Source organism: Streptosporangium sp. NPDC020145, from assembly GCF_040631275.1.
Lineage (GTDB): Bacteria > Actinomycetota > Actinomycetes > Streptosporangiales > Streptosporangiaceae > Streptosporangium.
This window is the reverse complement of sequence record NZ_JBEXZT010000018.1, coordinates 40302-97201: the sequence shown is the minus strand read 5'-3', so window position 1 is coordinate 97201 and position 56900 is coordinate 40302. Positions and strand designations below refer to the sequence as shown.

52 protein-coding genes and 1 pseudogene (1 of these 53 only partly in view) are annotated in these 56900 nt (G+C 70.0%); 30 read left to right on the top strand and 23 right to left on the bottom strand.

Annotated elements, in window-relative coordinates:
• Positions 1-816, top strand: the 3' end of a protein-coding gene (gene sppA / locus ABZ463_RS27845; protein ID WP_362780501.1) for a signal peptide peptidase SppA. It extends 885 nt beyond the left edge of the window; the window shows 816 of its 1701 coding nt (coding positions 886-1701); its start codon lies off the left edge, out of view; its stop codon occupies positions 814-816.
• On the opposite strand, the gene ABZ463_RS27840 is transcribed toward sppA, so the two are convergent.
• Complete coding sequence (locus ABZ463_RS27840) at positions 785-2044, bottom strand: multidrug effflux MFS transporter (protein WP_352015163.1); 1260 nt, start codon at positions 2042-2044, stop codon at positions 785-787. The genes sppA and ABZ463_RS27840 overlap by 32 nt on opposite strands.
• Before the next feature lie 191 nt (positions 2045-2235).
• On the opposite strand from ABZ463_RS27840, the gene ABZ463_RS27835 reads away from it, so the two are divergent.
• Complete coding sequence (locus tag ABZ463_RS27835) at positions 2236-2742, top strand: MarR family transcriptional regulator (RefSeq protein WP_352015162.1); 507 nt, start codon at positions 2236-2238, stop codon at positions 2740-2742.
• Positions 2743-2764: 22 nt separating this feature from the next.
• Here ABZ463_RS27835 and ABZ463_RS27830 read toward each other — a convergent pair whose 3' ends face one another.
• The 5 genes from ABZ463_RS27830 to ABZ463_RS27810 all read right to left on the bottom strand — a co-directional run bounded on the left by ABZ463_RS27830 (position 2765) and on the right by ABZ463_RS27810 (position 6713).
• Positions 2765-3247: a flavin reductase family protein gene (locus ABZ463_RS27830; protein WP_352015161.1), complete on the bottom strand. Its 483-nt coding sequence runs from the start codon at positions 3245-3247 to the stop codon at positions 2765-2767.
• A 74-nt stretch (positions 3248-3321) separates the two neighbouring features.
• A complete protein-coding gene (locus tag ABZ463_RS27825) occupies positions 3322-4248 on the bottom strand; it encodes an ABC transporter substrate-binding protein (RefSeq protein WP_362780498.1) in 927 nt (308 codons plus the stop codon).
• A gap of 38 nt (positions 4249-4286) precedes the next feature.
• A complete protein-coding gene (locus tag ABZ463_RS27820) occupies positions 4287-4958 on the bottom strand; it encodes an ABC transporter permease subunit (RefSeq protein WP_362780496.1) in 672 nt (223 codons plus the stop codon).
• On the bottom strand, positions 4955-5617 hold the full coding sequence (locus ABZ463_RS27815; protein ID WP_352015158.1) for an ABC transporter permease: 663 nt from the start codon (positions 5615-5617) through the stop codon (positions 4955-4957). The genes ABZ463_RS27820 and ABZ463_RS27815 overlap by 4 nt, the downstream gene beginning before the upstream one ends.
• Positions 5610-6713 carry an ABC transporter ATP-binding protein gene (locus tag ABZ463_RS27810; protein ID WP_362780494.1) on the bottom strand — a complete coding sequence of 368 codons (1104 nt, stop codon included), beginning with the start codon at positions 6711-6713 and terminating at the stop codon, positions 5610-5612. The genes ABZ463_RS27815 and ABZ463_RS27810 overlap by 8 nt, the downstream gene beginning before the upstream one ends.
• Positions 6714-6993: 280 nt before the next feature.
• Here ABZ463_RS27810 and ABZ463_RS27805 point away from each other — a divergent pair, with 280 nt between their 5' ends.
• Positions 6994-8730, top strand: a complete 1737-nt coding sequence (locus ABZ463_RS27805; RefSeq protein ID WP_362780491.1) for a hypothetical protein — start codon at positions 6994-6996, stop codon at positions 8728-8730.
• Between the two features lie 17 nt (positions 8731-8747).
• Here ABZ463_RS27805 and ABZ463_RS27800 read toward each other — a convergent pair whose 3' ends face one another.
• Positions 8748-9155, bottom strand: a complete 408-nt coding sequence (locus ABZ463_RS27800) for an acyl dehydratase (RefSeq protein WP_352015155.1) — start codon at positions 9153-9155, stop codon at positions 8748-8750.
• A 645-nt stretch (positions 9156-9800) separates the two neighbouring features.
• Here ABZ463_RS27800 and ABZ463_RS27795 point away from each other — a divergent pair.
• From ABZ463_RS27795 to ABZ463_RS27775, 5 genes are all read left to right on the top strand, one after another.
• A complete protein-coding gene (locus ABZ463_RS27795) occupies positions 9801-10409 on the top strand; it encodes a TetR family transcriptional regulator (protein WP_352015209.1) in 609 nt (202 codons plus the stop codon).
• A gap of 118 nt (positions 10410-10527) precedes the next feature.
• Positions 10528-11562: an MBL fold metallo-hydrolase gene (locus ABZ463_RS27790; RefSeq protein WP_352015154.1), complete on the top strand. Its 1035-nt coding sequence runs from the start codon at positions 10528-10530 to the stop codon at positions 11560-11562.
• A gap of 37 nt (positions 11563-11599) precedes the next feature.
• Positions 11600-12274 carry a FadR/GntR family transcriptional regulator gene (locus tag ABZ463_RS27785; protein WP_352015153.1) on the top strand — a complete coding sequence of 225 codons (675 nt, stop codon included), beginning with the start codon at positions 11600-11602 and terminating at the stop codon, positions 12272-12274.
• Positions 12275-12351: 77 nt separating this feature from the next.
• Entirely contained in the window at positions 12352-13344 is a 993-nt protein-coding gene (locus tag ABZ463_RS27780) for an Lrp/AsnC family transcriptional regulator (protein ID WP_352015152.1), read from the top strand.
• A gap of 103 nt (positions 13345-13447) precedes the next feature.
• The gene (locus ABZ463_RS27775) at positions 13448-14653 is read left to right on the top strand and encodes a cytochrome P450 (RefSeq protein WP_352015151.1); all 1206 of its coding nucleotides are present in this window, start codon (positions 13448-13450) and stop codon (positions 14651-14653) included.
• A 47-nt stretch (positions 14654-14700) separates the two neighbouring features.
• Here ABZ463_RS27775 and ABZ463_RS27770 read toward each other — a convergent pair whose 3' ends face one another.
• Both ABZ463_RS27770 and ABZ463_RS27765 read right to left on the bottom strand, forming a co-directional pair.
• Positions 14701-16875 carry an ATP-dependent RecD-like DNA helicase gene (locus tag ABZ463_RS27770; protein WP_362780487.1) on the bottom strand — a complete coding sequence of 725 codons (2175 nt, stop codon included), beginning with the start codon at positions 16873-16875 and terminating at the stop codon, positions 14701-14703.
• Positions 16876-16942: 67 nt separating this feature from the next.
• Positions 16943-17509 (bottom strand): TetR/AcrR family transcriptional regulator, encoded by a 567-nt coding sequence (locus ABZ463_RS27765; protein WP_362780485.1) that lies wholly within the window; start codon positions 17507-17509, stop codon positions 16943-16945.
• A 75-nt stretch (positions 17510-17584) separates the two neighbouring features.
• On the opposite strand from ABZ463_RS27765, the gene ABZ463_RS27760 reads away from it, so the two are divergent.
• The 3 genes from ABZ463_RS27760 to ABZ463_RS27750 all read left to right on the top strand — a co-directional run bounded on the left by ABZ463_RS27760 (position 17585) and on the right by ABZ463_RS27750 (position 22202).
• Positions 17585-20710: a cytochrome P450 gene (locus ABZ463_RS27760; RefSeq protein WP_362780483.1), complete on the top strand. Its 3126-nt coding sequence runs from the start codon at positions 17585-17587 to the stop codon at positions 20708-20710.
• Positions 20711-20784: 74 nt separating this feature from the next.
• Positions 20785-21150, top strand: a complete 366-nt coding sequence (locus ABZ463_RS27755) for a hypothetical protein (RefSeq protein ID WP_352015147.1) — start codon at positions 20785-20787, stop codon at positions 21148-21150.
• Between the two features lie 299 nt (positions 21151-21449).
• Positions 21450-22202 carry a TraR/DksA C4-type zinc finger protein gene (locus ABZ463_RS27750; RefSeq protein ID WP_352015146.1) on the top strand — a complete coding sequence of 251 codons (753 nt, stop codon included), beginning with the start codon at positions 21450-21452 and terminating at the stop codon, positions 22200-22202.
• Positions 22203-22241: 39 nt separating this feature from the next.
• Here ABZ463_RS27750 and ABZ463_RS27745 read toward each other — a convergent pair whose 3' ends face one another.
• Entirely contained in the window at positions 22242-22799 is a 558-nt protein-coding gene (locus ABZ463_RS27745) for an AAA family ATPase (RefSeq protein ID WP_362780480.1), read from the bottom strand.
• A complete protein-coding gene (locus ABZ463_RS27740; protein ID WP_352015144.1) occupies positions 22790-23818 on the bottom strand; it encodes a GDP-mannose 4,6-dehydratase in 1029 nt (342 codons plus the stop codon). Before ABZ463_RS27740 ends, ABZ463_RS27745 begins: the two co-directional genes overlap by 10 nt.
• 298 nt (positions 23819-24116) lie before the next feature.
• On the opposite strand from ABZ463_RS27740, the gene ABZ463_RS27735 reads away from it, so the two are divergent.
• The 6 genes from ABZ463_RS27735 (at position 24117) to ABZ463_RS27710 (ending at position 30998) form a co-directional block, all read left to right on the top strand.
• On the top strand, positions 24117-25361 hold the full coding sequence (locus ABZ463_RS27735) for a glycosyltransferase family 4 protein (RefSeq protein WP_352015143.1): 1245 nt from the start codon (positions 24117-24119) through the stop codon (positions 25359-25361).
• Positions 25362-25386: 25 nt separating this feature from the next.
• Complete coding sequence (locus tag ABZ463_RS27730) at positions 25387-26100, top strand: methyltransferase domain-containing protein (protein WP_352015142.1); 714 nt, start codon at positions 25387-25389, stop codon at positions 26098-26100.
• A 40-nt stretch (positions 26101-26140) separates the two neighbouring features.
• Positions 26141-27205: a prenyltransferase gene (locus tag ABZ463_RS27725; RefSeq protein ID WP_352015141.1), complete on the top strand. Its 1065-nt coding sequence runs from the start codon at positions 26141-26143 to the stop codon at positions 27203-27205.
• 93 nt (positions 27206-27298) lie between these two features.
• The gene (locus tag ABZ463_RS27720) at positions 27299-28429 is read left to right on the top strand and encodes a DUF1702 family protein (protein ID WP_362780477.1); all 1131 of its coding nucleotides are present in this window, start codon (positions 27299-27301) and stop codon (positions 28427-28429) included.
• A complete protein-coding gene (locus ABZ463_RS27715) occupies positions 28426-30093 on the top strand; it encodes a VCBS repeat-containing protein (protein ID WP_362780475.1) in 1668 nt (555 codons plus the stop codon). Before ABZ463_RS27720 ends, ABZ463_RS27715 begins: the two co-directional genes overlap by 4 nt.
• Positions 30090-30998, top strand: a complete 909-nt coding sequence (locus ABZ463_RS27710; protein WP_362780472.1) for a hypothetical protein — start codon at positions 30090-30092, stop codon at positions 30996-30998. Before ABZ463_RS27715 ends, ABZ463_RS27710 begins: the two co-directional genes overlap by 4 nt.
• Here the strand turns inward: ABZ463_RS27710 and ABZ463_RS27705 are convergent.
• Positions 30905-31537 carry a class I SAM-dependent methyltransferase gene (locus tag ABZ463_RS27705; RefSeq protein ID WP_362780587.1) on the bottom strand — a complete coding sequence of 211 codons (633 nt, stop codon included), beginning with the start codon at positions 31535-31537 and terminating at the stop codon, positions 30905-30907. The genes ABZ463_RS27710 and ABZ463_RS27705 overlap by 94 nt on opposite strands.
• A gap of 235 nt (positions 31538-31772) precedes the next feature.
• Between ABZ463_RS27705 and ABZ463_RS27700 the strand changes: the two genes are divergently transcribed.
• Together ABZ463_RS27700 and ABZ463_RS27695 are read left to right on the top strand one after the other, a co-directional pair.
• A complete protein-coding gene (locus tag ABZ463_RS27700) occupies positions 31773-31967 on the top strand; it encodes a ferredoxin (protein ID WP_362780470.1) in 195 nt (64 codons plus the stop codon).
• A gap of 12 nt (positions 31968-31979) precedes the next feature.
• Entirely contained in the window at positions 31980-33065 is a 1086-nt protein-coding gene (locus tag ABZ463_RS27695; RefSeq protein ID WP_362780466.1) for an alcohol dehydrogenase catalytic domain-containing protein, read from the top strand.
• A 424-nt stretch (positions 33066-33489) separates the two neighbouring features.
• On the opposite strand, the gene ABZ463_RS27690 is transcribed toward ABZ463_RS27695, so the two are convergent.
• Positions 33490-34479 carry a helix-turn-helix domain-containing protein gene (locus tag ABZ463_RS27690; RefSeq protein WP_352015135.1) on the bottom strand — a complete coding sequence of 330 codons (990 nt, stop codon included), beginning with the start codon at positions 34477-34479 and terminating at the stop codon, positions 33490-33492.
• 218 nt (positions 34480-34697) lie between these two features.
• Between ABZ463_RS27690 and ABZ463_RS27685 the strand changes: the two genes are divergently transcribed.
• On the top strand, positions 34698-35339 hold the full coding sequence (locus ABZ463_RS27685; RefSeq protein WP_362780464.1) for a dioxygenase: 642 nt from the start codon (positions 34698-34700) through the stop codon (positions 35337-35339).
• Between the two features lie 470 nt (positions 35340-35809).
• Positions 35810-36868, top strand: coding sequence for a dihydrodipicolinate reductase (locus ABZ463_RS27680; RefSeq protein WP_352015133.1), 1059 nt, complete (start codon positions 35810-35812; stop codon positions 36866-36868).
• Positions 36869-36905: 37 nt separating this feature from the next.
• Here the strand turns inward: ABZ463_RS27680 and ABZ463_RS27675 are convergent, their stop codons facing one another.
• From ABZ463_RS27675 to ABZ463_RS27650, 6 genes are all read right to left on the bottom strand, one after another.
• A complete protein-coding gene (locus ABZ463_RS27675) occupies positions 36906-37412 on the bottom strand; it encodes a flavin reductase family protein (protein ID WP_352015132.1) in 507 nt (168 codons plus the stop codon).
• Between the two features lie 177 nt (positions 37413-37589).
• A complete protein-coding gene (locus ABZ463_RS27670) occupies positions 37590-38144 on the bottom strand; it encodes an NAD(P)H-dependent oxidoreductase (protein ID WP_362780462.1) in 555 nt (184 codons plus the stop codon).
• A complete protein-coding gene (locus tag ABZ463_RS27665; protein ID WP_352015130.1) occupies positions 38141-39478 on the bottom strand; it encodes an LLM class flavin-dependent oxidoreductase in 1338 nt (445 codons plus the stop codon). The genes ABZ463_RS27670 and ABZ463_RS27665 overlap by 4 nt, the downstream gene beginning before the upstream one ends.
• The gene (locus ABZ463_RS27660; RefSeq protein WP_362780459.1) at positions 39478-40365 is read right to left on the bottom strand and encodes an ABC transporter permease; all 888 of its coding nucleotides are present in this window, start codon (positions 40363-40365) and stop codon (positions 39478-39480) included. The genes ABZ463_RS27665 and ABZ463_RS27660 overlap by 1 nt, the downstream gene beginning before the upstream one ends.
• Entirely contained in the window at positions 40358-41167 is an 810-nt protein-coding gene (locus ABZ463_RS27655; RefSeq protein ID WP_362780458.1) for an ABC transporter ATP-binding protein, read from the bottom strand. The genes ABZ463_RS27660 and ABZ463_RS27655 overlap by 8 nt, the downstream gene beginning before the upstream one ends.
• Positions 41164-42174, bottom strand: coding sequence for an ABC transporter substrate-binding protein (locus ABZ463_RS27650; protein WP_352015127.1), 1011 nt, complete (start codon positions 42172-42174; stop codon positions 41164-41166). Before ABZ463_RS27650 ends, ABZ463_RS27655 begins: the two co-directional genes overlap by 4 nt.
• 224 nt (positions 42175-42398) lie before the next feature.
• Here ABZ463_RS27650 and ABZ463_RS27645 point away from each other — a divergent pair, with 224 nt between their 5' ends.
• The 5 genes from ABZ463_RS27645 to ABZ463_RS27625 all read left to right on the top strand — a co-directional run bounded on the left by ABZ463_RS27645 (position 42399) and on the right by ABZ463_RS27625 (position 48750).
• Positions 42399-43064, top strand: a complete 666-nt coding sequence (locus ABZ463_RS27645; protein WP_352015126.1) for a phenylalanine--tRNA ligase beta subunit-related protein — start codon at positions 42399-42401, stop codon at positions 43062-43064.
• Positions 43065-43234: 170 nt separating this feature from the next.
• Positions 43235-46903, top strand: coding sequence for a multifunctional oxoglutarate decarboxylase/oxoglutarate dehydrogenase thiamine pyrophosphate-binding subunit/dihydrolipoyllysine-residue succinyltransferase subunit (locus ABZ463_RS27640; protein ID WP_362780455.1), 3669 nt, complete (start codon positions 43235-43237; stop codon positions 46901-46903).
• 99 nt (positions 46904-47002) lie between these two features.
• Complete coding sequence (locus tag ABZ463_RS27635; RefSeq protein ID WP_362780452.1) at positions 47003-47179, top strand: DUF6104 family protein; 177 nt, start codon at positions 47003-47005, stop codon at positions 47177-47179.
• Positions 47180-47245: 66 nt separating this feature from the next.
• Positions 47246-48043 (top strand): DUF4097 family beta strand repeat-containing protein, encoded by a 798-nt coding sequence (locus ABZ463_RS27630; protein ID WP_352015123.1) that lies wholly within the window; start codon positions 47246-47248, stop codon positions 48041-48043.
• The gene (locus tag ABZ463_RS27625; RefSeq protein WP_352015122.1) at positions 48040-48750 is read left to right on the top strand and encodes a helix-turn-helix transcriptional regulator; all 711 of its coding nucleotides are present in this window, start codon (positions 48040-48042) and stop codon (positions 48748-48750) included. The genes ABZ463_RS27630 and ABZ463_RS27625 overlap by 4 nt, the downstream gene beginning before the upstream one ends.
• Before the next feature lie 86 nt (positions 48751-48836).
• Here the strand turns inward: ABZ463_RS27625 and ABZ463_RS27620 are convergent, their stop codons facing one another.
• The 4 genes from ABZ463_RS27620 to ABZ463_RS27605 all read right to left on the bottom strand — a co-directional run bounded on the left by ABZ463_RS27620 (position 48837) and on the right by ABZ463_RS27605 (position 51863).
• Positions 48837-49799 (bottom strand): zinc-binding dehydrogenase, encoded by a 963-nt coding sequence (locus ABZ463_RS27620; RefSeq protein WP_352015121.1) that lies wholly within the window; start codon positions 49797-49799, stop codon positions 48837-48839.
• 9 nt (positions 49800-49808) lie between these two features.
• On the bottom strand, positions 49809-50702 hold the full coding sequence (locus ABZ463_RS27615; RefSeq protein WP_362780449.1) for a hypothetical protein: 894 nt from the start codon (positions 50700-50702) through the stop codon (positions 49809-49811).
• Positions 50703-51072: 370 nt separating this feature from the next.
• Positions 51073-51606: an SSI family serine proteinase inhibitor gene (locus tag ABZ463_RS27610; RefSeq protein ID WP_362780446.1), complete on the bottom strand. Its 534-nt coding sequence runs from the start codon at positions 51604-51606 to the stop codon at positions 51073-51075.
• Positions 51607-51698: 92 nt separating this feature from the next.
• A complete protein-coding gene (locus tag ABZ463_RS27605; protein WP_362780444.1) occupies positions 51699-51863 on the bottom strand; it encodes a hypothetical protein in 165 nt (54 codons plus the stop codon).
• A gap of 61 nt (positions 51864-51924) precedes the next feature.
• On the opposite strand from ABZ463_RS27605, the gene ABZ463_RS27600 reads away from it, so the two are divergent.
• From ABZ463_RS27600 to ABZ463_RS27585, 4 genes and pseudogenes are all read left to right on the top strand, one after another.
• Positions 51925-53505 carry a hypothetical protein gene (locus ABZ463_RS27600; RefSeq protein WP_362780442.1) on the top strand — a complete coding sequence of 527 codons (1581 nt, stop codon included), beginning with the start codon at positions 51925-51927 and terminating at the stop codon, positions 53503-53505.
• Between the two features lie 224 nt (positions 53506-53729).
• Positions 53730-54887, top strand: a complete 1158-nt coding sequence (locus ABZ463_RS27595) for a serine protease (RefSeq protein WP_362780439.1) — start codon at positions 53730-53732, stop codon at positions 54885-54887.
• Between the two features lie 135 nt (positions 54888-55022).
• Positions 55023-56192 carry a hypothetical protein gene (locus ABZ463_RS27590; protein ID WP_362780437.1) on the top strand — a complete coding sequence of 390 codons (1170 nt, stop codon included), beginning with the start codon at positions 55023-55025 and terminating at the stop codon, positions 56190-56192.
• 449 nt (positions 56193-56641) lie between these two features.
• Positions 56642-56900, top strand: a pseudogene (locus ABZ463_RS27585) (hypothetical protein); the annotation flags it as partial.

Here is a 56900-nt window from a genome sequence, read left to right as displayed (position 1 = left end):
AGCCCCCTGGGCGGCGGCGAGGCGATGGGGTCCGACACCGTCTGCGCCGCGTTGCGCGCCGCCCGGCGCGACGAGCACGTCAAGGCCGTCGTCTTCCGGGTGGACAGCCCCGGCGGGTCCTACGTGGCCTCCGACGCCATCTGGCGTGAGGTCGTGCTCACCCGCAGGGCGGGCAAGCCCGTGGTCGTCTCGATGGGCGACGTCGCGGCCTCCGGCGGCTACATGGTCTCGATGTCCGCCGACGCGATCGTGGCCCAGCCGGGCACGCTCACCGGCTCCATCGGCGTGTTCGGCGGCAAGGCCGTCATCGGCGGTCTGCTGGACAAGATCGGTGTCTCCACCGAGTCGGTCGGGGAGGGCGCCAACGCCGGGATGTTCTCCTCGACGCACGCCTTCTCCGAGGCCCAGTGGGAGCGGATCAACGTCTGGCTCGACCGGGTCTACGACGACTTCGTCAACAAGGTGGCCGAGGGGCGCGGCCTGTCACGGGAGCGCGTCCACGAGCTGGCCAGGGGCCGGGTCTGGACGGGCGCCGACGCCCACGAGGGCGGGCTCGTCGACGTGCTCGGCGGCCTTGAGGACGCCCTCGCCCTGGCCCGGCGCAAGGGCGGTCTGGCCGAGGACGCCCCGGTGCGCGCCTACCCCCGGCTCAACCCGATCGAGCGCCTGCGCCCGGCGGACTCCAGCGAGGACAAGGCCGCCGCCATGACGCGGCTGCGCCTTGAGTCGTGGGGGCCGCTGGCCCACCTGGCCGCCGAGCTCGGCCTGCCGTCCTACGGGCCGCTCATGCTTCCCGGGTCGTGGACGATCCGCTGAGCCGTACCGGCTCTCCGTGGCCCTGCCACGGACGGGCGAACGCCAGGGCCAGGGCGGCCAGTGCGAGAGCGACCAGCATGACCGCGGCCGTCGGCGTCGGGCTGTCCGTCCCGAACAGGCCCGCCAGCGGGGAGGCGGCGGCGCCCAGCACGAACTGGGTGCCGCCGAGGAGGCCGGAGGTGGCTCCCGGGGCGTCGTGGCCGAGGGCCTGGACGATGGTCGTGCTCGCGGGCAGGACGAGGCCGAAGCCGACGATGACCAGGAAGAAGCAGACCCAGGTGACGACGAGCCCGCCGCCCGTGGTGAGGAGCACCACGAGCAGTACGGCCGTCGCCGCCAGGGCGGTGCCCAGGCCCACGGTCAGCAGGGCGTTGATCCTGACCCGGGAGGCGACCCGCCCGAAGACGATCCCGCCGACCAGCATGCCGAGGGCGTTGACGGCGAAGATGAGGCTGTACTGGGTGGGTGAGACGCCGTAGACGTCCTGGAACACGAACGCCGAGCCCGCGATGTAGGTGAACAGGGCCGCGCCGCAGAAGGAGGAGGTGAGGACGTACCCCATGAGGGCGCGCCTGCCGAACAGCCCGGCGATGGCCCTGAAGGTGGTGCCGACCCCGCCCGAGTGCCTGCGGGAGGCGGGCAGGCTCTCCGGCGCCCAGGCCAGGACGCCCAGCACCAGCAGGACGCCGAAGCCCGCGAGCGCCGCGAAGACGACCCGCCAGGAGGCGACGCCGAGGATGGCTCCGCCGAGCACCGGGGCGGCGATCGGGGCGAAGGACACGATCACCGACAGGGTCGCGAAGTGACGCGGGGCCTCGGGAGTACCGTGGAAGCGGTCGGTGAGGACGGCGCGGCCGACGACCATGCCCGCCGCCCCCGCGACGCCTTCGAGCAGGCGGGCGACGTTGAGCACGTCGACGTTCGGGGCCAGCGCGCAGACCAGCGAGAACACCGTGAACAGTGTCGCGCCGCCGAGCAGGACCTTACGGCGGCCGACGGCGTCGCTGACCGGGCCGAGCAGGATCTGCCCGACGGCCAGGCCGATGAGGAAGGCCGTCATGGACAGCTGGACCGACGACTCGGTCGTGCCGAGAGACCGGACCAGCCCGGGGAAGCCGGGGACGTACATGTCCGTGGCCAGCGGGGCGACGGCGCCGAGGGCGGCGAGCACGACAAGCAGCCGTCCGACGTGTTCCGGCGGCCGTTCACCGGTCGCTGCGTCTGTCACTGCGTCTGTCACTGCGTCTGTCACTGTGTCTGTCGCTGTGGGGGCGGCGAGAGGGGGGTCCTTGGGCATGGCACGAACTGCTTTCTCGCCACCGGGCGAACGTGACGCCGCTACGATGGGCGACATCGGCAACAGGTAGTTAACTAGTTAACGGATATAAGTAGTTTATAGGTTAACGAATTGGAGGGCTCATGCAAGCCCCCGCCCAGCAGGTGTACGAGCGGTTGCGGCAGATGTATCCAGGCCTCGACACCTCCTCGATGGAGGTCGTCGGCCCGCTGAAACGGGTTCAGGCGCTGCTCGACCTGGCCATCGAGCCACTCTTCGCCGGTGCCTCGGTGACCTCCCCCGAGCTGGACGTGCTGCTCCGGCTGAGGTACGCCGAACAGCCGACGATCGCCAGGCAGCTCGCCAGGCAGATGAGCCGCTCCCCCGCCGCGCTGAGCAAGACCCTGGCCAAGCTGGAACGGCGTGGCTACATCAGCCGCACCGCCAACCCCGCCGACCGCAGGGCCGCCCTGGTCCACCTCACCGACGAGGGCAGCGAGGTCGTGAACACGCTGTTCCCGCAGCAGCTCGCCGTCGAGGTGCGCCTCCTCAGCGGCATGACCGCCCAGCAGCGAGCCCAGATCATCGAGGGGCTCACCCAGCTGGTCAAGGTCATGGAGGCGGGCCTGCGCGACATGACGGCCCCCTGAACGCGCCCCCGGTACGGCGGGCTCAGCCGCCGGCCGGGCGGTAGCGGGCGCGTAGCCGTACGAGAGGGGTCAGGCCGGGGGTGACGTAGTCGACGGCCAGCACCCTGGCGACGAAGAGCGTGTGGTCCCCGGCGGGGACGACCTTGATCGTCTCGGCCTCCAGGGCGGTCACGCCGCCGTCCACGACGAGTGCCTCGCTCAGCTCGCCCCGGTGGTGCGGCGTTCCGGCCAGCAGGAGCCGGGCGCCGGGACGGCCCGCGGTGGCGAACCGGCTGGCGATCGCCTTCTGCCCGCCGGACAGCACACTGGCGGCCCAGCGGTCGCGGCGCAGCAGCAGCTCGTTGAGGTAGCCGCCGCTGTCCATGCTCACCATGACCAGCTGCGGATCGAGTGAGACCGAGGTGAAGGTGCCGACGGTCGCCCCCACGTCGTCGCGCTCGTCCTTCACCGTGACGACCGTCACGGCGGTCGGCACCTGTCCCATGGCCTCGACGAACTCGTTCATTGGTCAATCATGGCGAAAACGGCGCACGGCCCGCGCCGCGGGGCGGCACGGGCCGTGCTGGAGGACCGGCGGGGTCAGGCGAGACCGTTCTGGGTCAGCCAGTCCTTGGCCACCGTGGCGGCGTCGGCCTTGTCGATCGAGACGCGCTTCATCAGCGTGAGCAGCCCGGCGGTGTCGAGCTTGGCGGAGACCGCGTTCAGCGTGCCGGTGACGGTCTCGTTCACCCCGGCCTTGTTGACCAGGGGCGCGACGTTGCCCGCGCCGAAGACGTGCTTGGTGTCCTGCAGCGAGATCAGGCCGTTGATGATCACCTTGGGGTCGGTGGTGAAGACGTTGCCGACCTCGATGGTGCCGTCCTTGATGGCGTCGGCGGTCGCGTCACCGGTCTTCTTCCACTCCTTGAACTCCAGGCCGTAGGCCTCCTTGAGGGCCTTCTCCTGGCGGGTCTGGAACTCCGGCGGGCCGCCGACGGTGTAGTTCTTGGCGACCTTGGCCAGGTCCTCGATCGTGACCAGGCCGACCTTCTGGGAGAGCTCCCTGGTCACGGTCAGCGAGTCGCTGTCCTCGGCCGCGGCGGGTTCGAGGACCTCAAGCTCGGCGGGGAGCTTCTCCTTGAGCGCGGCGACGACGTCTTCCTTGCTCTTGGCGGTCGCCGACTTGTCGATGAAGGCGAGCAGCGAGCCGACGTACTCCGGCAGGATGGTCAGGCCACCGCTCTTGACCTGCCCGTAGAGGACCTCACGGCTGCCGATGTTGAGCTTCTTCTCGACCTGGACGCCCTTGGCCTCAAGGGCCTGGGAGTAGATCTCGGCGAGCAGGACGTTCTCCGGGAAGTTCGCCGAGCCGACGACGACCTTGCCCCCGCCACCCCCGGTCGCCGGCGCGGCCCCGGAGTCTGCCGGGGTCGGGGAGGTGTTGGTGAGCGGATCACCGCCACCGCACGCGCTGAGTGTGAGCGCCGCGGCGAGGGTGACCACCACGGTGCTGAAAAGGCGCTTCATCGTGCTTTTCCCTTCTAAGGCGGGAGGTAAAGGTGACATTACCGTACGGCGTTACGCCGCCTCACCCCCGGTGAGACCACCAGTCTCTGGATCAGGACGAAGACGAGTTGGACGAGCAGGGCGAGCAGCGCGACGAGCACCGCCCCGGCGAGGGTGCGGGGGTAGTCGTTGGTGGCGAACCCGTCGACGACGTAGCGCCCCAGGCCTCCCAGTCCGACGAAGGCGGCCACGGTCGCGGTCGCCACCACCTGGATCGCCGCGAGCCGCAGGCCCAGCAGGATCAGCGGCAGCGCGACCGGCACCAGCACCCGCCCCAGGACCTGGCCGCCGCGCAGGCCCATGCCGTACGCGGCGTCCCTCAGGTCGGGGTCGACACCCCTGACGCCCTCGTAGGTGTTGACGAGGATGGGCGGCACGGCCAGCGCGACCAGCGGGATCAGCACCGGCAGGTCGGTGCCCAGGCCTGCCAGCAACACGACCAGCACCAGCAGGCCGAGCGTGGGCAGGGCGCGGGCGGCGTTGGCGCTCAGCACGACCAGCAGCGCCCCCCTGCCGGTGTGCCCGATCCACAGCCCGAGTGGCAGCGCCACCAGCATGGCCAGCAGCAACGCGACCGCGGAGAACTGCAGGTGCTCGGCCAGCCGTACCGGGATGCCGTCGGAGCCCGACCAGTTGGCCGGGTCGCCGAAGAAGTCGACCAGCCAGTTCATGTCGTCCCCCTCGCCCGTGACCACGGGGTGAGCAGCCGCTGGGCCAGCACGAGCAGCGCGTCGGCGATCGCGGCCAGCAGCACGACCAGCACCACGCCCACGATGATCGGGGTGTAGAACTGCCGCTGCCAGCCGTCGATGAACAGGTAGCCGAGACCGCCCCTGCCCACCAGCGCCCCCACGCTGACCAGGCTGATGCTGGAGACCGCGGCCACGCGCAGCCCGGCCAGCACCACCGGGACCGCGATCGGCAGCTCGACCAGCAACAGCCTGCGCAGCGGGGTGAAGCCCATGGCGACCGCGGACTGGCGCACGTGGTCGGGAACCGAGCCGAGCCCGTCGACCACCGCCGGGATGAGCACCGCCAGCGAGTAGAAGGCGAGCGGAACGATGACCGTCGCCCTGGTGGCCAGGCCCGTGACCGGGATGAGCATGACGAAGACGGCCAGTGAGGGAAGCGAGTAGGTCACGTTCATGACGCTCATGGTCGGCTGGTAGATCCCGCGCCAGCGGACGCAGGCCAGCCCGAGCGGGAGCGCGACGAGCAGCCCGACGACGATCGGCACCAGCGACATGACGACGTGATCTTCGAGGAGGGACTGGATGGAGGGCCAGTTACGCCCGATCCAGTCCCAGCGGACCAGCGGCTCCTCACGCATGGGCGCCCCCGGCGACCCGGTCGAGCGCCTCGTTCAGCGCCTCGCGGGTGACCACGCCCTCGGCCCGCCCGGCGTCGTCGACCGCGATCGCGCACCCCGACGGGGACAGCAGTGTCGCGTCGAGCGCCGCGCGCAGCGAGTCGCGCCCCCTGACGAACGTCCCGTACGGCGCGGGCCGCACGTCGGCGAGCGTGCCCGAGGCGGGCAGGTCGGCGACCTTGACCCAGCCGAGCGGCCTGCCGTCCTCGTCGAGCACCGCCAGCCAGGGATCGGCCGCGGCGCGCAGGCCGGCGACCTCGGCGGAGACGGGCGCGGTGAGGTCGGTGCGCAGCCGTACCTCCTGGCCGGGGACGAACGACAGGCGCCTGATGCCCCGGTCGCGGCCGAGGAACTCGCGGACGAAGTCGTCGGCGGGCCTGGACAGGAGGGTCGCGGGGTCGTCGAGCTGGGCGAGGTGGCCGCCGACGCGCAGCACGGCCACCCGGTCGCCGAGTTTGACGGCCTCGTCGATGTCGTGGGTGACGAAGACGATGGTCTTGTTCAGCTCGGCCTGCAGCCGCAGCAGCTCCTCCTGCAGGCTGGTGCGCACGACGGGATCGACCGCGCTGAACGGCTCGTCCATCAGCAGCACCGGCGGGTCGGCCGCCAGCGCGCGGGCGACGCCGACACGCTGCTGCTGCCCGCCGGAGAGCTGGAAGGGGTAGCGCTCGGCGAGCCCGAGGTCGAGCCCGACCCGTTCGAGCAGCTCCATCGCGCGGTCGCGGGCCTTCTTCCTGTTCCAGCCGAGCAGGTGGGGCACCGTCGCGACGTTGTCGACGATCTTGCGGTGCGGGAAGAGGCCCGCCTGCTGGATGACGTAACCGATGCCCCGGCGCAGGGCCGGTGGGTCGATGGTCGTGACGTCGACGCCGTCGAGGAGGACACGGCCCTCCGACGGGTCGATCATCCTGTTGATCATGCGGAGTGAGGTGGTCTTGCCGCATCCTGAGGGGCCCACGAAGACCGTGATCTCGCCCGTCGGCGCCTCAAGGCTGAGACGGTCGACGGCCACGGTCCCGTCGGCGTAGCGTTTGGTGACCCCGTCAAATGTGATCATGCGCAACCCCATGCTTCTCGGCAGGGCCGCGGCCCCCCTGCCACAACCGCCCCATGATCTGTCCGACCGACAGCCTACGGTGGCCCTCCGACATTCGACCCCGTCCCCCCGGCCAAGTCATCCGGGATCGTGAGATATCGAGCAAAAGAGCACTCAATAGTGCCCAGAATCTCGGCGTCTCACCACGATTACCCATATCGTGGACATCGACCCCTCCAGTCACACGTACCACGGGCTTTTCGCCCTCGCTTCTCACCACGACCCCAGAGGAACCGGTCTCGTGAACCAACCGATCCTCGGTCAGCGCTCGCGCGGCGAACTGATTACCGAGCTCTATGACACACACGCCGCCGGGCTGTTCGCCTACTGCCACGACCAGCTGGGCGATCCGGGGGCCGCGGGCACGGCGCTGGCGGCCGTCTTCGCCACCCTCACCTCCTCTGGCGCCTCCACTCATGCTTCCTCGGGCGCCGTCTCCGACGCACGGCCGCCGCGCGCCGCGCTGTACGCGCTCGCCCGCCGCGAGATCCACCAGCGGGACGTCGTCCACGCCGCCCCGCTGCCCGGCGCCGACCCGGTCTCCCTCTTCGTCGACCGGGTGCTGCACGACCTGCGCCCGCACCAGCGCGAGGTGCTGTACCTGTCCGGCGTGTGCGAGATGGACACCGCCGAGCTGTCCTGGGTGCTCGACGTGGCCGCCGACACGGCCGACGAGCTGACCGTGAGCGCCTGCCGCCGCTTCGCCCAGTCCCTCCAGCTCGCCCTGGTCTCTGCCAGGGTCCCGGCCCACCTGGCCGACGCCTTCGGCGCGCTCGGTGTGGCCCCGATCAGGGACGTGCTCGTCCGCGCCCCGTGGGCCGTCCCCCCCGCCGGACTGCGCGCGGCCGTTCTGGGGCTCCCCGGCGCGCCGGCGCTCCCCCCGGCCTCCCCCACGCGGACCCCGGCGCTGCCGGTCTCGCTCAGGCCCCTGTGGCCGACGCCGCCCGCCTGGCCGCTGCCGCTGGCCGACACCGACGCCCTGACCAGCACCAGCGTCTTCGCCACGCCGGAGCTGCCGCCGCCCTTCTCCCCCGCGGACTTCTTCCCCGCCGCGCCCGCGCGGGACAACTTCCCCGACCCCTTCTCCCCGCCGGACCCCGACGTCGTCTCCGCGCACGAGGCGACGACCGAGCCGATGCCCAAGCTCAAGGACTCGGTGCTGAGCGCGCTCGACGAGATCGTCCCGCGCACTCCCCGGCGCAGGCTCCAGCGGCCCAAGCCGCGCGGGGCGAAGCCGCTGCCCGCCCCGATCCCGGGGGACGTGCTCGACGACGCGCCCGCCACCCGCCATGAGGGCGCCGCCGAGGACCTGTTCCAGCCGTTCACCCCCGAGCCGAGGCCCAGGCAGCACTCCGACAAACTGGTCGCCGCCGCTCCCAGGGAGACGGCCCCCGAGGACTTCGCCGCCTTCGAGGCCTCCGGGGTCGTGACGCCGCTGCCCGGCTGGCCGCTGCGGGCCGAGGAACTGGACGCCGCCGCCCCGGTCCTCCCCGAACCGGAGGCCGTACGGCCCGCCCCGGCCGGCTGGCCGCTGCGGACCGACGAGCTGGGCACCGTGGAGGCCTCTGTGGACTCCTCGGACTTCACGGACTCCGGGGACCGTGCCAGGCACGCGAGGAGGCCGGGCCGGAGCGCCAGGAGAACGGGCGCGCACCGCGGCGCGCACGCGGAGCAGCCCGGCGACGACGCCCCGGCCCGCGCGCCCCTCCCCGAGGGCCTTCCCGAAGACCTTTCCGGCGTACCGGACTCCCCTCGGGAGATCCCCGCAGAACCCGAGACCGCCGGCGTCTCGGAGAAGGCCCCCGCCACACGCCTGTCGCGGCTGGGCGGGAGGGCACGCCGCAGGCGCGGGCAGGCCAGGCGGGGCGGGCAGCGCCACGACTGGGCGTGGGAGCTGTTCGGCTTCGTCATCTGCGTGGTCTGCGTGGCGATCGCGATGCTCGTCTTCTTCGCGATGCCCACCCCGCTGACGCCCTGACGCCCGGCCCGGCGCCCTCAGTGGTCGGGGAAGGCGAGACGGACGGTGCCCGAGACGTGTGTTCCGAGGCCGATCTGTCCCAGGACCCGCACCGTGAGCCTCTCGCCCTCACGGGACATGACGGTCCCGGTGAGGGCCAGCGTCTCCCCGGCGTGGGCGGGAAGGCCGAGCTTGACGTTGATCCCGCGGACCAGCGCCTCCGGTCCCGCCCAGTCGGTGACGTACCGCTCGACGAGGCCCATCGTGGTCAGGATGTCGAGGAGGCCGCCCTCAGGGCGGTCACGGTGCGGCGGGGCGAGGCCCGCGGTCGAGGTCAGCGTGATCGTGGCGGTGGGCAGAAGGGTTCCGACCTCGACGAACGCCGCCTCCTTCCCGGGAGGCCCGCACCTGCGAGCCGACTCGTCATCCTGCTGGCGGTACGTCACACACGACGGCATACCGATACCCACTTCTCCAGGTGGGCGGCCCACGACGCCGCCACCGCCCACACACCTTCCGGCAGTTACCACCACCGTCCTCCCGGCGCCGGGGGTCACGGCGCACGGCGAGGCCGCGGGTCCTCGCCGTGACAACCGCGCTCCCGCGACGTGCCACGCCGTACGGCCCGGCGGCCCGGTCGGTGGGGGAAGGACCGCACCCGACGCGTCCCGCCCCCGGCACACCCTTCCAGAAGGCGTCCCGCCCCCGGCACACCCTTCCAGAAGAAGGCGGTCCCGCCTTTCCCCCTGCCTTCCGGAGGGTACGGCTCGCATGTGTCGGGCTGGTTTTTCCCTCCCCAGGGCGAAAATCCAGTACCCGAGGACTTCCGCGCAGTGGGGTAGAACCAATTACATTTTTCACCCCGCCCCATACCTGCCCCATGATGACGACAGGGCTCCATAACACGCGTGACATGTGGAGACAGAGATCCCCTGTAACTGACAGATAACCCACCGGAGCGGGCTAAGGTCAGATAACGTGTTCTCATGCGTACCCCGCGTGCGGCCGTGGGTCTCCCGGTCGCCCCGCGCCCCGGCGGAGCCCCGGCCACCGGCGGCGCCGGACCGGCCACGATCGAGGGGGCATCCGGCATGCAGAGCGAACCGCACCCGAGCGGTGTCCGCGCGAGAAGCCAGCACCAGCGCCGAAGGCGCATCGTCCAGGCCGCCGCGGCCCTGGCCTCCCTCGGCGGCGTCGAGGCCATGCAGATGCGCACCGTCGCCGAGCGCGCGGGGGTCGCCCTCGGCACGCTCTACCGCTACTTCCCCTCGAAGATGGACCTGGTCGTCGCGGTCGTCAGTGACGAGATCGACCTGATCGAGGGCAGCGTCGAGCGCAGGCCCCCGGCCACGACCACCCCCTCGGGCCGTGCCGTGGACGTGCTGATGCGCGCGACCCGGGGTCTGATGCGCGAGCCCGAGCTGGCCGACGCCCTCGTCCGTTCGCTGATCATGGCGGAGATCGACACCCCGTTCGCCGAGCGGGTGACCGGCCTGCTGCTGCGCGTCTCCGGGCACGAGCCCGACGCGCGGACGGTGACCGAGGAGCAGCGCGTCCTCGCGGGTTCGCTGACGAGTGTCTGGGTGCACGAACTGCTGGCGATGCTCAGGGGGCAGCGGACCTACGACCAGGTCCAGCGTCATCTGGAGATCACCGCCACCCGGCTGCTCGCCGATTTCCCCGCCCCGCCTTCACCCTGAAGGCCGGCACGCGTTACTGTCGGCGAGGCGAACAGACTAACGTTCTAGAGCGACGCGCCGGGAACCCCCTGGACCGTGGAGCCGCCGGGACGACGCCGACAGACAGGGAGCGCCGCCGTTGAAATCCCTCCGCAGGCCCTACAGCGAACAGCGTCCGACCGACATCGGTGGCGGGGTGTGGAGCGTGCCCGTGCCGATCCCCGGCAACCCCCTCGGATACACGTTGATCTACGCGATCGAGTCCCCCGCCGGGCCGGTGCTGGTCGACGCGGGCTGGAACCACCCCGACGCCTGGCTGGCCCTGCGGGACGGGCTGGCCGCCACGGGCATGGACATCCGCGAGGTCAGGGGGGTCGTCGTCACCCACTTCCACGCCGACCACGCCGGACTCGCCGGTCAGGTGCGGCAGGAGTCCGGGGCCTGGATCGCCATGCACGAGGCCGACGCCGAGCTGGTCGGGACCATGCGCGAGGCCGAGGAGGACGCCCAGCGCACCGAGCGGGCCGGGATGCTGCGCCGGGCGGGAGCCGGCGCGGCCGAGATCGAGGCGGTGACCACCGCCTACCGTCCCGAGCCCCCCGCCGCACCGGACAGGACGCTGCGCGACGGCGACATGATCGACATTCCCGGGCGCAGGCTCCGCACCGTCTGGACCCCCGGTCACACCCCGGGTCACGTCTGCCTGCACCTGGAGGACGCCGACCGGCTCTTCACCGGGGACCACGTGCTGCCGGGCATCACCCCGCACATCGGCGTCTACCCCTACGACCGGACCGACATGGACCCGCTCGGGGACTTCCTGGCCTCGCTGGAGAAGGTGGCGGAGCTGGGACCGCTCGAAGCCCTGCCCGCCCATGAGTGGATATTTCAGGACACGGCGGAGCGGGCGCGGGCGATCGGCGCGCACCACGAGGAGAAACTCACCTCCCTGGTGGCCCTGCTGGCCGAGGCGGGCGAGCCGCTCACCATCTGGGAGATCGCCTCACGGATGACCTGGAAGCGCTCCTGGGACGACCTGCCCTCCATGCTGCGCGGCATGGCCGCCGCCGAGGCCGCCGCCCACCTGCGTGCCCTTGAGGTGCGGGGCCGGGTCCGCCGTACCGCCGAGGGGGACCCCAAGGAAGATATGGTGCGCTTCGCCGTACACTCATAGACATCCGATGTCTGAGCGTGACCAGGGAGGACGAAGCGTGGCGGTCACCGACACCGCTATCGACAGGATCAAGCAGATGATCCTGGAGGGCGAGATCCCCCCTGGCGGCAGGCTTCCGAAGGAGGCCGACCTGGCCGAACGGCTCGGCCTGTCGCGCAACTCCCTGCGCGAGGCCGTCCGCGCCCTGGCGCTGATCAACGTGCTGGACGTACGGCAGGGCGACGGCACCTACGTGACCAGCCTGGAGCCTCGCCTGCTGCTGGACGCGATGGCGTTCGTGGTCGACTTCCACCAGGACGACACGGCGCTTGAGTTCTTCCAGGTCCGCCGGATCCTGGAGCCCGAGGCGACCGCGATGGCCGCCACCCGGATGACCGAGGCCGAGATAGCCGAGCTGCACGAGATCCTCACCCGGCTGCCCGAGAACCCGAGCGTCGAGCAGCTGACCGCCAACGACCTGGAGTTCCACCGGCGCATCGCGGCGGGTTCGGGGAACTCGGTGCTGTGCTCCCTCATCGAGAGCCTGTCGGGGCCGACCACACGGGCCAGGCTCTGGCGGGCCCTGACCAGGGAGAACGCCCTGACCAGGACGCGTGAGCAGCACACCGCGATCTACGAGGCCATCGCCGCCCGGCAGCCCGAGGTCGCGCGCGCCTGGGCCACGGTCCATGTCGCCGGAGTCGAGGAGTGGCTTCGTAGCGTGCTCGCCTGAGCGGATATCGCATCATAAAAGATCACAAAGCCGTACTCTTGGGGCGGAACGATTCCCCGACGACGAGGATGCCCCCCATGCAGCCACTCGATGGAGCCGACTTACGGGTGGTGGCCGCCCTTCAGGTGAACGGACGCGCCACCTGGGACCGCATCGGAAGAGTGCTGGACGAGTCGACCCGCAACGTGGCCAGACGGGCCACCCGGCTGACGGAGGCGGGCGTCCTGTCCGTCGTCGGAGTGGTCGACGACCGCCGGATCGGCTCGGCGATCCTGCGGCTGCGCTGCCGGCCCGGTTCGGTGATCGACGTCGGCGCCGCGCTGGCCGAGCTGCCCCAGACCCGGTTCGTCTCGCTGGTCTCCGGCTCCGCCGACTGCACCGCGGAGCTGTGCGTGGCCGACGACGCCCTGGTCGATCTGATCTTCCGGGACATCCCCTCGATCGACGGGGTGGTCGAGAGCACCACCTACCCGGCGCTGCGTTACTTCAAGACCCCCCAGGAGTGGCACGTGGACGTGCTCACCCCGCAGGAGATCGAGGGACTCCTCGAACAGTGGACGCCGCTGCCCGAGCGCTTCCAGCGCGCCGGTGACACCCCCTCCGCCGAGGACGAGCGGATCATCGCCGCGGTCGCCGCGGACGGCCGGGCCACCCACGCGGAGATCGCGGCGGCCACCGGGATCAGCGAGTCGACCGCCCGCCGCAGGCTGGACTCCCTGCTCCGCAGGGGCATCCTGCGCATCCGCGCGGAGATCGAGCCCGCCTACCTGGGCCTGCCGATCGAGGCCGCGCTCTGGCTGCGGGTCGCGGAGCGGGAGGTCGAGACGGTCGGCCACGCCCTGGCCAGGCTGCCGAAGGTGAGATACGTCCTGGCGGTGGCGGGCGACCACCAGCTCGTGGCCCACGTGGCCGTCCCCGGCCGTTCCGAGCTCTACGAGATCCTCAGGGAGATCGGCGGACTGACCGGGATCAGGGCGATCGAGACGACGATGACCCTCCTGCCGCTGAAACGCGGCTTCATCATCAAGCGGGACGGCGTCGCCGACCGCTGGGCGGGCCCGATCGGCTGACCCGGGTCCCTCAGGCCGGTGCGGGGGCACCGGTTCTCGCAGACCGGAAGGCACGCGCGCCGCAGGGAAGATGCGCATACGGTTCGCCCTAGGAGGGACTCAAATGGACATCAATCTTGTGGACAAGGACGTCTACGCGCGCGACGGTGCACCCCACGACCAGTTCCGCTGGCTGCGCGCCAACGCCCCCGTCTACCTGCACGAGGGCGAGCCCGAGCGGGACTGGCCGCCGTTCTGGGCGGTGACCAGGCACGCCGACGTTGTGCACGTGTCGCGGCGATCCGACCTGTTCTCGTCGAGCAGGAGACTCGCGCTCTTCGACGAGATGCCCGAGGAGCAGCGCGAGCTCCAGCGGCTCATGATGCTCAACCAGGACCCGCCCGAGCACACCCGGCGGCGTTCCCTGGTCAACCGGGGCTTCACCCCGCGCATGATCAACGCCCTTGAGCAGCACATCCGCGACATCTGTCACCAGCTTCTCGACGAGGTCACCGGGCTCCCTGCGGTGGACTTCGTGCGTGACATCGCGGCCCCGCTGCCGCTCTACGTGATCTGCGAGCTGCTCGGCGCCCCCGTCGAGGACCGTGACAAGATCTTCAACTGGTCCAACCAGATGATCGGGGCCGACGACCCCGAGTACTCCTCCGGCCCCTCCGCCGGTCAGGCGGCGGCGGCCGAGGTGTACGCCTACGCCAACGCGCTGGCGGCGGAACGGCGCGAACGGCCCCGCGAGGACATCGCGACCAAACTGCTCCTGCCGGACGTCACCGGGGAGACCCTCGACGAGAACGAGTTCGACCTCTTCGTGCTGCTGCTGGTCGTCGCCGGCAACGAGACCACCCGCAACGCGGCCTCCGGCGGGATGCTGGCCCTCTTCGAGCACCCCGAGCAGTGGCGGCGGCTGGTGGCCGACCGCGCGCTCGCCGCCCCGGCCGCCGACGAGATCGTCCGCTGGGTCTCCCCCGTCAACCTCTTCCGCCGTACGGCCACCGCCGACACGGTGATCGGCGACCAGGAGATCAAGGAGAACGACAAGGTCGTGGTGTTCTACGGCTCCGCGAACCGGGACGAGGAGGTCTTCGCCGACCCCGACGTCTTCGACATCGGCCGTTCCCCCAACCCGCAGATCGGCTTCGGCGGGGGTGGTGCCCACTTCTGCCTCGGCAACCATCTGGCCAGGATGGAGCTCCGGGTGCTCTTCGAGGTCCTCGCCGAGCGTTTCCCCGGCCTGACCCAGGCGGGTCCCGCCCGGCGGCTGCGCTCCAACTTCATCAACGGCATCAAGGAGCTGCCGGTCACCCTCTCCTGACCCGCTCCCGCGCCTGCGGCGGCCGCCCACCGGTCCGCCGCGGGCCTTCAGGCGCGCAGGCCCAGCGTGAGCCGCAGGGTCAGGCCGGTGTTGCGGCGCAGGCCGAGACGGCGCACGGCCAGTTCGAGCGCCTCGCGCTGACCGACCAGCACCACCCACGCCTTCGCCCGGGTGACCAGGGTGTAGAGCAGGCCCCTGCGCAGCATCACTCCCCCGGCCTCGGCCACGACGGGCGCGACCACGAAGGGGTACTCGCTGCCCTGGGAGCGGTGCACGCTGATCGCGTAGGAGTGGGTCAGCTCGTCGAGCTCGTCGAAGGTGTAGCGGACGGTCTCCCCGTCGCCGGTGCGCAGCTCCAGCACCCGGTCCTGCGGGAGCACCGCCGTGACGGTCGCGGTCTCCCCGTTGAAGACGCCCTTGTCGTAGTTGTTGCGGATCGGCATGACCCGGTCGCCGACCCGGAAGACCGACGGGCCCGACCAGTGCTCGGCCGTACCCTCGCGTGCGGGGTTGAGCCGCTCCTGAAGGCTCCGGCCCAGCTCGGCCGTACCGGTCGCGCCCTTGCGCATCGGGCACAGCACCTGGACCTGGTCGCCGCCGACGCCCTGCTTGCGGGGGATGGCCTCGGTGGCCAGGTGGACCACCCGGTCGGCGACCAGCTCAGGGTCGTCCAGCTCCTCGAACCAGAAGCCGCCCCCGCCGGGCAGGTCGGGCAGCCGGCCCGACCTGATCCGGTGGGCCGCCCTGACGATGCCGCTGTCCTGGGCCTGCCGGAAGACGTGGGTCAGCCGGACGCGTGGGATCTCCTCGACCCCGAGCAGGTCGGCCAGCACGTTGCCCGGCCCGATGCTGGGCAGTTGGTCCCCGTCCCCGACCAGCAGCAGGTGGCCGCCCGAGGGGATGGCCGCCACCAGGCGGGTGGCCAGCTGCAGGTCGAGCATCGACGCCTCGTCGACCACGATGAGGTCGGCCTCCGTCGGCAGCCGCTGGAAGAGCGTCCCCTCCTCGGGGTCCGCCCGCTGGGCGAGCATCCGGTGCACGGTCATCGCGGGCAGGCCGGTCAGCTCGGACAGGCGCTTGGCCGCCTTGCCGGTCGGCGCGGTCAGGGTCACCCCGCCGCCCATCGCCCGCACGGTCGCCGCGATCACCCGCACCGTGTGGCTCTTGCCGCAGCCGGGACCTCCGGTGATGACCGAGACGGTGCTGGTCAGCGCGAGGTTCACCGCGGCCCGCTGGTCCTCGTGCAGGCTCTCGTCGTCGGGGAAGGGCCGCAACGGAAGCGTCGAGGCGGCCCGCAGCAGCCTGGTCAGGTGCGTGGCGAAGGCGACCTCGCGGCCGTGCTGCTCCTTGGCGTAGACCACGAGGCCGGGCCCCGCGGGTGACTCCTCGACGACGACCGCGCGCTCGGCGGCCAGCGCGTCGACGGCCCGCCGTACGGACTCCTCCTCCTGCTCGACGAGGGCGGCGGCCGAGGGGAGCAGGACGGTCAGCGGCAGGTAGCAGTGCCCGTCGCGGGCCGCGGCCGTCTCCAGGCGGTCGAGCACCGCGGCCTGGAGGCGGCGCGGGCTGTTCTCCGGCACCCCCGAGCGCAGCGCGATCCGGTCGGCGGTGTGGAAGGCGATGCCTCTGACCTGGCCGATCAGCCGGTACGGATCACGGGTGAGGATCTCGCGGGCGTCGTTTCCGTAGACCTGGTAGATCTTGGCCGCGAGCAGCGGGCTGATCCCGAAGCCCTGCAGAACGACCATCAGCTCGGCGACCGCCTTCTGCTCGGCCCACGCCTGGACGATCTGCGCCTGCCGGGTCGCGCCGATGTTGACGACCTCGGTGAGGCGTTCCGGCTCGGTGTCGATGACCGTGAGCGTCCGCTCGCCGAAGTGGCTGACGATGGCGTGGGCCAGGCGGGGCCCGATGCCGCGGACCAGGCCGGAGCCGAGATAGAGCCTGATCGCGCGCACGGTCGAGGGGACGACCCGCTCACACCGCCTGACCAGCAGGCGGCTGCCGTGACGGGGGTGCTCGTCCCACTCACCGGTCAGCCTGAGCGTCTCGCCCGGCTGCACGCCGGCCAGGGCGCGCCCCGAGGCGACGAAGGCCGCCGGGGCGCCCTCCTGGTCGTCCGCGCTCATCCGCGCGACGGTGTACTCGTCGTCGCGGACGTAGACCAGCTGCTCGACGGAGGCTTCGAGCTCCGTCGCGCGCGCTGTGGCGAGCACGGTCACCGTGCGCTCCCGGGAATCGTGTGCGGCACCTCTTCTCCAGGACACTAGCGGGCGACTGCGACAAGTCTCAGGTGGCGCGGGACTCCAGCGCGTCCAGGATGAGGTCGATCGCGGCGTCGAAGGTGGTCTCGGCGTCCCCGTCCGGGTCCAGCCCGGCGAGCAGGCCGCCTGTCTCAGCGGTCAGCAGGCCGGAGACGAAGGTGTAGAGCACCGTGCGGACGCGCACCAGCTCCCCGGCGGGGACCCCGGCGGCGGCCAGGACCCGGTTGAAGACCACCCACATGTTCTCCTCCTTCTCGACGAGGTCGGGGTGGGTGTTGACGTAGGACCACAGGGCCGGGTGGGAGAGCGCGATGGAGCGGTAGGCGTGGGCCAGCGCGCGCAGCTGCTCCTGCCAGGGGGTGCCGTCGTCGGGGGGCAGGCGCAGCCCGAGGGCGACGGCCGTACAGGCTCCGTGCAGCAGCGCGTCCTTGTTCTCCACGTGGTGGTAGAGCGACATGGGGTTGACGTCGAGTTCGGCCGCCAGCTTCCGCATGGACAGGCCCTCGACCCCGCCTTCGTCGACCAGCCGCAGAACGGCCGCGTATATCTCCTGGGTTGTCAGGGGTTGTCCCCTTCGCGCACTCACTGCCATACACCGTATGGTAGCTTGAGACATACAGTGTATGGCTGGCGGTTCCGGGAGGCCGCCCGGTAAAGGAGGAGTTCCATGTCGGTGACCCGTTCCATCCCCTCCCCCCAGGGGCTCCCTCTGCTCGGCAACACGCTCCAGATCCCCTCGCACTCGCCCGACGAGCACTTCAGGAAGCTCGCCGCCGAATACGCCGAGGAAGGCCTCTTCCAGCTCGAACTGCTCGGCCGCAAGGTCCTGTTCGTCTACGACCCCGACATGGTCGCCGAGATGTGCGACGAGACACGCTTCTACAAGGGCATCGACCCGCCGCTGTCCATCGTCCGCGACTTCGGCGGCGACGGGCTGTTCACCGCTCGCCACGACGAGCCGGTCTGGGGCCACGCGCACCGCATCCTGATGCCCGCCTTCAGCCAGCGCTCGATGAAGGCCTACTTCCCGCAGATGCTGGAGATCGCGCAGAACCTGGTCGGCAAGTGGGCGATCTCCGACGAGGTCAACGTGCCCGACGACATGACCAGGCTGGCCCTGGACACGATCTCCCTCACCGGGTTCGACTACCGGTTCAACTCCTTCCAGTCGCCGGAGCTGCACCCGTTCCTGCAGGCGATGGGCCGCTCGCTGACCGAGGCGATGCTCCGCAACCGGCAGCTCCCCCTGGTCACCAAGCTCAAGAAGCGGCAGGACACGGCCTACCGGTCCGACATCCAGGTCATGCAGGACCTGGTCGACGACGTCATCAGGCAGCGCAGGAGCACCGGCAGGGGCGACACCAAGGACCTGCTCGGCCTGATGCTCAAGGCCGCCGACCCGCGGAGCGGTGAGCGGCTCTCCGACGAGAACATCCGCAACCAGGTCCTGACCTTCCTCATCGCCGGGCACGAGACCACCAGCGGCCTGCTGTCGTTCGCGCTGTACAACCTGCTGCGCAACCCGCACGTGCTGGCCAGGGCCTACGCCGAGGTCGACAGACTGCTGCCCGGCGACACCGTCCCGACCTACGACACGATCATGAAGCTCGACGTGATCCCGCGCGTCCTGGAGGAGACGCTGCGCCTGTGGTCCCCGATCCCGGCGTTCGCCGTCAAGCCCTTCGAGGACACCGAGCTCGGCGGCTATCCGATCACCAAGGACCATGTCGCCGTCGTCCTGCTCGGTCAGCTGCACAAGCACCCCGGGGTGTGGGAGCGTCCCGAGGAGTTCGACATCGACCGTTGGCTCCCCGAGAACAGGAAGGGCCACCACCCGGCCGCCTACAAGCCCTTCGGCAACGGCGAGCGGGCCTGCATCGGCCGCCAGTTCGCGCTGACCGAGGCCAGGCTGGCCCTGGCCATGGTGCTGCAGCGCTTCGCGATCTCCGACCCGGACGCCTACCGGATGAAGATCAAGCAGATGCTCACCCTCAAGCCCGAGGACTTCACCATCCGGGTCAGGGAGCGCAGGGCCCACGAGCGGGGCACCGCGGAGACGGTGGAGGCGGCGGAGACCGTCCGGGAACAGCCGGTGGAGGTGGCCGTCACGGGAGTCGGCCTCACCGTGGCGTACGGTTCCAACCTCGGCACCGCCGCCGACGTCGCGGAACGGCTGGCCGAGGTCGCGGGGCGCTCCGGCTTCGCGACCACGCTGACCACCCTGGACGAGCTCGAACCGCCCTCCGAGGGGCTGCTCGTGGTGATCACCTCGACCTACAACGGCAAGGCCCCCGACAACGCCCAGCGGTTCGACGCCCTGGAGGGGCTGCCCGCCATGGACGGGGTGCGCTTCGCGCTGCTCGGCTGCGGCAACACCCAGTGGCCCACCTACCAGGCCTTCCCCAGACGCGTCTTCGACAAGCTCACCGCGGCGGGAGCCGTACCGCTCGTCGAACGGGGTGAGGCGGACGCCGACGGCGACTTCGACGGCGACGTCTCGGCGTGGACCTCAGGGCTCTGGGCGGCGCTGGCGGCCGAGTACGGCACGTCGGCGGCCAAGGCCGGTCCCCGCTACGAGATGGACGTCCTCACCGAGGCCGACGTGCGGCCCGCGGTCGTCTCCCCGCAGGCGGTCCCGCTGACCGTGGTCTCGGCCGAGGAGCTGACCGGCGACCCCACCGGCCTGTGGGACTTCTCCCGCGAGCTGCCCAGGCCCGGGGTGCGCTCGATCGTGGCCGAACTGCCCGAGGGGACGTCCTACACGGCGGGCGACCACATCGCCGTCTTCGCCAAGAACGCCCCCGAACTCGTCGAGTGGGCGCTGCGTCAGCTCCACGTCCCCCGCGACCAGGTCGTACGGCTGCGCGCCAGGGGGACGACCCACCTGCCCGTCGACACCCCGGTGACCGCGGGGCTGCTGCTGACCGAGTTCGCCGAGCTCCAGGAGGTGGCCACCCGCTCCGACCTGGCGACCCTGGCCGAGCACACCCGGTGCCCCTGGACCAGGGGCCAGCTCGCCGAGCTTGAGGCCTCCTACGCCGACGAGATCCTCGCCAAGCGGGTCTCGGTGCTCACGCTGCTCGAACGCCTCCCGGCGATCACCCTGCCGCTGCCGGCCTTCCTGGAGATGGCCGGGCCGATCAGGCCGCGCTACTACTCCGTCTCCTCCTCGCCGCTGGCCGACCCCCGGCGGATCAGGATCACCGTCGGCCTGGTCGAGGGGCCCTCCTGGTCGGGCGGCGGTTCCTACCGGGGCATGTGCTCGGCCTACCTGGCGGGCCTGGAGCCCGGCGACGTCTTCTACGGATACGTACGGGTTCCCAGCCCGCCGTTCCGGCTGCCGGACGACCCGGCGACGCCGGTGATCCTCGTCGGCCCCGGCACCGGTTTCGCCCCGCTGCGCGGCTTCCTTGAGGAGCGGGCCCTGACCGGGGCGTCCGGACCCGCCGAGGTCTTCTACGGCTGCCGCCACCCCGAGCACGACTGGCTCTACCGCGCCGAACTGCTCGGCTGGCAGGAGGCCGGGATCGCCCGGGTGCACACGGCCTTCTCCGCGCTCGACGGACACCCCTTCAAGTACGTCCAGGACGCGGTCACCGCCGAGGCGGACCGGGTGTGGGAGCTGCTCGAACAGGGTGCCCACGTCTACGTCTGCGGGGACGGCCTCCGCATGGCGCCCGCCGTACGGCGTGCCCTGGCGGAGATCCACCACGACAGGACCGGAGGCGACGGCGAGGCGTGGCTGCGCGAACTGGAGGCCCAGGGCCGGTACCAGCAGGACGTCTTCGCCTGACCCGGCGGTGAGATAGGACATTCCACCCCATATCTAAAGTGCCCTTTCGCGGAACGTCGACTATGGTCGAGGTGATGAGGGAACCGCGGTGGGGCACACCCAGGCCCACCGCGGTCACGGCGGTGGGTCTGCTTCTCGTTCTTCTGCTGGCCGCCGTCTCCCCCTCCCCGTGGTCCGGCGGCTGGAGGCCTGCGGACGCGGGCACCGGCTTCTGGGTCCCCGGCACCGACACCGCCGGTCACTCCACCGCGCCGAGACTGCTCGCCGGTGGGACCGAGCACCTGCCGACGCCGGGACAGCTCCGCTCCCTCCTCGCCGTCGGCGCCACGGTCGCGACCCCCGGGCCGCCGCCCTCCATCTGGCGCCCGACCGGCCCCGCCGCCGCGCCCAGACACGACGTCCAGCGCGCCGTCACCTCGCGCAGCCCGCCGTCCGCCTGACGGCGCCCTCTTGAAGGCCACCGGCTCTCCGTAGGCGAGACGACGCGTGGAAGGCCCGTCCCCGGGCAGTCCACGTCCATGATCGCGTCAACGACGACGGCCTGAGGGGGCCCCGCTGCCCCTTTTCTCTTCTTTCCTGCCCCGACGGGGACCGCGTCGAGCGGTGGCCGGCCGGGGTCCCACAGTCGTGCGGTGCTTTCGCGCCGCCCTGCCTTTCGAGTTCCGGCTTTCCCGGCGGAGACCGTGTCCAGCCGTGACCGGCCACGACCGCCGTGAGTCATCCAAGGAGTCGATGTCCCATGGGCGACATCAGGTCGACAAGCAGGCTGCTTGAGGACTACCAGCGTCACACGACGCATCTGGAGGAACTGCGCGCGCTCCTGCACGAACGGCTCGGCGCCGCGCGGGACGCCATGACCGAGAACGAGACCGAACCCGGGAGCGAGCCGGCGTCCCCGGAGGACCCGGGGGAGCCCGTCTCCCTGTCCGCCAGGCGTGCCGCCCGTGCGGCGCGGACCGTCGTGGAGATCGAGGCCGCGATCGAGCGGCTCGACTTCGGGGTCTACGGCACCTGCGAGCACTGCGGGGCCTTCATCGCGCTGCGACGGCTGCGGCAGGTGCCGCACACCCGGCACTGCGACGACTGCGAAACCCCGCGCGCCCGCCCCTCGGGGCCGGCCCTGGCGAGCTTCCCGACCCTCAGAAAGGACCAGAACACCATGATCTCCGACGTCCACCTCAGCAGCGTCCAGCTCGACAGCATCCGTGAGGAGCTCGAAGGCCAGCTCCTGCGGTGGACCAGGCAGCTCTCCGAGCTGGAGGCCGCGGTCGGCGACGACTCGGTCGAGGTCTCGGAGAAGTCGGCCCTGCTGGCCGACATCGTCTCCGCCGAGCGCAGCGCCTCCGTCCTGCGCGCCACGCTGGGCGAGATCGCCGAGCTGACCTACGGCCGCTGCGACGGCTGCGGCTCCGGCATCCCGTTCGAGCGGCTCAAGGCCCGTCCGCTGGCGCGCTTCTGCATGCAGTGCCAGCGCCGCCACGAGAACGGCTGACCCGGCCCCGGCGACCGGGGCCCGTCGAAGGCGGTCAGCTCAGCCGCCGACGCGGGCCTCGGTCCACGCACGGGCGAGGATCTCCTCGACGGTCTCCTCGGGGGTCTGTTCCGAGGTGTCGAGCCAGAGGCCGAGACGCGGGGTCCGCTCGCGCAGAACGGCGTCGAGCGGACCGGCCTTCCAGTGGACGTAGGCGTCCTTGGCCCGCGCGGCCTCACGCGCCTCGACGACCTCGGCCCTCGGGGCGAGCACGACCACCAGCAGGGGACGGGCGCGGACAAGCCGGGTCATCTCCACGAGATGCTCGCCCAGCACGACGTCCTGGGCCACCACGGTGAACCCGGCCGCGAAGTACTCGTCGCAGGTGGCCGCGGTCAGCCGGTGCCGCAGACGCAGTTGCGCCAGCGCCTCGGCGGAGGGTTCGGGAGTCATCTCGGCCCTGCCGCCGACCACCATGCGGCGGAACACGTCGCCGCGCACGTGCGCCGAGCGGGGCAGCCGCTCGGCCAGCCGCTGCGCCACCGTTGACTTGCCCGCCGCCTGGATGCCCGTGACCAACAGGACGGCCCGCCGCCCGGCCTCCTCGCTCAGGGCCATGAGGAGTCCTGCTCGGGGTCGCCGCCCTCGGACAGCAGTTTCAGGTCGGACTCGACCATCATCGTGACCAGTTCCTCGAACGAGACCGAGGGCTCCCAGCCGAGCTGTTCACGGGCCTTCTTCGGGTCGGCGCACAGGAGGTCGACCTCGGCCGGGCGGTGCAGGGAACGGTCGGTGACCACGTACCGCTCCCAGTCGAGCCCGGCGGCGGCGAAGGCCGCCTCGACCAGCTCACGAACCGTGTGCGTACGGCCGGTGCCGATCACGTAGTCCTCCGGCGGGCCCGCCTGCAGCATCAGGTGCATCGCCCGCACGTAGTCGCCCGCGTACCCCCAGTCGCGGCGGGCCTCCAGGTTGCCCAGGCGGAGCCGGTCGGCGAGCCCGAGCTTGATGCGGGCGACCCCGAGGGAGACCTTGCGGGTCACGAACTCGGCGCCCCGACGCGGGGACTCGTGGTTGAACAGGATCCCCGAGACCGCGAACATCCCGTACGACTCACGGTAGTTCTGGGTGAGGAAGTGGCCGTAGGCCTTGGCGACGCCGTACGGCGAGCGGGGGTGGAAGGGGGTGATCTCGGTCTGCGGAGTCTCCCTGACCTGGCCGAACATCTCCGAGGACGACGCCTGGTAGAACCTGATCTGGCCGGATTCCGCGGGGGTGCGTGAGGAGGAGACACCCGAGCAGACCCTGATGGCCTCAAGCATGCGCAGCACGCCCATCCCGGTGACCTCGCCGGTCAGCTCGGCCTGTTCCCACGACATCGGCACGAACGAGATGGCGCCCAGGTTGTAGACCTCGTCGGGCTGGACCTTCTCAACGGCGGAGATCAGCGAACCCTGGTCGAGGAGGTCGCCCCGGACGAGGCGGACGTCCCGCAGCAGCCTGCGCACCCGGGAGACACGGGGGTTGGCCTGTCCCCTGACGAGCCCCCAGACCTCGTAACCCCGATCGAGCAGGCACTCGGCCAGATAGGAACCGTCCTGCCCGGTGATACCGGTGATCAGCGCGCGCCTGGCCAAGGCGTCCTCCTCGCTTGTGAAGCTCGTGAAGTGGGACTTCCGCTCGGCTGAGTGCCGTGTGACGGCGAATGTATCGCCCCTCCCGTCGCCGGGCACGACTCAGGGCCCCAGTACCCTAGAACACGTTCCACCGAACGTCGTTCGGTTGGCGTGATGCCGCAGTTGGCGCGCGACAGAAGTGGCTTTAGCACCGTTTCCACATTAGGTGGAAGAGAGATACCGAATGGTAAGATCCGAATACTGAGGTCATCTTTCACGGTACCTGTCCCCTTCCGGACAGGCTGAGGAAGGGGTTGCCGTGCCTGACGCGGACTCCCTGCGGGTCGCGCTGCTGTCGTACCGGAGCAAGCCGACCTGTGGCGGGCAGGGCGTTTACCTGCGTCACCTCAGCCGTGAACTGGTCGCCCTCGGGCACCACGTCGAGGTCTTCTCCGGCCAGCCGTACCCCGAACTGGACGAAGGGGTCGTTCTCAACAAGATCCCCAGCCTGGACCTCTACCGTGACGAGGACCCCTTCCGCACCCCCAAGCTGGGCGAGTACCGCGACTGGATCGACCTTCTCGAAGTCGGGACCATGTGGACCGCCGGGTTCCCCGAGCCGCTGACCTTCACCCTGCGGGCCCGCCGCGAGCTGGCCAAACGCGTCGGGGACTTCGACGTGGTGCAGGACAACCAGACGCTCGGCTACGGCCTGCTGGACATCCAGAAGCTGTTCCCCGTGGTCGGCACCATCCATCACCCGATCAGCGTCGACCGCAGGATCGAGCTGAGCGAGGCCCCGCTGCGCAAGCGCCTCACGCTCAGAAGGTGGTACGGCTTCGTCAGGATGCAGGCCAGGGTCGCCCCCAGGCTGAACCCGATCCTGACCGTCAGCGAGTCCTCGCTGGCCGACATCCACCGCGACTTCAACGTGCCGCAGGCCAACATGCGGCTCATCCCGCTCGGGGTCGACACCCGCTACTTCCACCCGCGCCCCGAGATGCCCAAACGGCCTGGCTCGATCGTCGCGGTCGCCAGCGCCGACTCCCCCATGAAGGGTGTCGCCACCCTGCTGCGGGCGGTCGCCAAGCTCGCCACCGAGCGCGAGGTGAACCTCACCGTGGTGAGCAAACCGACCCCCGGCGGACCGACGGAGAAGCTGGTCGCCGAACTCTCCCTGCGTGAGCGGGTGAGGTTCGTGCACGGCATCTCCGACACCGAGCTGGGCGAACTGATCGCCACCTCGGAGGTCTCGGTCGTGCCCTCCCTCTACGAGGGCTTCTCCCTGCCCGCCGTCGAGCACATGGCCTGCGGCACCCCGCTCGTCGCCTCACGGACGGGGGCGCTGCCCGAGGTCGTCGGCGACGCCGCCGTCCAGGTCGCCCCCGGAGACCCCGAGGAGCTGGCCACCGTACTGCGGCGCCTGCTCGACTCCCCCGAGGAGCGGGCCGAGGTCGGGCGCAGGGGCTACGACCGGGTCATGGAGCGCTACACCTGGCGCGTCGTCGCCCAGCGCACCGTGGACGCCTACCGCGAGGCCATCGCCGCGCACAACGCCCGGTGACCGACCACTTCACAAGGAGCGGCAAGTGCTGACCGTCGACTTCGACCGGCTGCCCGTCGGACCCGGCCTGCGTGTCCTCGACCTGGGCTGCGGGGCGGGACGGCACGCCTTCGAGGTGCTGCGCAGGGGCGCGGACGTGGTGGCCTTCGACATGGACGCCGAGGAACTCGAAGGCGTCGCGGGCATGTTCGCCGCGATGGCGAAGGAGGGCGAGGTGCCCGAGGGCGCGGTCGGCGAGACCGTGACCGGCGACGCGCTGAAGATGCCCTTCGAGGACGCCACCTTCGACCGGGTGATCGCCGCCGAGGTGCTCGAACACATCCCCGACGACATGAGCGCCATGCGGGAGATCTTCCGGGTGCTCAAGCCCGGCGGACGCGCCGCGATCACGGTGCCGAGTTTCCTGCCGGAACGGATCTGCTGGGCGCTCGACGAGGCCTACCACACGGCCCCCGGCGGGCACGTGCGCATCTACACCCTCGCCGAGCTGAGCGCGAAGCTGAAGGCCGTCGGCATGGAGATCGGCTCCCACCACCACGCCCACGGACTGCACGCGCCGTACTGGTGGATCAAGTGCGCGGTCGGCGTCGGCAACGACGACCACCCGCTGGCCAAGGCCTACCACGAGCTGCTGGTGTGGGACATCATGAAACGCCCCGCCGTCACCCGGATCGCCGAGACGCTGCTGAACCCGTTCATCGGCAAGAGCGTGGTGCTCTACGTGCGGAAGCCCGCGTGACCCGGTACGGCCCCGCGCCCCGAGACGACCGGAGCGGCCGATGAGGCGGGAACTGGTCGTCGAGACCGCCCTGAGCATCGCGGCCGTGCAGGAGGCCGACGGCGGCGTCCCCTGGCCCGAGGGGCACGTGGACGCCTGGAACCACGTCGAGTGCCTGATGGCCATGGGCGTCGCCGGGCTGAGCGGTCCCGTGCGCAGGGGTTACGACTGGCTGGTGCGCAACCAGCGCGCGGACGGCTCGTGGCCGATGAAGCTGGTCGGCGGCCTGGCCGTCGAGCGGGGCGGGGAGTCCAACCACGCCGCCTATGTCGCGGTCGGCGTCTGGCACCAGCTGCTGGTCACCGGGGACGACGGCTTCGCCCGTGAGATGTGGCCCGTCGTCAGGTCCGCGCTGGACTTCGTGGTCGGGCTGCAGACCGCCCGGGGCGAGGTCGTCTGGGAACGCACCGCCGACGGCGAGCCCGCGGGCTACGCCCTGCTGACCGGCTGCGCCTCCATCCACCAGGGGCTGCGCTGCGGCGTGCTGCTCGGTGAACGTCTCGGCGACCCGCAGCCCGACTGGGAGCTGGCCGCCGACCGGCTCGCCCACGTGCTGTCCGACCACCCCGAGGCGTTCGCCGACAAGAGCCGCTTCTCGATGGACTGGTACTACCCGGTCCTCGGCGGCGCGGTGCGGGGCCCCGCCGCGCGGGCGCGACTCGCCGCCGAGTGGGCCGTCTTCGTCGAACCCGGCCTCGGCGTGCGCTGCGTCTCCGACCAGCCGTGGGTGACCGGCGCCGAGTCGTGCGAGCTGGTGCTCACCCTGGACGCCCTCGGCGACCGGGACGAGGCGCTGCGGATCTTCACCGACATGCAGCACCTCAGGCACGAGGACGGTTCCTACTGGACCGGCTGGCAGTTCGCCAACCAGAAGTGGTTCCCGCACGAGCGTTCCGCCTACACCGCCGCCGCCGTGGTTCTCGCCGCCGACGCCCTGTACGGCCTCACCCCGGCCTCCGGGCTGTTCAGGGACGTGCGCGGCGCCATGCCCGGCGCCGTGGAAGACCGGGCCGCCGACCGCCCGGCCCAGGACTGCGGCTGCAGTCACGCCGGTTCACCCGCCTGACGACCCCGCGCCCGAATCCCTTCCCCCGAATCTCTTCGCCCGAATCCGAGGCGGTGCTTGAAGGCTCGGGGACGGCTCACTACGTTCGGGCACGTGAGCGACACGGAGGGCGACGGAGAGATCGCGGGGGGCGACGGCGGCGTGACGACGGTCGCCGCGCCCCATCCAGGTGTGCCCGGTCCCGGGGCACCGGAGCCGGAGGCGGGCGAGCGCACCGTCCCCGTCCGCTCTCCCTGCCCCGCGCCCCGTGCCCCGTCGCCCGCCCTGCCGCCCGGCGATCCGGCACCGGGCAGGCCGCGTGGCCTGCCCGGGTTGTTCTGGCAGGACCCCGATCGGACCGGGTTCGGGGTGCGGCGTTTCCGGCTAGGCCCGGCCAGGGAGCACCTGGAGAACGCCGGGCGGGCGTGCGTCGCCGGGCACAACGCGGTGATCGCGGGCGAGCCCGAACGGATCGACGGCCTGCGTGAGGAACTGCGCGGCTTCGCCTACGAGGGGGCGGGCATGGCCTGCGCGTCCCTCGACGTGCTCACCGCGTCCGGCGGCAAACGGCTCAGGAACCTGCTCAGCGGCCAGGGTGTGCGCTACCCGCACATGATCCACCTGGGTGCCGGCCGGGGATACGCCCGGCTGCGGATGCGCCCGATGTGGGGCATCCACTCCGTCCACCCCCTGCTGCGCTGGCTGGCCTTCGACGGCTTCGGCTTCCACCAGGGCTTCTACGCCGCCGACCGGACGGTCGGGCGTCAGCGTACGGCGGGCCTGCTCGACCGGACCAGGCGGGCGATCTTCGACCAGGGGGTCGGCCGGATGCTCTGGTTCCACGAGTGCGCGGGCGTCGAGGACGTCGTCCTCCGGTTGGCCGAGTTCCCCCTCGGCCGCCGCGCCGACCTGTGGAGCGGGATCGGGCTCGCCGCCGCCTACGCGGGCGGCGCGCGGGCCTGCGAGCTGGAACGGCTCAGCGCCGCGGCGGCCGAGGACGGCTTCCGCGCCCACCTCGTGCAGGGCGCCGCCTTCGCCTGCTCGGCCCACCTGATCTCAAGGACCGTGCCCGAGCACACCGCCGAGGCCGTCCTCGCCCTGTGCGAGGTCGGCGTCGAGGAGGCGGGCGGCTGGACGGACACCGCGCTCGTCGCCCTCGGGCACAACGCGCACACCGGCGACCACTACCAGGCATGGCGGGCCGGGGTCAGGAAGGCCTGGGCGAGGCGCAACCGCGGCTCGTGACCGAAGTACGGCCAGGCGCGACGTCCAGGGACACGGCCGACGCCGTGCCCCCGGTCCGTCCGGCCGCCCTGGTGGCGCTGGCGGCCGTCGCCGTCGGGTGGGCCCTGACCGGTACGGCGGAGCCCCCCGCCCCCTCCCCCACCACCCCGGTCTTCTCCTTCGCCGCCGACCGGCTCGGTGGTTCCGCGACGGGAGTGGCGCTCTTCGACCTCGACGGCGAGATCGTCTCCGACGACGTCTGCCTGGCCGACCCCCGTCACGGCGGGGTGACCGTGGCTCCCGTGCCGGGCACCCACGGCGGCTACCGGCCGTTCAGGCTGACCGCCCCCGGCCCGCGCGGGGTGCCCGTCGGATGCCTACCCGCCGACCTCGACGAGGACGGCGCGCAGGACTTGGTCGTCCTCTACCGGGACCGTTCCCCCTCCCTGTTCGTCCGCCTTCCCGGGACCCGTCCCTCCGCCACCGCCTTCGCCCACCGTGAGCCCGCCGTACGGCCCGGCCCGTGGAACACGGCCGCCGCGAGCGTCGGCGACTTCGACGGCGACGGCCACCTCGACCTGGTCCTCGCCGCCGGGACGACCTCGGGCGGCTCGTCGCCGGACGTCCACGACGACGGGCCGCGGCTGTACCTCGGGACGGGGACGGGCACGTTCACCGAGGCGCCGCAGGCGTTCGGCGAGGCCGGGCGGACGGGCGGGACGCTCGCGCTCGGCACCCGGGACCTGGACGGCGACGGGCTGCCGGAGCTGTACCTCGCCAACGGCCTCGGACCCGACACGCTGCTCGTCAACGAGTCGGCACCGGGTAGGGCCGCCTTCCGGGTGGCGTCGGGCACCCGGGACCTGACCACGCCGAGGTCGTCCGTCCTGGGCCGGGACTCCTCGGACAGCGGGGCGGTCGCCTTCACCGACCTCGACGCCGACGGCGCGCAGGACATCCTCATCGGGCGGGGCCCCGACGAGATCGGGCCCGTCTTCGTCTCCACGGTCCTGCCCGGACTGCGGGAGCACCTGCACGAGGGCGAGGCGCCGTACGAGGACCGGGCCGGGGAGCTGGGGCTCGGCCGTACCGGACGGGTGTGGGACGTCGAGACCGCCGACCTCGACAACGACGGCCACGACGAGATCATGTACGCGGTCGCGGCGCCCGGGGGCGTCACCCTCTTCACGCCAGGCGCGGACGGCCGTCACACGAACGTGGCCGGACCGGTGCCTCCCGGGGGCGACGCGACGGCCCTGGCGGTCGGCGACGTGGACGACGACGGCCGTCTCGACGTCGCGGTCTCCGGCCCTCTGACCCCGGCCACGCTGTACCGCAACCACGGTGTCACCGCCCCCTTCGTCGGCCTGCGTCCCCGCCTGCCCGCCGGCCCCTGCGGCGCGGCGCACGGCGCGGCAGGCGTGACGCGCCCGGCGATCGGGGCGGAGGCCAGACTGAGGCTGCCGGACGGCGGCACACTCGCCGGGCAGCTCTACCCCGCCGCCTCCGCCCCCGAGTTGCTCCTCGGTCTCGGCGAGACCGACACGGGTGAGGCGGCCCTGCCCGTCGCCCTGTCCTGGCGCGACGAGTGCGGCGTCCCGCGCACCGCCACCGTCTCCCTCGACCCCGGCTGGCACGACCTCCTGCTGACCCCCCAGGGCGTGTCGGAACTGAGGAACCCATGACAGCGCCTACAAGGGTGCCCGTTTCGCACCGGCTGGCGGTCTCGGTGACCGTGGTCACCCTCGCCGGGCACCTCCTGCTCGGGTTCGAGCAGGCCTACCTGGCACCGGTCGTCGGAGTCCTCACCGGCGTGACCGCCGAACTGGCGCTGGAGACCGTGCGGGCCTGGACATCCCGCGACAGACCCCGCTACCTGACCGACCGCGCCTTCCTGCTGCCGTCCTACGCCGAGAGCCTGCTGTGCGCGATGCTCCTGTACGGCCAGGCCCACCTGGCCGGGATCGCGCTGGCCGCCCTGGTGGGGGTCGCGAGCAGGCACGTCCTGCGGGCCGGGCGGCCGGGGACGCCCTTCGTGAACCCGGTCGCCCTTGGGGTGACCGTCGCGGCGCTGCGCCCCGGGGTCGAGATGGCGCCGCCGTACCAGTTCACCGCGTGGGTGCCGGAGGCCCTGCAGTCGTTCGTGCCGCTGGTGCTCCTGGCCCTCGGCATGACGTTCGTACGGTCTTCCGGGCGGTTGCCGCTGGTGCTGGCCTGGGCCGGGGGCGTGGCCCTGGCCGGGCTGGTCGCGGGTCCCGGTTTGGGTCACGGTTTGGGTCACGGCCTCCTGGCGGTGACGGACGCGGCGTTCGTCCTGCACACCTGCTTCGTGCTGCCCGAGGCGCGCACGACGCCGTCCCGGCCACGTGAGCAGGTCGTGTTCGGCCTGTCCGCCGCCGTGCTGTACCTGGCGCTGCCCGGCCCCGGGCCCATGGCGGCGCTGCTGGCGGTCTGCGCGCTGCGGGGGGCCTGTCTGGCCGTGCTGGGGCGGCGGGGTCAGCCGATGCCGGGGCCGACACGCTCCAGGACCCGCAGTGAGCCCTCCCGTCTGACCTCCCTGAACGCCCCGGAGGCCAGGGCGCGCAGATAGACGCGGTGGGGCTCCTGCCCGCCCTCGGCCGGGTCGGGGTAGATGTCGTGGAAGACCAGTGCCCCGCCCTGGAGGACGTGCGGGGCCCACCCCTCGTAGTCACCGGTCACCGGCTCCCGCGAGTGGCCGCCGTCGATGAAGAGCATCCCCAGCGGGGTGCTCCAGAGCGCGGCCACCCGCTCGGAGCGGCCGACGACGGCGACGACCTCCTCTTCGAGGCCCGCGGCGGCGATCGTGTGGCGGAAGGTCGGCAGGGAGTCCATCCTGCCGAAGCGCGGGTCCATCAGCGTGGGGTCGTGGTGCTCCCAGCCTGGCTGGATCTCCTCCGAGCCCCGGTGGTGGTCGACGGTGACGACCACGGAACCGGCCAGCCTGGCCCCCGCCCCGAGGTAGACGGCCGACTTCCCGCAGTAGGTGCCGATCTCGCAGATCGGACCGCGCGGGCCGTACTCGACGGCCGTCTCGAAGAGGGCGAGGCCCTCGGCGGGCGGCATGAACCCCTTTGCGCCGAGCGCGGCGTCCAGCAGGTCCTCGGGCATGGTCACGTCGCTCACCGCAGCAGGCTATCGGGGACCGACCGGCGTTCCACACGGCCCTTGTCCACCGTTATGCAACATGTTCTACTTTCCACCGTGAACCAGCGCGCCCGCCGTCAGGCCCCGGAGCGGGCCGCGAAGAACCCCCCGTGACAGACCACACGCGACGTCCGTGCCCTACGGTCTGATCCAGGGGCGGGTTCCCTCATCTGACCTGTCCCCCGCGTAGGAGGTTCACATGAAGGTCAAAGTCGACCACATGGTGTGCGAGGCCAACGCCGTCTGCACCGGACTCGCCCCCGAGGTCTTCGAACTCGACGACGACGACCAGCTCCACGTGCTGCTGCCCGAACCGCCGCCGGAGGCACGGGACCGTGTCCGGCACGCCGTACGGTCCTGCCCGAAGGCCGCCCTCTCCATCGAGGGCAACTAGGAAGGCTTCCCCATGCGTGGTGCGTTGCTGCACGCCGTCGGCGACGACCGTCTCGACATCCGGGACGACCTCACCCTCGCCCCCGTCGGGCCCGCCGACGTCCGTGTCAGGATCAGGGCGACCGGCGTCTGCCACTCCGACCTCTCGGTGGTCAGCGGAGTGCTGCCCATGCCGCTGCCGGTCGTGCTGGGGCACGAGGGCGCGGGCGTGGTCGTCGAGACCGGGGAGCGCGTGACCTCGGTCTCCCCCGGCGACCACGTGGTCGTCAACTGGACCCCGGCCTGCGACACCTGCTCGAACTGCCTGGCGGGCCAGCCCTTCCTGTGCATGACGTACATGAAGGACGCCTTCGTCAACGCCCGCTTCCGCTACGACGGCGGGACCCCGGCGTACGGCATGGCCGGATGCGGTACCTGGGCGGAGGAGATCGTCGTCCCCTGGCAGGGCGCGGTCAGGATAGACCCCGAGCTGCCCTTCGAGATCGCGGCGCTGATCGGCTGCGGCGTCACGACCGGTGTCGGCGCGGCGCTCAACACCGCCCGCGTCAGGCCCGGCTCGACCGTGGCCGTGGTCGGTTGCGGCGGCGTCGGCCTGTCCGTGGTGCAGGGCGCCCGTGTCTGCGGGGCCACGACGATCCTGGCGATCGACCCCCTGGAGTCCAAGCACGAACTGGCCCTCAAGCTCGGCGCCACCCACGCCGTCACCCCCGACCGGCTCTCCGACGCCGTCCGCACGATCACCGGTGGACGGGGCTTCGACTACGGCTTCGAGGCCGTGGGCGGCTCCGCGACCATCATGACCGCCTGGAAGGCGACCCGCCGCGGCGGCGACGTCATCGTGGTCGGCGCGGGCGCCTCCGACGACCTCGTCCCGCTGAGCGCCTTCAACCTGCTGTTCGAGGGCAAGAACATCCTCAGCTCCCTGTACGGCGGCGCGGACGTCCGCAGGGACTTTCCCCTCCTTGCCGAGCTCTACAAAGCAGGCAAACTTGACTTGGAAAGCATGATTACCACTCGCCTTCCACTCTCAAACCTTAATGGAGCCATAAATGCACTGAAAACCGGCGAACCCCTCCGTCAGATCATTCTCATGGACTGACTCACCCCGCCCTAGAAAATCTCTTGATTCGGTCTCTCCCCGCCCCGGTTTTTGCTGTGCTCCCCCAGCACCAAGCGTGAAGGATTTCGGCCCGCGCCTTACCGGCGCCAAGCGCGAGGAGTGTCCGGCTTGTGCCTTATCAGCCCTCAGCATGAGGAGTGTCCGGCTTGGGCGCGTCGGTGCTTGGACTGAGGAACGCAGGAGCGCAGCGACGCAGAGACGAGGGAAAGCACCGACCCGAAGCGCCCAAGCCCGCGACGCCGAAGGCGTCGCAAAGAGACACAGCAGGGCCTGCCTCCACCCTCTGGATGAACGCAGGCCCTGCCAGCGCATCCGCCCCCCACCGGGTGGATGCGGGTTCTCGGGCCACCGGCCGCCCGCCTTGTGGGCGGGGACGCCGGTTCCCGAGTGGTCGTGCCGCCGGTCAGGCGGGCTGTCGCTGTGCCGTACCGTCCTCGACGTCCTCGTCGGCGAGGGCGGCGCGGTAGTCGCTGGGCGCGCAGCCGTAGATCCGCCGGAAGGCCCGGCTGAAGGAGGCGGCGTCGGAGAAGCCCCAGCGCGCCGCGATGGAGCTGACCCGGTCGGCGCGCAGGTGGGCCGTGGACAGTTCCCTGCGGCAGCGGTCCATTCTGCGGGTCCGCACGTGGGCGGCGACGGTCATGCCGGCCGCGTGGAAGATCCGGTGAAGCTGGCGCACCGAGACGTGGTGGGCGTGCGCGATGACGGCGGGTGACAGGTCCGGACGGTGCAGGTTGCGCTCGATCCAGTCGGTGATGCACTGCAGCAGCTCGGCGCCCGCGCCGGGTACCGGCGATTCGCCGCTGAGCCGCTCACTCAGGGCGGAGGTCACCATGTTGACGATGGCCTCCCCCAGGTACTGGCCGTGTGGCCCGTCGACGGCGTCTCCCTCGGCGGCCAGGGAGGTCAGGAAGGAGACGGTCAGTCTCCCCGGTCCCTGTCTGCTGGCCAGCAGGGTGCCCGCCAGGTCGGCCACGTGGGCCGCGGGCAGTGGGATGGCCGAGCGCGGCACCGTGAGGGCGAGCAGGTGGTGGGCGTCGAGGACAAGCTCCATCGGACGGCTGAGGTCGTAGAAGACCAGGTCTCCGGCACTCGCCACGACGCGGCGCCCCGCCTGCTCGATGACTCCGGAGCCCCGCAACAGCAGGCAGAACTTGTAGTTCTCCCTGCCTCCCCTGGTGGTCATGTGCCGTGCGGCACGGCTGACCACGTGCGCGGGGGCGCGTACGTCGCTGACCTGGACGGGGCCGAGGGTACGGCTCGCGATGCGGCCGGCGAACCCCCCGGTGTCCCCGGCCCGCAGCTGTAGCGGGCCGAAGGCGTCCGACACGACATTACGCCAGAACTCGACCTGCTCCCTTGGGGGCAGGCCGGCCGTACTGACGAGTGTGGGCATGACGCTCTCCTCGGCGTTAATGAGGCGATGACCCTAGCTTCACCCCTGGTTTCCACTCGGCGGCAATCCCATTCAGATCCAACATCGCGTTATGCCCGGCACGCCCTGACAACAGACTGGCACTTAGAGTCAACCTTGCAAGTCAGATGAATGGATATACACATCTGGAGCCGTGCGCACCCCCAGCACGGCCACCACCTCGCTGAAGGAGAACCTCGATGTCCGAGATTCCTCTCACCCCAGAAGAGGAAATGGAGTCCGGCCTGAGCCGCAAGCAGTTCGTCGCGGCGGTGGGCCTGGGCGCGATCGCGGCCCCGGTGGTCGCGGGCGCGATTGCGGGTCCCGCCTCCGCGCTTCAGGGGCAGGACCTGCCTCTGGCCTGCACCCCCGGCGGCTCGACCACCATCGCGCAGACCGAAGGGCCGTACTTCAAGCCCAACTCCCCGCTGACCGGCAACATCGTCCCGGCGGGAGCGGGCGGCACCAAGCTGACGGTGACCGGCCGTGTTTACAGCCGTTCGTGCAAGCCGCTGGCGAATGTGCTGCTGGACTTCTGGCAGGCGGACAACGCCGGCAACTACGACAACTACGGCTTCAGGTTCCGCGGCCACCAGTTCACCGACGCCAACGGCGCCTTCTCCCTGACCACGATCGTCCCGGGCCTCTACCCGGGGCGGACCCGGCACATCCACGTCAAGCTGCAGGCGCCCAACAGGCCGATCCTGACCACGCAGCTCTACTTCCCGGGTGAGCCGCGCAACCAGACCGACACGATCTACGACCGGCGCCTTCTCATGACCGTGCAGTCCGTGCCCGGTGGGCGCGCCGCCTCCTACGAGTTCGTGCTCAACGTCCCCTGACGGACCGCCTGATCTCCTGACGGCCTCCTTGGACCGGCCGGGCCGTCGTTCCGCCTATCCCGTAGCCAGGCGGAGCGGCGGCCCGGCCTCGCCTTCTCCGCCATAACTCCGGCGTTCACCGACCATGACTTCGGACCGTTCCAAAGGGGCCTGACACATCTTCTGTCAAGGCCATTGTCAAGCACGATTTTTGTCGCAAATGTCACGACAGGGGTGTTTTGTCGGACATCACAGCACTTCACAGAACATGCTTCTGCCTTCCGGGACGCCTTTCCGGGCGCCTGGTGAGCCATGATGTTCACATCCGCGCCCTCCCGAAGCACGGAGGAAAACGACAGAGTGTCAGACCGTCGCGGATAGTGATCGAGCGTGTGAATTTCTGCTAAAGTTTCTGCACTTACCGGGCGAGGGTAATCAATGCAACTCCTCCCAGTACGGCCCTGCCCAAAGACCCCGGGCTGGAGGCCCCCATGCCCCCACCGCCGCCCCTCCGCGTGGTCCAGTGGGCCACGGGCGCCGTTGGCAGATACTCCCTGCGCAATCTGATCCGCCGTCCCGAATTCGAACTCGCCGGAGTGTTCGTCTACGACCCCGGCAAAGTCGGTCTCGACGCCGGTCCGCTCGTCGGACTGCCGGAGACCGGCGTCCTGTGCACCGACGACGTCGAGCGCATCCTCGCTCTCGACGCCGACTGCGTGCTGCACATGCCGTTGCCCTCGGCCGCCTTCGACGGGGATCCGACACCCGACGTGGAGACGTTCTGCGCCCTGCTCGCCTCGGGCAAGAACGTCGTGACCACGACGGGGTTCGTCTATCCGTGGTGTTACGGTCCGGCGGTCGTCGGGCGGATCGAGGCCGCCTGCGCGACGGGCGGCTCCTCCCTGCACGGCACCGGCATCAACCCGGGCTTCGTGAGCGACATGCTCCCTATCGCGCTGAGCGGCCTGTCCGGCAGGATCGACCACGTCTACGTCCGTGAGTGCTCCGACTTCAAGGGGCATCCGTCCCGCAGGCTCGTGGTCGACCTGTTCGGCTTCACCCGCTCGGCCAAGGACTATGCGACCGCGGTGCGCCCGTTCCGTGCGTACCAGCGCGGCCTGTTCGCCGAGAGTGTCCAGCTCGTGGCGAGCACCCTCGGCGTGGCCCTCGACGAGGTCGACGAGAGCGACGAGTTCGACCTGGCGTCGGAGGAGTTCGAGATCGCCGCGGGCCTGGTCAGGAAGGGCACGGTCTGCGCGTCCCGCTGGACGTTCAGCGGGCTGGTCAGAGGCCGTCCCTTCATGACCGTCGAGTGCGTCTACAAGGCGGACGCCAACAGGGTCGACCGCTGGTCCGCCCCCGGTTTCGTCGTCCACATCGAGGGTGTGCCGCAGATGACGGTCTCCCTCGACGCGATCTCCCACGGCCTGGCCGGAGCCGCGGCCCACGCGGTCAACTCGGTGGCCGCCCTGTGCGCGGCGCCGCCCGGCATCCGCACCCTCCTCGACCTGCCGCCTCCCACCGGGCGGGGCACCGTACGACTGGCCTGACCGGCGGGGACGTCCTTCGGGCGTCCCCGCCGGACGGTCAGGTGTGCGGGGTGAAGCGGCCGAACCTGCCCCGGTGGTAGAGCAGGGGGCGGTCGTCGGAGACGAGGTTGGTCTCGGTGACCAGGCCGACGACGAGGACGTGGTCGCCGATGTCGACGGTCGAGTGGGGGACGCACACCAGCTGGGCGGAGACGCCCCCGAGGATCGGGACCCCCTGGGGACCCGGCCACCACTCGGTCGGGGCGGCGAAGCGGTCGACGCCCTTGCGGGCGAACCTTGAGGCCAGTTCCGCCTGGTCGCTGGCCAGGACGTTCACCGCGAAGTGCTCCGCGAGCCTGAGCGAGGGCCAGGTGGTCGAGGACTGGTCGACATAGAAGGAGACCAGCGGGGGTGTGAGGCTGACCGAGGAGAACGACGTGGCCGTCAGGCCGACGGGGACCCCCCGCGCCTGCGCGGTGATCACCACGACGCCGGCCGCGTGTACGGCCAGCGCCTGCCGGAAACGGTCGGCGTCCACGGCCCGGCCGGGGAGGGTCTCGGTCACGAGTCCTCCCCCGCGAGTCGTTCCACACCGGAAACGCCGGAGAGGATCTCGGAACCGGTTGCGTCGTTCCGCTCGGTCACTTCTCCTCCTCCAGGGCGTAAACCACGCTTATGATTCGCAACCTATTCATAACGCCTTCTCTTCCCGATCTCATCGGGGACTCCCTCCTTGCCGCGTTCACGCCCGGGTCACCGAGTCCGCCGAGTCCTTCGCCGTGAGCGCCGCCCTGACCTGAGGGGCGACCCTGTCGGCCCAGGGACCGAGGACCTCGTCCAGGGCGGGGATCTGCGACTCGACCACCGCCAGCCCGGGGGTCGGCACGCTCGCGCCCAGCTCGACCAGGAGAGGACGCAGGTGGACCTCCACGGCCAGGGCGTGCCCGGCGTCGCCCAGCACCAGCAGCGGGAGCGCGACGACCGAGACGAGCGCGCCTCCGGGAAGACGGTCCAGGAAGACCTTGAGCAGGCCGGTGTAGGTCCCCTTGTAGGTCGGGCTCGCGACCACCAGCACGTCGGCCCGCCGTACCAGGTCGAGGGCCGCCTCCACCTCGGGTGAGGTCTGGGGGGAGAGCAGCCAGGGGGCCAGGACCGACAGGTCGACGACCTCCTCCTCGGCTTCCCGCCCGGACCACTCGTCGCCGAGCCGCCCGGCCACGGCCCGCGCCGCCTGGACGGCCACTGCGTACGTGCGCGACCCGGTCCGCGGGTTGCCCACCACTGTCACGATGCTCATGAGGCCACCGACACCTTCTGCTCGAACTGCTCAAAACTGGACACCGGTCGCGCCAACCCGTAGTTCTGGCGCAGGGTGCGGCCTTCGTACTCGGTTCTGAACAGGCCACGGGCCTGCAGCTCGGGTACGACGTGATCGACGAAGTCCGCCAGGCCGCTCGGCAGGACAGGCGGCATGATGTTGAAGCCGTCCGCCGCGCCGCTGGTGAACCACTCCTGGATCTGGTCGGCGATCAGTTCAGGGGTACCGGCGACCACCCGGTGTCCCCTGCCTCCCGCGAGCCTGCCGATCAGCTGACGCAGGGTCAGCCGCTCACGCCTGGCGAGGTCGGTGACGAGTTTGAACCTGCTCTGCTGACCGTCACTCGGCTCGGGCAGTTCGGGCAGCGGCTCGTCCAGCGGGTGGCCGGACAGGTCGGCGCCGAGCATGGTGGACAGCTGCTGCACGCCGTACTCGGGGATGATCAGGTCCTGGAGCTCCCGTTCCAGCCTGAGTGCCTCCTCCTGGGTCGAGCCGATGATCGGTGAGATGCCGGGCAGGACCAGCAGCTCGCCGGGGCGCCTGCCGTACCGGGCGAGGCGGGACTTGAGGTCGGTGTAGAACGCCTGCCCCTCGGCGAGGGTCTGCTGGGCGGTGAACACGGCCTCGGCGAACCGGGCGGCGAACTCCTTGCCGTCCTCCGAGGAGCCCGCCTGCACCAGCAGGGGATGGCCCTGCGGGGGACGGGAGGTGTTCAGCGGGCCCCTGACCCTGAAGTGGGTCCCGACGTGGTCGAGGGCGTGGATCCTGCCGGTGTCGGCGTAGCGGCCCGCGGCGCGGTCGTTGAGGATCGCCCCGTCCTCCCAGCTGTCCCAGAGTTTGGTGACGACCTCAAGGAACTCCGTGGCGCGGGCGTAGCGGTCGCCGTGGGAGGGGCGTTCGATTCCGAAGTTGTGCGCCTCCGCCTCGGTCGCGGAGGTGACGATGTTCCACCCCGCCCTGCCGCCGCTGATGTGGTCGAGCGAGGCGAACTTGCGCGCCACGTGGAACGGCTCGTTGTAGGTGGTCGAGACGGTCGCGATCAGGCCGACGTGCTCGGTGACCGCGGCCAGCGCGGCCAGCAGCGTGAGCGGTTCGAGCCCGCCGAGGGCGTTGTGCCGGACGTTTCCCCACAGGGCCAGCCCGTCGGCCAGGAAGACCGAGTCGAGCCTGCCCCGTTCTGCGATTCTGGCCAGCTCCTGGTAGTGCCGTACGTCGGCGATCAGGCCGGGGTCGGTTTCCGGGTGCCGCCAGGCCGCCTCGTGGTGGCCGACGCCCATCAGGAACGCGTTGAGATGGAGCCTGCGTTCGGTCATCAGGAGGTCCTCCACGTCGAGAAACGGCGCTCCAGACGAACGAGGAGCTGGTTGATGAGCAGTCCGAGCACCGAGATGGTGAGGATGCCCGCGTACATCTCGGGCACCCGGAAGTTGAACTGCGCGTAGTTGATCAGGTAGCCGAGGCCGGCCTTGGCGCCGACCATCTCCGCGGCGATCAGCACGAGGATCGAGTAGGCCCCCGCCAGCCTGATGCCGGTGAAGATCGTCGGTACCGCCGCGGGGAGGATCACCTTCTGGAACAGCCGGAACGGCCCGAGTCCCATCGACCTGGCCGACTTGACCAGCAGCGGATCGACCCCGCGCACCGCCGCGATCGTGTTGAGCAGGATCGGCCAGGCGCAGGCGTACAGGATGATCGAGATCTTGGACGTCTCGCCGAGCCCCAGGATCAGCACGAACACCGGGAGCACGGCCAGCGCCGCGGTGTTGCGGAACAGTTCGAGCAGCGGGTTGAGGAACTCGGCGGCCGGCCGGTACCAGCCGATCAGCAGACCGAGCGGGATGGCCACCACGATGGCCAGGACGCATCCCGCCAGTGACCTGACCAGGCTGGCCTGGGTGTGGTCGAGCAGCTCACCCGAGACGAGCAGGTCCCACCACGCCGTGAGGACCTGCGAGAGCGGCGGCAGGAAGGTGGGGTCGACCACGTCGAGGCGGGGCAGGACCTCCCAGATCACGGCCAGCACGGCGATGGCGGCCGTGCGCCTGCCCACCGCGACGGCGGCGCGCGCCGTACCGCGCAGCAGGCGGGTACCGGCTCCCGGGACGGCGCCCGCCGTACGGGACGCCTCCTGGAGCGCCTCCCTGGCGAGACCCCGCGTGGTGACCTCGGTGGAGACCGTCCTGGTCGAGACGCTAGCCAACGGGGACCACCTCCTCGGCCCTCGTCTCGATCCTGGCGGCCCCGGCGGCCTCCTCGCGCAGCAGCGTCCACACCTCGTGGCGGTAGGCGCCGAAGCGGGCGTCGGCCCGCAGGTCGCCCTCGCGGCTGTCGAACTCGATGTCGAGGATCCGCTTGATCCGGCCGGGGCGGGAGGTCATGACCGCGACCCGCTGGCCGAGGTAGACGGCCTCGTCGATGCCGTGGGTGATGAAGACCACCGTCTTGCCGGTCCGCTGCCAGATCCGTAGCAGCTCCTCCTGGAGCGACTCGCGGGTCTGGGCGTCCAGCGCGGCGAACGGCTCGTCCATCAGCAGCACCTCCGGGTCGAAGGCGAGGCTCCTGGCGATGGCCACCCGCTGGCGCATGCCCCCGGAGAGCTCGTGCGGGTAGCGTTCCTCGAACCCGCGCAGCCCGACCAGCTCCAGGTGCGCCCTGGCCCGTTCGGCGCGCTCCCGCTTCGGTACGGCCTTGGCCTCAAGCCCGAACTCGACGTTCGACAGCGCCGTGCGCCAGGGGAAGAGCGCGTACTGCTGGAAGACGACTCCCCGGTCGAGACCCGGCCCCTCGACCGGGGTCCCGTCGAGGAGGATGCGGCCCCTGCTCGGCACGGCCAGTCCGGCGAGCAGGTCGAGGAGGGTGGACTTGCCGCAGCCGCTCGGCCCGACCAGGGTGAGGAACTCCCCCTCCCGCACGTCCAGGTCGACGTCGTCGAGGGCGGTGAAGGGCCGGTCGGCGCCGCGGACGGCGAACTCCTTGCCGACGCCCTGGATCTGGAGCTTCATCCCTTGCCTCCGAACGGGTTGTAGGCGTTGGTGAAGAGGTCCTCGGTCTTGACCTGGCCGGGCTTGATCTCACCGGCGCGCTGCAGCCAGTCGATCCAGATCTGGAACTCCCTGGGGTCGATCACGCCGCCCTTGCCCGCGACCCCGCTGCTCTTCCAGAGCTTGATGGCGGCGGTGTCCTCGTTGCGGTGCCGTTTGGCGATGATCGCCTCCGCCCTGGCGACGTACTCCTGCCGGGAGTGGGTCTGGGTCCACTCGACGGCCCTGGCGACCGCCTCGACGAACTTCTTCGTGGTGTTGGGGTTGCGGGCGATGAACCTGTCGGTGAGCACGTAGCTGCCCGCGGTGAAGGGGCCGAACAGGTCGATGTCCTTGAACAGGGCGCGGATGCCGCCGCGTTGCAGGGCCGTGTCGCGCAGGACGCCGTTCAGCGCGGCCACGTCGATCTGGCCCTGGCGCAGCGCCTGCTCGGTGCTGATCGGAGGCACGACGACCAGCTCGACCTGCTTGATCTCCTCGGGGGTCAGGCCGCCGCGCTTGAGATACTCCTTGAGCACGGCCTCCAGGTGTGCCCCGAGGGTGTTGACGCCGATCTTCTTGCCGATCAGGTCGCGGGGACCCTTGATCGGCGAGCCGTCGGGGACGAAGTAGCCGACGTAGCTGTCGGCGTCACTGCCGTAGTAGCCGACGACCGCCTTGATGGGAGCCTTGGCGGCGGCCAGTTTGATGATGGCGCCGTTGAACGCGCCGCCGAAGTCGGTCTGCCCGGTCGCGGCGGCCTGGATGTCCTGCGGCCCCGAGATCGTGTTGCCGATCCACTTGAGCTTCACAGGGGCGAGGTAGCCGAGGTCCTCGGCGAGCTCGGGGAAGGTCACGGCGCCGACGTTGCCCTGGTAGCGCAGCTCCAGGGTCTCCGGCGCACCGGGTTTGGCCGCGGCCTCCGCGCCGCAGCCCGCGAGGCCGAGAGCGAGCAGCACAAGGAACGGGACGTTTCTGAACTTGATCACGAACGTTTCCTGAGGGATGAAGGAAGGGGGACGGAGGTCGGTTCGTGATCACGGACACAGAGCACTGAACACGCGACAGAAGTCGACATGTGCACACCGGGTCAGATAGAGGCCCATACCGGAGAAGCTACGCACGACTCCACGCTTAGTCAATATTTCCTACTTGTTTTGCATGAAATCGTAGGTGAGAAGTATGTGACAGGGGACGACCTAGACTGAGGTCCGTGATTGAGGACATCCGGGTCGACCCCGCCGTCAGCGCGCTGCGGCCGGACTTCGCCGTCCTGGCCATGGCCGTGTACGGCCTGCGCAACGGCCCGACCGACGACAGGTCGAGGGCCTGGCTGGCGACGGCGGCCCAGGAGGCCGTCTCCGCGGACGACCCGAAGGTCGAGGCCTGGCGGGAGGCCTACCGGGCATTCGGCGCCAAACCCCAGCGGACCAGGCCGTCCGTCGACGCGTTGGTCAGGCGCATGCCGCTGCCGGAGATCAACCTGGTGGTCGACGCCTACAACACGGTCAGCGTCAGGCACGGGCTCCCCATCGGCGGAGAGGACCTCGGCCGTTACGCCGGGGCGGCCAGGCTGGTCAGGGCCGTGGGCGACGAGCCGTTCGAAGTGATCGACAAGGGCGAGACCGTGATCGACACCCCCGAGATCGGCGAGGTGGTCTGGCGCGACGACCTGGGTGTCACCTGCAGACGGTGGAACTGGCGGCAGTGCGTGCGGACCCGGATCACCGAGGAGACGACCGACGCGCTGTTCCTGCTGGAGCGCCTGGCCCCCATGTCCCTCGACGAACTGCACGCCGCGGGCGAGGAGCTGAAGGCCCTGCTTGAGGCCGTGACGCCGGGCGTCAAGATCGAGTCCAGGCTCGTCGAGCATGAATGACCAGACCGGTACCACCCAGATGGACCCCCCGGGGATGACCGTTTTGAGCTGTCCTGAGAGGATCAGGCGGAGAGCTGCGGTCAGACTGGCGCAGGTCCGGGTCCGGGCGAGTAGCCTTGGACAGGTTCTCTATCATCAACGCCGATCTGCGGAAGAGGGCGATTTCCGCCGTGTCGTCTGAGTCGTCGCGGACAAACCCGCTGGCAGCCTTTGGTCAAAACGAATGGCTGGTCGACGAGCTATATCAGAAGTACCTCCAGGATCCCGAGTCCGTGGACCGTGCCTGGTGGAACTTCTTCGCTGATTACAGCCCTGACTCCGGGGCGGGCAGAGCCGCGCCCCCCGGGACGGCCCAGGCCGCTCCCGTTCCCCCGACCTCCGCTGCGGCGCCGGTGACCCCGGCGGCCACTCCGGCACCCCCCGCGCCGAAGCCAACCTCGGCGCCGGCTGCCCGACCCAAGCAGGAGACCCCGTTGCCCGCCGGTACCGAGGAAGTCAGACTCCGTGGCGCGGCCGCCCGTACGGCCGCCAACATGGAGGCCAGCCTCGAAGTGCCGACGGCGACCAGCGTGCGCGCCGTACCGGCGAAGCTGCTGATCGACAACCGCATCGTGATCAACAACCACCTGTCGCGGGGTCGCGGCGGCAAGGTGTCGTTCACGCACCTGATCGGTTACGCGGTCATCAAGGCCCTCAAGGTCCTGCCGGAGATGAACCACTCCTACACGGAGGTGGACGGCAAGCCGGTGCTGGTCAAGCCCGAGCACGTCAACCTGGGCCTGGCCATCGACGTCGCCAAGAGCGACGGCACCCGCCAGCTCCTGGTGCCCTCGATCAAGGCGTCCGAGTCCATGGACTTCCGCCAGTTCTGGGTCGCCTACGAGGACATCGTACGCAAGGCCAGGTCCGGCAAGCTGGGCGTGGAGGACTTCGCGGGCACCACGATCTCACTGACCAACCCGGGCACGATCGGCACCGTCCACTCGGTGCCGCGTCTGATGCCCGGCCAGGGCACGATCATCGGTGTCGGCGCGATGGAGTACCCCGCCGAGTACCAGGGCGCCTCCCCGGAGACGCTCTCCCGCCTGGCGGTGAGCAAGGTCATGACGCTCACCAGCACCTACGACCACCGGATCATCCAGGGCGCCCAGTCGGGTGACTTCCTGCGCCAGATCCACCGGCTGCTCCTCGGCGAGGACGGCTTCTACGACGAGATCTTCGAGGCCCTGCGGATCCCGTACGAGCCGATCCGCTGGGTCCAGGACATCTCGGCCACCCACGACGACGACGTCGCCAAGTCGGCCCGTGTCATAGAGCTGATCCACGCCTTCCGGGTCCGCGGTCACCTGATGGCCGACACCGACCCGCTTGAGTACAAGCAGCGCAAGCACCCCGACCTCGACATCAAGTCGCACGGGCTGACCCTGTGGGACCTGGAGCGCGAGTTCGCCACCGGCGGCTTCGGCGGCCGTCCCCTGATGAAGCTGCGCGAGATCCTCGGCGTGCTGCGTGACTCCTACTGCCGCACCATCGGCGTGGAGTACATGCACATGCAGAACCCCGAGGAGCGCGCCTGGATCCAGGCGCGGGTCGAGCGTCCGCACGCCAAGCCCGACCGCACCGAGCAGCTGCGCATCCTGGAGCGGCTCAACACCGCCGAGGCGTTCGAGACGTTCCTGCAGACGAAGTTCGTCGGCCAGAAGCGCTTCTCGCTGGAGGGCGGCGAGTCCCTGATCCCGCTGCTCGACTCGGTGCTGTCTGCCGCCGCCGAGGAGGACCTCGACGAGGCCGTCATCGGTATGGCCCACCGCGGCCGGCTGAACGTGCTGGCCAACATCGTCGGCAAGTCCTACGGCCAGATCTTCGGCGAGTTCGAGGGCAACATCGACCCGCGCAGCGCCCACGGCTCCGGCGACGTGAAGTACCACCTGGGCGCCAGCGGTGACTTCGTCTCACCCGACGGCTCCAAGCTCAAGGCCTCCGTCGTGGCCAACCCCTCCCACCTGGAGACGGTCGACCCGGTCCTTGAGGGCGTGGTCCGCGCCAAGCAGGACCTGCTCGAACGCGGCGAGGAGGGCTTCAGCGTCCTGCCCGTGCTCGTCCACGGTGACGCGGCCTTCGCGGGTCAGGGCGTGGTCGCGGAGACGCTGAACCTGTCGCAGCTGCGCGGCTACCGCACCGGCGGCACCGTGCACATCGTGGTCAACAACCAGGTCGGCTTCACCACGAGCCCGGCCAGCTCGCGTTCCAGCGTGTACGCCACCGACGTGGCCCGGATGATCCAGGCGCCGATCTTCCACGTCAACGGCGACGACCCCGAGGCCGTGGTCCGGGTCGGCAAGCTGGCCTTCGAGTACCGCCAGACGTTCCGCAAGGACGTCGTGATCGACCTGATCTGCTACCGCCGCCGCGGCCACAACGAGTCCGACAACCCGGGCTTCACCCAGCCGCTGATGTACGACCTGATCGACGCCAAGCGCTCGACCCGCAAGCTCTACACCGAGGCGCTGATCGGCCGGGGCGACATCACGGTCGAGGAGGCCGAGAGCGCGCTGCGCGACTACCAGGCCAAGCTGGAGAACGCCTTCGCCGAGACCCGCGAGGCGGTCAAGCAGCCGACCGGTGAGTTCGCCCGTCCCGACACCATGGAGACCATCCCCTGGTCCCACGAGGACACCCCGACGGGCATCTCCGAGGAGACGGTCAAGCGGATCATCGAAACGCAGCTCAACCTGCCGGAGGGCTTCACCGTCCACCCGCGTCTGCTGCCGGTGCTCCAGCGCCGGGGCCAGATGGTCGCCGAGGACCGCATCGACTGGAGCACGGGCGAGACCCTGGCCTTCGGCTCGCTGCTGATCGACGGCCACCCGGTCCGTCTCGTCGGCCAGGACTCCCGGCGTGGCACCTTCACCCAGCGGCACGCCGTGCTGGTCGACCGGGTCACCGGCGCCGAGCACACCCCGCTGAAGGCGTTCAACCAGGGCACCACGAAGCTCTACATCTACGACTCGCTGCTCAGCGAGTACGCCGCGCTCGGCTTCGAGTACGGCTACAGCGTGGAGCGCCCCGAGGCCCTGGTCGCCTGGGAGGCCCAGTTCGGTGACTTCGTCAACGGCGCCCAGTCCGTCATCGACGAGTACATCACCGCGGGCGAGCAGAAGTGGGGTCAGCGTTCCAGCGTCACCCTGCTGCTGCCGCACGGCTACGAGGGTCAGGGTCCCGACCACTCCTCGGCCCGCATCGAACGCTTCCTGCAGATGTGCGCCCAGGACAACATGACGGTGGCCCAGCCGACGCTGCCGGCCAACTACTTCCACCTGCTGCGCTGGCAGACGATGTCGAACCGGCGCCGTCCGCTGGTGGTGTTCACGCCCAAGTCGCTGCTGCGGCACAAGGCCGCGGTCTCGGCGGTCAGCGAGTTCACCTCGGGGTCGTTCAGGCCCGTGCTCGGCGACGCCACGGTCAACCCGGCGCAGGTCCGCAGGGTCGTCCTGTGCTCCGGCAAGATCTACTACGACCTGGCCGCGGCCAGGGAGAAGCAGGGCAGGAACGACGTGGCGATCGTCCGTCTGGAGCGGCTCTACCCGTTCCCGGCGAACCCGCTGCAGGCCGAGCTGGCCCGCTACGGCGACGACGTCGAGGTGGTCTGGGCGCAGGACGAGCCCGCCAACATGGGCCCGTGGCCGTTCCTGACGCTGAAGATGGTCGAGCACCCCGATGCGTTCGGCGGCCGCAGGCTCAGGAGGATCTCCCGCAAGGCGAACTCCTCCCCCGCGACCGGCTCGCACTCCGCGCACGAGACGGAGCTGCAGCAGATCCTGGACGAGGTCTTCGGCTAGACCGGGCCAGAAGCACACCGAGGAAGTCCCCCACAGGCGATCCTGTGGGGGACTTTCCCCTTTGAGACCTGCCGAGAGACCTGTTGAGAGAGGACGACGATGTACTTCACCGACCGTGGCATCGAGGAGCTCGTCACGCGCCGCGGCGAGGAGGAGGTCAGCCTGACCTGGCTCGCCGAGCGGCTGCGCGAGTTCGTCGACCTGAACCCCGAGTTCGAGACCCCGGTCGAGCGGCTGGCGACCTGGCTGGCCCGGCTGGACGACGAGGACGAGTAAAACACGATATATCTTGACCATTGCCCATAACGCGACATATCGTGTCTCCATAAGGAGGTCACGAACATGCGGCAGTGGACGATCGAGAAACCCGAGCAGCTCACCTTTGACACCGTGCGCAAGCTCAACGTGCGGATAGTGGCGGGGAGGCTGGCGGTGCTGGCCAGCGAGGGGCCGCCCACCCTTGAGGTCACCGACATCGGCACCCCGCCGTTGATCGTCACCCACGACGACGACGGCACGCTCGTCGTCACCTACAAGGATCTGACGTGGGAGGGTGTGCTCGGCTGGCTGCAGCCGGGGCGCAGGGAGGCCACCCTGACCCTGACCGTGCCGAAGGACTGCCCGGTCAGCGCGGGAGTGGTCTCCGCCTCGGCCGTCGTCGCCGGTTTCGAGAACCGCACCTCGGTCAAGAGCGTGAACGGCGAGATCGTGCTCGACGGGGTGAGCGGCGAGATCACCGCCGACACCGTCTCCGGGACCGTGGAGAGCCGTGGCCTGGTCGGCGACCTGTCCTTCAAGAGTGTCTCGGGTGAGCTGACCGTGGCCCAGGGCACACCCCGCCGGTTGAGCGCGACCACCGTCTCCGGCCGGATCACCGCCGACCTGGAGCTTCCGCCGACCGGTCATGTGACGCTGAACAGCGTCTCCGGCGAGATCGTGCTCAGGCTTCCGTCCACGGTCGAGACCGACGTCACCATCCGTTCGACCTCGGGCAGGATCAACACCGCCTTCGCCGAGCTGCGCCACACCAGCCAGCCGGGTGCGAAGACGCTGAGCGGCCGCATCGGCGGGGGCATGGCCTCGCTGGCCGCGACCACTCTCTCCGCGGACGTCACCCTGCTGAAGGGAGCACTGGCATGAGCCCGGTCTTCGGCCACGGGCGGCTGCGTCTCTACCTCCTCAAGCTGCTCCAGGAGAGCCCGCGCCACGGTTACGAGGTGATCAGGCTGCTCCAGGACCGCTTCCTCGGCGTCTACTCGCCCTCCCCTGGCACGATCTACCCCCGCCTGGCCCGTCTGGAGGAGGAGGGTCTGGTCACTCACGAGGTGGTGAACGGCAAGAAGGTCTTCACCCTCACCGAGCAGGGTCAGGAGGAGCTGAAGGCCAGGGGCGACGAGCTCGCCGACCTTGAGCAGGAGATCTCCGAGTCGGTCCGTGACATCGCCCGCGAGGTCAAGGAGGACGTGCGTGACACGGTCAGGTCACTGCGCGACGAGCTGACCCAGATGGCGCGCGAGGTGCGTCAGGGGGTCAGGCACGAGGAGCAGCAGGTCAGGCAGGAGCAGCGCGAGTCCTGGCGGGAGCAGAAGGCCGAGTGGCGACGGCAGAAGCATGAGTGGAAGCGCCAGGCCCACGAGTGGAAACACGAGTGGAAACAGCACTGGGCGGAGAGCTTCACCGGCCACGGCCCCACCGAGGCCGACGACCAGCTCGGGCAGATGCTTGCCGAGTTCGTCCAGGAGGTCCGCCAGGACACGGCGGCGGGACGGGTGACCGAGGAGACACTGGCCACCGCGCAGGACGCGCTCTACGACGCGGCCCGTCGTATCCGCGACGCCCTGCGCTGACCCGCGCGGCCCGACCGGGTACGGCTCAGCCGGGCGGGATTCGGTCCAGCGGTCCTCAGCCCGGCGGGCTTCGGCCTGAGCGGGCTTCAGCCCGGCAGGGTGAAGACGATCTTTCCGAAGACGTCGCCGTCCCGCAGGGCCGCGAACCCCGCGCGGGCCTCGGTCATCGGGAGCACCCGGTCGATCGTCGGCCGGACACCGGTCTGCTCCAGGAGGCGGGCCAGCCTGCCCAACTGGTCACGGGTGCCCATGGTGGAACCGACCACGGAAAGCTGCAGGAAGAAGACCCGGTTGAGGTCGGCGGGCGGTACGGCTCCGCTGGTGGCCCCCGAGACGACGATCCGGCCACCCGGGCGCAGCGCCTTGAGCGAGTGCGCCCAGGTGGCCTGGCCGACGGTCTCCATCACCGCGTCCACCCGCTCCGGCAGCCGGGCGCCGCTGTCGAAGACCTGGTCGGCGCCGAGAGCCAGGGCGTGCAGCCGCTTCTTCTCCGACCGGCTGGTGGCCCAGACCCGGTAGCCACCCGCCCGGCCCAGGACGATCAGTGCGGTCGCGACACCGCCGCCGGCCCCCTGGACCAGCACCGTCGAACCGGGTTCCAGCCCCGCCTTCTCGAACAGCATCCGGTAGGCGGTCAGCCACGCGGTCGGCAGGCAGGCGGCCTCCTCGAAGCTGAGCGCGGCGGGTTTGGGCACCAGGTTCCGCCGGGGTACGGCCACCCGCTCGGCGAAGGTGCCGTCGTGGACCTCGGAGAGCAGCGACCTTCCTGGGTCGAGTGTCTCGTCGGCTCCCTTCCCGATCACCGCGTGCACGATGACCTCGTTGCCGTCCTCGTCGACACCCGCGGCGTCGCAGCCGAGGACGATCGGCAGCCTCTCCTGACGGATTCCCACGCCTTTGAGCGTCCACAGGTCGTGGTGGTTGAGCGCGGCGGCCCGCACCGTGACGACGGTCCAGCCGTCCGGCGTCTCGGGGTCGGGGCGCTGCCCGAGTGTGAGCCCGGCGAGCGGGTCCTCCGGGTCGATCCGGGTGGCGGTTACGGCGAACATGGCCGCACCCTACCGAACCGGTTTGCCCCTGACTCCGGCGATCACCCGCTCCACGATGTCGCGTTCCCCGGAGGCCGCGACGTATATCCCGTTCTTACAGACGCTCTCCGAGACGCCCTGCCCCGCTTCGATCGGGCCGATCCCGGCGGTGTCGCAGCCCGGCATGGGCGCGACCACGACCAGTGGCCCGCCGAATCCGCCGAACCACAGCCGCGGCCCGGCGAGTCCTCCTCTGAAGATCTGCCCGGACTTGCCCAGCCGTACGGGGGAGGAGGCCTTCAGCACAAGGTAGCCGTCCTTCGTCACCTCACCGCGCAGGTTCTTGGCCCAGAGCTGCCGCTGTTCGAAGGTCATCCCGTTCCTCTGGTCGCGCAAGGTGACGTACCAGGGAGTGAAGTCGAACAGCATGATCTGCCCCTCGGTGGGGCTCGCCGACTGCCAGAGGGTGCTCTGGCCGGCCAGCTCACGGATCATGGGGCCGCCCTGGGCGATCTCGTCGCGCCCTCCCGGGGGAACGGTCAGCTCCCGGTACAGGCTGAAGTAGCCGTCGAGCCAGCCGCCGAGGGCGGGCCGTACACCCAGTTCGGCCAGGCCGAGCTCCGCGGGATAGCCGATCTCGGCCTTCGTGCCGTCGGGGAAGACGACGTCCAGGATCTCCTTGCCGCCCTTGCGGCGTGGCTTGGGGTGGAGCACGTTGGTGGGGGCCGACGCGGCCACCGGTGCCGAGACGGCGCCCGAGGTGGTGGCCCCCGTGTCGGGGACGGGCGGAAGCCCGGGATTCCTGCTGGCCAGCAGGCTGACGACCGGGACGACCACGAGCGCGGCCAGCACCGCGATCCCGACCCAGCGCCTGGGGCCCGCGGGCCCCTTGGACTCGATGACGTCGTTCGGATCCCCGGCCACGTTCAGACTGCCTTCACGAAATTACGGCTTTCGTCCATCTTCGGCGGCGTTTGACGCCCACGCCTAGATCATCTCGATCACGAATCGGAACCGATGTGTCACCGCTTCATGACACCGGGAGGTCCGTGATTCCGGCGGCCCATTGTTCCCACGGATACCGGAGAAGCAGGGGGAACCGGTGTTGCCGGAGTTTCCCATGATGTGATGGACAGGCCTCTCACCTGCGGATCCGCCCCACCGCACGGCCGTGCTGAATCGTTCCACGTCAACCGCCGGGTAAGGCCGTCCCTTTTCTTTTCAGGACAGCGGAACGGCCTTTTCCGAGTCAGGACTTTCCGTACGGAACCCGGCCGTGGAGACCGGACCCCGTTCAGGACTTGGAGCGCTCCCCGAAGGAGAAGACCGCACCGGTCGCGGCGTACAGCGAGCAGTCGTTGCCGTAGGTCTTAACGAATCGGACAAACCTTCCATCCCAGGTCCCGGTGGCGGTCACCGTGACCGGGTCGTACCGGGTCGTACAGACCACGCCGGACAGGGGCGTGAGCGCACCCGGGTCCCCTTTGGCCGCGACCAGTGCGCCGCACGCCGCCACCGGATCGGGGTGCGTGCCCCGCGGCGGGTCGCACATGAGCAGAACGTGCCGGAGGACCGGCGTCGGACTCTCGCCACGGGCGAAGGTGAGCAGGAACGTCCTGACCCGGTTCGGCGGCCGGTCCCCGCCCGGCCTGACCGGCCCGGGGACGATCGGCACCACCTCTCCCGGGTACGGCGGGCCGGACCCGACCGGCGCGTTCGCCGCCCGGTCGGACCCATGGGGCGGCGAGGCGGCGGCCGTACCGAACAGGGACCCGGACAAGGGCAGGGCCAGGAACCCGGCAGCTGCCAGGCCGATGAGACGTCGCAAGGATTCCCCCGAATGTCGCGTGACGCCAGGTGCGGCTCAGCCTTCCGCACCCGTCCCGCCCCGGCAACGACCGACTCTCCCGTTTTCGCAGCTCACAGCCCGGCGCAGGCGCCGGCTTCCGGCACATTCAAAGCGGGAGAGATCAGACGCCGATCTTGCGAATTCGGTTCCATCCGTTTGGTAACGAAAACATAACGGTACCCTGTGATGTCCGTTTTGTTGTCTTTTAACCGTTCTTTGCCTAGTACGGTCAGCACTTGTCTCTTTACGCATGCGTGGGTTGCGTCCCGAGTGACCCATGACAAAGAAGGAGCTAGATTGAACTTCCGAGCAAAGCACCTGATCCTCCCCCTTGGCGGTGCCGTCGTGGCCACCTCCATGGTCAGTGCGACTCTCGCGTCCTCAGCTCAGGCCGCTCCGGACCGCAAGACGATCACTCTGGCCGCCTCCGGCAACGCGAAGGCCATCGCGGGCTACTGGACCCCCTCCAAGCTGAAGTCGGCCAAGACGTACACCTCCGAGGGCACCGTCTCCGCCAAGCTCAAGACCGGCGCCTCGCGCGCCTCCGCCGACGGCAAGGCCGGGAACGTCGCCCCCACCGGTGAGAGCGGCAAGAGCGCGGGCAGGTCCAAGAACCTGAACCTTCCCATCACGGTCGGCAAGGTCTTCTTCCTCGACGACAAGGGCCAGGAGCGTTGGTGCTCCGGCACCTCGGTGCAGTCGAAGTACCGCAACCTGGTCGCCACCGCGGGTCACTGTGTCTACGACACCGACACGAACAAGCCCTACAGCAACTTCGTGTTCATCCCCGGCTACTACCAGGGCAAGGCCCCCTGGGGTATCTACGTCGGCTCCAAGGTCAACGTCCACTTCGACTTCGACGTCTACGAGGACTACGACTACGACTACGCGTTCGTCAACGTCTACAACGGCGTCAAGCAGACCGGGGTCAAGGAGACCACGATCTCGGAGTACGAGGCCGCCAAGGGCTTCAAGTACACCGAGGACAAGCCGATCTCCAAGGACGAGTACGAGGCCGGCTACTCGAAGTACGGCGAGAAGGGCCCGTTCTGGAAGAAGTCGGCCGACCCCGAGGTCGAGACCGTCGGCAAGCCCAGCGACGCCTCGAAGTACATCGAGGACTACGTCAAGGACGGCCGGGGCGGCGTGAAGCTGACCGCGGTCGAGGTCGACGCCTACACCTACGGCAAGGCTCCCTCCGGGCTGGACAACGGCGCCAAGTTCGAGCGCCTCAGCGACGAGAAGGGCAAGACCGCCATCAGCCAGGAGCAGTACAACAAGCTGCTCAAGGACAAGGCCGACGGCAACTTCCTCGGCAAGCTGGAGGCGACCAAGGACGTCAACGGCACCGAGATCGCCTGGTACAAGACCCAGTACTTCGTGAAGAAGTGGGTCAAGACCACGGTCAAGGAGCTCTACTTCCACACGAAGTTCTACGTGGTGCTCCTGGCTGACGCGGGCCGTCTCGGCGACAACGTCGGCGGCCAGGGCTTCTCCTGGAACCAGCGGACCGGCAAGAAGGTCTTCACGTTCGGCTACCCGGCCGCGGCCCACCTCGACGGTGACAAGCCCTACAGCGGTCACACCATGAAGTGGTGCTACGGCGCGACCGGCGCGGCTCCGGTCGTGGCGCAGTTCAAGGCCGAGGAGCAGCAGGCCATCAAGTGCGCCTTCACCCCCGGCGCCAGCGGCGGCCCGTTCCTGCTGCAGTACAAGAGCAGCAAGCGGACCGGTTACCTCAACGGCGTCGTGAGCCTGACGCTCGACAGTGACAAGAACGGCCGTTACGACCGGGTCACCACCCCGTACTTCAACGGTGAGACCTACGGCATCTACAAGTACGCGGCCAACCTCTGGACCGGGAAGCTTCCCGTCTGAGGACGGACACCGTGAACGGGAAGACCCGCCGATGGCGGGTCTTCCCCCCGTCTGACGGGGGGTTTATGTCCGAAGATGCATACTCTTTCAAGGAGGACTGCAAAACCCTACGGCCAAGGCCTCAAAGCAGATCACTCCACCGAACTGCCCAAAACCAAATCGATCTGGAAAAATCACCCCTTACGACCAACTTTTCCCCTTGATCCCAGAAGGGAACACCCGCCATGTCCCCCCGCGTGAGGCGGTTGACGGCCCCCCTGAGCGCCCTCGTGGCCTCCGGCGTGCTCGTCGTGTCCGCGTTCACCGGGAGTGCGGGCGCCGTGAGCACCCAGGCAGGGAAGGCGACGGCGGGCAGCATCACCTCCATCACGCTGACCAAGACCAACGCGGATGTGAAGCGGATCGCGGAGTACTGGAGCCCGGCCAAGCTCAAGCAGGCCCAGAACAACAACCCCGCCACCCCCGAGGTCAAGCCCAGCGACGGCAGCAAGGCCTCCTCCGCCCCGGTCTCCCCCACCCCCACCGGTACGGCCAGCGGCGGCACGGCGGTGAAGGCCGTCACCTACAGCAATCCCAAGGCCTCCTCGCCGGTCGTCAGCCCTGTCCTGCCGACGAAGAAGCAGCCGTCCAGCAGCAACCTTCCCCGCACCGTGGGCAAGGTCTTCTTCAAGATCGGCGACAAGGAGTACTGGTGCTCCGCCTCGGCCGTCGCCTCGAAGAACCACCACCTGGTCGCCACGGCCGGACACTGCGCCTTCGACCCCAAGCGGAACAGGCACGCCGACTACTGGATCTTCATCCCGGGCTACGACCAGGGCAAGACGCCGTACGGCATCTACGTCGGCCACTCGCTCAACCTGCACGAGAACTTCACCGCCCAGGGTGACTACGACTACGACTACGCCTTCGTGACAGTGCACGACGGGTTCGTGTGGAAGCCCGGCAAGGCGGCGGACACCTACCAGATGGAGTCGGTCGGCAGCCTGGAGGACAACGTCGGCGGCCAGGGCCTGATGGTCAACCGCGGTGTCGGGCTGTCCGTCTTCGCCTTCGGCTATCCGGCCGCCCCCAACATCGACGGCAGCAGGCCGTACGACGGGCAACGGATGCTGTGGTGCGACGGGCGCACCTACCAGACCAAGGCGCCGACCCGCCTGGTCGAGATGGGCATCTCGCTGGGCTGCACGTTCACCGGCGGAGCAAGCGGCGGGCCCTGGTTGATCTACTACGATCCTCGGCAGGGCGTTGGTTATCTCAACGGCATCAACAGCTTCGCCTGGGACACCGACACCGACAAGAAGTATGACCGCATCTCCTCTCCGTACTTCATCCAGTCGACCTATGTGGTCTACGAGTACGCCGACCGCCAGCGCGCCTTCTGACCTTATAGGAACCTTATGGCTACCTTAAAAGGGACTTAAGGCAGCCTTATATCAGCCTTTGCCCTTACCTGTCTGCATAGGTTTCTGTCGTCCCCTGATTCCGATGCCTGCACTCAAGCAGCGCAAGGAGCAGTCTTGAAGCGCATCCTCCTTCCCGTCGCCGGCACCGTCGTCTCCGCTGGTCTGCTGGCCGCCGGCCTGGCCGGTACCGCCCAGGCCGCCCCGGACTGGGCCACCGACCCGATGGCTGTCAACAACGCCGCGGCGGTCTCCGTCGTCGATTTCTGGACCGCGTCGAACAACGCCGCCCTGAAGAGCGCGACGGCCTACTACCACGACAGCACCCCGCCCTCCTGGAAGTCCGGCGGTGGCTACTCTCCCGACGGCAAGCCCGGCTCGGTGCTCCCCATCGGCGAGGAGAAGGCCGCCCCCGCCATGGTCAAGAACATCAACCTGCCCAGGACCATCGGCAAGGTGTTCTGGGTCGACGCCAGTGGCCGCCCGAAGTGGGCCTCGGCCACCTCGGTGCAGTCGAAGTACCGCAACCTGGTCGTCACCGCCGCCCACAACGTCTACGACACCGCCGGTGTCGGCGACCCCAAGGTCCTCGACCGGTGGGTCTTCGTCCCGGGTTACTACCAGGGCAAGGCTCCCTACGGTGTCTACGTCGGTAAGACCGCCTGGACGCACTACGACTTCGACGTCTACGAGGACTACGACCGCGACTACGCGTTCGTCACCGTCTACAACGGCGTCCTCGCCAACGGCGAGAAGAAGGTCACCAGGGCCGAGTACGACAAGTTCACCGGTCCCAAGTGGACCAAGGGCGGCGACTACCTTATCGGCCTGTCCAGGGACGCCGGTCGCCTCGGTGACAACGTCGGCGGCCAGGGCTTCACCTGGAACCAGCGGACCGGCCAGGGCGTGTACGTCTTCGGCTACCCCCAGGCCCCGCACCCCGACGGTGACAAGCCCTACACCGGCATCACGCCGAAGTGGGTGTACGGCAAGACCACCGGCAAGGTCTACGTCTCGCCCGCCGAGAAGGTCGAGGAGCACGTGGGCCTCAAGGCCGCCCTCACCCCCGGCGCCGACGGTGGCCCCTGGCTCGTCAGGTACAGCAACGCCAAGCGTCTCGGCTACGTCAACGGCGTCACCAGCCTCTTCGGCGACCAGGACAAGAACGGCCGCTACGACCTGATCACCTCGCCGTACTTCGACGGTGAGACCGCCGACATCTACAAGAAGGCCTCCAACGTCTGGTCCGGCAAGATCGTCGGCCCCAACGGGGAGCTCTACCGCTAGAACCCGAGGCTTTTTCTCTCCTCACACAACGCGAGGCCCGGCATCCGCCGGGCCTCGCGTCCTTTTTGTCCGGGTTCCCGGTAAGTGACGATTCCACGACAGGTTGACTACGGGCGCGTTAGACGTAGTTCGAGCCGATTTGGTGCCATCGAAAAGTGTGATCTGCGTCACATGGAACCCCGGCCGACCAAGCGGAGGGCTCTCCGCAGGCGATCTCCTTCTTCAATATCAACATTTCGCTGATCTGCCGAAATATGCAATATGCCTCACATGAGCCCCAGAAGCCCCACCCTCCCCAGTCCGCTTTGGAGCGGTCCGGGAGGGGTTGACCGGCGACTTTACTTAGCGGAACAACTTCCGCTTACGAAGATCGCCCCTGTATGTTTCTGGCTATCCCTTTACTGACGCTTGGGACGCAAGAGCGTTCCACATCAGACCAAGGAGTTCCCTTGAAGCGCATCCTCCTCCCGGCCGGTGGCGCCATTCTCGCCTCCGGTCTGCTGGCCGCTGGTCTGGCTGGCACCGCTCAGGCCGCCCCCGACTGGGCGACCGACCCGCTGGCCAACAACAACGCCGCCGCCAAGTCCGTGGCGAGCTACTGGAGCGCGTCGAACAACGCCGCGCTGAAGAGCGCGACCGCGTACTACCACGACGCCTCCGCGACGGGCTGGAAGTCCGGTGGCGGTTACTCCCCCGACGGCAAGCCGG

Coding starts and splice junctions, on each gene's coding strand:
- ABZ463_RS27595 (WP_362780439.1), top strand. CDS start 53,730: ATGTCCCCCCGCGTGAGGCGGTTGACGGCCCCCCTGAGCGCCCTCGTG.
- ABZ463_RS27745 (WP_362780480.1), bottom strand. CDS start 22,799: ATGGCCCTGAGCGAGGAGGCCGGGCGGCGGGCCGTCCTGTTGGTCACG.
- ABZ463_RS27725 (WP_352015141.1), top strand. CDS start 26,141: ATGAGGCGGGAACTGGTCGTCGAGACCGCCCTGAGCATCGCGGCCGTG.
- ABZ463_RS27620 (WP_352015121.1), bottom strand. CDS start 49,799: ATGTTCGCCGTAACCGCCACCCGGATCGACCCGGAGGACCCGCTCGCC.
- ABZ463_RS27775 (WP_352015151.1), top strand. CDS start 13,448: ATGGACATCAATCTTGTGGACAAGGACGTCTACGCGCGCGACGGTGCA.
- ABZ463_RS27825 (WP_362780498.1), bottom strand. CDS start 4,248: ATGAAGCGCCTTTTCAGCACCGTGGTGGTCACCCTCGCCGCGGCGCTC.
- ABZ463_RS27680 (WP_352015133.1), top strand. CDS start 35,810: ATGCCCCCACCGCCGCCCCTCCGCGTGGTCCAGTGGGCCACGGGCGCC.
- ABZ463_RS27830 (WP_352015161.1), bottom strand. CDS start 3,247: ATGAACGAGTTCGTCGAGGCCATGGGACAGGTGCCGACCGCCGTGACG.
- ABZ463_RS27630 (WP_352015123.1), top strand. CDS start 47,246: ATGCGGCAGTGGACGATCGAGAAACCCGAGCAGCTCACCTTTGACACC.
- ABZ463_RS27685 (WP_362780464.1), top strand. CDS start 34,698: ATGTCCGAGATTCCTCTCACCCCAGAAGAGGAAATGGAGTCCGGCCTG.
- ABZ463_RS27700 (WP_362780470.1), top strand. CDS start 31,773: ATGAAGGTCAAAGTCGACCACATGGTGTGCGAGGCCAACGCCGTCTGC.
- ABZ463_RS27690 (WP_352015135.1), bottom strand. CDS start 34,479: ATGCCCACACTCGTCAGTACGGCCGGCCTGCCCCCAAGGGAGCAGGTC.
- ABZ463_RS27810 (WP_362780494.1), bottom strand. CDS start 6,713: ATGATCACATTTGACGGGGTCACCAAACGCTACGCCGACGGGACCGTG.
- ABZ463_RS27670 (WP_362780462.1), bottom strand. CDS start 38,144: ATGAGCATCGTGACAGTGGTGGGCAACCCGCGGACCGGGTCGCGCACG.
- ABZ463_RS27655 (WP_362780458.1), bottom strand. CDS start 41,167: ATGAAGCTCCAGATCCAGGGCGTCGGCAAGGAGTTCGCCGTCCGCGGC.
- ABZ463_RS27705 (WP_362780587.1), bottom strand. CDS start 31,537: ATGCCCGAGGACCTGCTGGACGCCGCGCTCGGCGCAAAGGGGTTCATG.
- ABZ463_RS27665 (WP_352015130.1), bottom strand. CDS start 39,478: ATGACCGAACGCAGGCTCCATCTCAACGCGTTCCTGATGGGCGTCGGC.
- ABZ463_RS27750 (WP_352015146.1), top strand. CDS start 21,450: ATGGGCGACATCAGGTCGACAAGCAGGCTGCTTGAGGACTACCAGCGT.
- ABZ463_RS27820 (WP_362780496.1), bottom strand. CDS start 4,958: ATGAACTGGCTGGTCGACTTCTTCGGCGACCCGGCCAACTGGTCGGGC.
- ABZ463_RS27635 (WP_362780452.1), top strand. CDS start 47,003: ATGTACTTCACCGACCGTGGCATCGAGGAGCTCGTCACGCGCCGCGGC.
- ABZ463_RS27815 (WP_352015158.1), bottom strand. CDS start 5,617: ATGCGTGAGGAGCCGCTGGTCCGCTGGGACTGGATCGGGCGTAACTGG.
- ABZ463_RS27760 (WP_362780483.1), top strand. CDS start 17,585: ATGTCGGTGACCCGTTCCATCCCCTCCCCCCAGGGGCTCCCTCTGCTC.
- ABZ463_RS27765 (WP_362780485.1), bottom strand. CDS start 17,509: ATGGCAGTGAGTGCGCGAAGGGGACAACCCCTGACAACCCAGGAGATA.
- ABZ463_RS27780 (WP_352015152.1), top strand. CDS start 12,352: ATGCAGCCACTCGATGGAGCCGACTTACGGGTGGTGGCCGCCCTTCAG.
- ABZ463_RS27710 (WP_362780472.1), top strand. CDS start 30,090: ATGACAGCGCCTACAAGGGTGCCCGTTTCGCACCGGCTGGCGGTCTCG.
- ABZ463_RS27625 (WP_352015122.1), top strand. CDS start 48,040: ATGAGCCCGGTCTTCGGCCACGGGCGGCTGCGTCTCTACCTCCTCAAG.
- ABZ463_RS27795 (WP_352015209.1), top strand. CDS start 9,801: ATGCAGAGCGAACCGCACCCGAGCGGTGTCCGCGCGAGAAGCCAGCAC.
- ABZ463_RS27835 (WP_352015162.1), top strand. CDS start 2,236: ATGCAAGCCCCCGCCCAGCAGGTGTACGAGCGGTTGCGGCAGATGTAT.
- ABZ463_RS27755 (WP_352015147.1), top strand. CDS start 20,785: ATGAGGGAACCGCGGTGGGGCACACCCAGGCCCACCGCGGTCACGGCG.
- ABZ463_RS27695 (WP_362780466.1), top strand. CDS start 31,980: ATGCGTGGTGCGTTGCTGCACGCCGTCGGCGACGACCGTCTCGACATC.